Origin of the sequence: Bradyrhizobium sp. HKCCYLRH3061 (genome assembly GCF_051168015.1) — a bacterium.
Classification (GTDB): domain Bacteria; phylum Pseudomonadota; class Alphaproteobacteria; order Rhizobiales; family Xanthobacteraceae; genus Bradyrhizobium.
Genome location: NZ_JBNPUE010000023.1, coordinates 1 through 56,886, shown reverse-complemented (window position 1 = coordinate 56,886; position 56,886 = coordinate 1). Strand labels below are relative to the sequence as shown.

Here is a 56,886-nt window from a genome sequence, read left to right as displayed (position 1 = left end):
GAGCGGCGCGCGCATCGTGTTCTCCTGCGGCTTCGATTCCGTCCCGTTCGAGCTCGGAGTCTACTTCGTGCAGCAGCAGGCGAGACGCGTGCTCGGCGCGCCCGCCGCCCGCGTGAAAGGCCGTGTCCGTGGCATGAGCGGGACTTTGTCGGGCGGCACCGCGGCGAGCGCCAAGGCGACGTTCGATGCGGTCGCCAAGGATCTCAGTCTCGTGCCGATCCTCAAGGACTCGTTCGCCCTGACGCCCGGCTTCAAGGGCCCCAAACAGCCGTCCGGCAACAAGCCGGCCTATGAGGAGGATCTGCAGTCCTGGACGGCGCCGTTCATGATGGCGCTGATCAACACCCGCAACGTCCACCGCTCCAACATGCTGATGGGTTTCCCGTACGGGCAGGATTTCATCTACGACGAAATGGTGCTGACCGGCCCGGGCGAGAAGGGCGAGGCCAACGCCAAGAAGGTGATGGCCGCCAATGCCGAGAAGACCGGACCGAACGCGCCGAAGCCGGGCGAGGGGCCGTCGAAGGAAGAGCGCGAGAACGGCTACTACAATCTTCTCTTCGTCGCGATCGCCCCCGACGGCCGCCAGGTCCGCGCCTCCGTGAAGGGCAACCGCGACCCCGGCTACGGCTCGACCTCGAAGATGATCAGCGAATGCGCCGTCGGCCTGCTGCGCGACGGCGCCGGTGTGAAGGGCGGCTTCTGGACCCCGGGCGCGGCGCTCCAGGACAGCCTGATCAAGCGGCTGGTCGACAATGCCGGCCTGACGTTCGCGGTGGAGGACTAGGAGGTTGCGATGTGCGGACCGATCCCTGCGGGTCGGTTCGCCTCGACCTGGTGGGCACGGGTCGCGGCGATCATGCCCCACATCGTGCCGAGCATCAGGAAGAAATGCCGCCAGTGATCGGTGTCGATGATGAAGCTTTCGCCGACAGTGCCGAGGAAGGCTGCGAAGACTGCGATGTAGGTGGGTTGCCACGGCACGCGCGCGAACAGATAGCGGAAGCCGAGGATGACGGTGGTGAACACGAGGGCGGGATAGCAGATGCCGGAGAGCCAGCCGCCGGACATGAAGGCGTTCAGATAGGAGTTGTGGGTGTCCTCGGGAAAGTAGTTGTGGAACTGCAGCGGTCCGATCCCGAACGGCAGATCGAGCGCCATGTCGGCGCCGAGGATGTGGCGTCCGAACCGGCCGAACCGCCCTTCGTCATAGCTCTGGTCGAAGCTCGCCCGCTGCTTGAACATGTCGGCGATGGAATCGATGGAGAGGAGTACGCCGATCAGGACGATGCCGGCCACCGCGGCCGCGAGCGTCATGAAAATGATGCGGGAACGTTCGCGCGGGGATGTGCTGGTCAGCACCATCAGCGCCAGCATGAAGGCAGCCGTGAGGACCAACCCGCCCCAGGCTGCCCGCGAGAACGCCAGCAGGATGGCGAGCGCCATCAAGCCGAGGGCAAAGCCGGCGCGCAATGTCGCGGCAAGGCGGGCGGTGACGACGTTCTGCAGCGCGAGCAGCGCCGGCAGGATCAGGAATGCGCCGAGCACGTTCGGGTCCTTGAACGTGCCGCGCGCGCGGCCATACAAGGTGAGGAGATCGTAACCGCCCGGCACCAGATGGAAGTAGCCGGCGACACCTGCGAGGGCCGCGATCGCGCCGCCCATCACGAGTCCGCGCCGGAGCATGTCGAGCCGTGCTTCGGTGTCGTCCGATACGAGCATGGCGATGAAGATCGCCGTGAACGCCATGTACCAGGAGGTGGCGATCCAGGTCGAGATCTTGGAATCGTCGAGCAGCGGTATGGCGCTGATCGTGTAGCCCAAATTCACCAGGACGAGCAGCAGCAGCAGCGGGACGAACACGAGACGCAGCCTCATGCCGGTCGCAATGAACACTGCTGCGGACGCGAGTGTCACGAGCTCGTAAGGGCTGGGTTCGATAAAGACGATGGCGCCGGATGCGCCGACCAGCCAGACCAGCGCGCGCTGCAGGGCGACGACGCCTGGAGGGGCCATCGGCCTGGATGCGAACTCTCCGGCTGCCGCCGTCATGGCCATCGCGAACTCACACTCATACGCAACGCATGGCGGGATCGGCCGGACACACGCGCGGAGCGGGCCTGCGCCCGCTCCGGATCCCCGCAATCAATAAGCGTTCTCGCTCTTGGTCATCAACGCCAGCGGCGTCTTGAGCAGGATGTAGAGGTCGAACAGCACGGACCAGTTCTCGATGTAGTAGAGGTCGAATTCGACCCGCTTCTGGATCTTCTCCTGGTTGTCGATCTCGCCGCGCCAGCCGTTGATCTGTGCCCAGCCGGTGATGCCCGGCTTGACGCGGTGGCGCGCGAAGTAGCCGTCGACAGCCTCGTCGAACATGCGGTTCTGCAGCTTGCCCTGAACCGCGTGGGGCCGCGGGCCGACCAGCGACAGGTTGCCCTTGAACACAACGTTGAAGAGCTGCGGCAGCTCATCGAGGCTGGTCTTGCGGATGAAGCGGCCGACGCGGGTCACGCGCGGATCGTTCTTGGTGACGACCTTGGACGCCGTGGGATCAGCCTGGTGGTGATAGAGCGACCGGAACTTGAAGACGTCGATTCGCTCGTTGTTGAAGCCGAACCGTTTCTGCCGGAACAGCACCGGCCCCGGACTGTCGAGCTTGATCGCGAGCGCGACCAGCGCCATCACCGGGAGCGCGAGCAGCAGGATGAGGCCGCCGACCAGTCGGTCGAACAGCATCTTCATCACCAGATCCCAGTCGGTGATCGGCGCCTCGAACACGTCGAGCGTCGGGACCGCACCGAGATAGGAATAGGAACGCGGGCGGAAACGCAATTTGTTGGTGTGGGCCGACAGGCGGATGTCGACCGGCAGCACCCACAGCTTCTTCAGCATGTCCAGGATACGGGTCTCGGCCGAGATCGGCAGCGCGAACAGCACCAGGTCGACGCGGGTTCGGCGCGCGAACTCCACGATATCATCGACCTTGCCGAGCTTCGGTGCGCCGGCGCAGGTCTCGAGCGAACGGGAGTCGTTGCGGTCGTCGAACACGCCGAGGATCTCGATCTCGGAGTCGTCCTGCGCCTTCAGCGCACGCACCAGATCTTCGCCGCTCTGGTCGGAGCCGACGATGATGGTCCGTCGATCGAGGCGGCCTTGTCGGGCCCAGCTGCGGATCAGGTTGCGCAGCACGACGCGGCTCGCGATCAACGCGCCGAGTCCGACGAAGAAGAACGCGGCGAGCCAGAGACGGGAGACCTCGCTGCCGATCTTGGCGAAGAAGGACAGTCCGATGAACAGCAGGAACACGAAGCAGTAGGACGAGATCATCCGGGTCATCTGCCGCACTTGGGCGCGGAAGACCTGGATCTGGTAGATGTCGGCGGCCTGGAAGCACACCACCGCGCTCACGGCGAGGCCGACGATGGCAACGAGATACTCCCAATGGAAGCCGCTGAGCGGAACCACGTAGCCGAAATAGACGGCGCTGCCGACGACGCTCAACAGCACGAAATCGGTGATGCGGACGATCCCGGCGAGGACGATTGGAGAATAGGCGCGGTGAACCTTCTGATTGGCGACTGCCAGGGCCGCCGGTGACAGGCGGCGACGCCGTTCAACGGCCGGCTTGCCTGCCGCGGTCGATGCGGCCGTGGCCGCAGCAGCATCCAACATCGAGCGAGCGTTGATCGGTTCCACAGTCGTACAAGCCCGGATTATGTTTGTTAGTATTTGTGGTCATGTAAGCGCTGATAGCGCCGGGGGAAATTCCCTACCGGCGGGATTACGGGCCAAATCGGAAGAAACGGTTAGCGATGGTAAATGACGTCAGGTCTTGGTAAACGCCTCGCGGTAGCTTTCGAGCACGCCCTCGACCATCGCCTTCTGCGAGAAATGCTGGAAGACGCGCTCGCGCAGCGCCTTTGCGCGGAGCTGCGCGGTGGCGGGATCGTCCAGCGCGGCCACGATGGCGTCGGCCAGCGCGGTCGCGTTGCCCGGCATGAATAGCGCGTCGTTATGCGGTCCGAAGATCTCGGGGATGCCGCCGACTCTGGCCGCGATCATCGGAACCCCGGCTGCACCCGCCTCGATCACGACATAAGGCATGGAATCGCCACGCGAGGGAACGACGAGCAGGCGTCCTTTGGAAAATCCATCGCGGGCCTTCACATGGCCGATGAAGCGCACCGCCGCCGCAAGACCGAGGCGTTCGACCTGAGCCTTGAGCTTTGACATCTCTTCGCCGTCGCCGCCCAACGTCAATGTCAGCGGCCGGCCACGGGAGCGCAGCTGCGCGACGGCGTCGATCAGCAGATCCGTGCCCTTGATGTGCCTGAACTCGCCGACATAGGCCAGGTCGGTCTGGTCCTGAGCCGGCGTGACCGGGTCGAATTCGCCTGCAGTGACGCCGTTGAAGACGCAATTCACCAATCCCCTGGGATGGCCGATCATGCGCTCATACGTGTCGCGGGCGAAGGCGCTCTCGAACAGGAAGAGATCTGTCCGGTTCATCAGCGCACGTTCAAGCCGGCCGTACAGCGCACCTTTGAGCGTGTCGAGCGGGTAGTGCAGCGAGCCGCCGTGAGGCGTGTAGATACGGATCGTTCCTGGCCGATGCGGCAGCAGGCGGACGAACGCGCCGGCCTTGGCGCCGTGGCCGTGCAGCACGTCGGGGGCGAGCGCACGGGAGAGGCGGTGGAACCGGGTCAGTGCTGGAATGTCGCTCGGCCAGGGCTCGCGATGAATGGGAATGCGATGGACACCGAGTGTCAGGCGGGGGGTGATCTGGGCCAGCGCGGCATCAGCGCGTTCGCCGCCGGTCAGGCTGTCCGCAATGATGCCGACGTCATGCCCGTGATCCACCTGACCGTTGGCAAGGTCGAGGATGTGACGAAAGATACCGCCGACGGGAGCTCTGACGGCGTGAAGGATTTTGAGAGGTTTGGTCTGCGACGGTGCCATGTCGAACTCGCCCGCGCCTTCGGCCTGCGCGTGGTTTTGCCAGGCGTCGCTGCGCGAGCTGATCTGACGACTGGCGGATAGAGGAAGCACGGGCGCCTCTCGTCGCTGAATATTGATAGCTCCAACCTCGATAGAGGCTTGATGGTTAACAAAGTCTCACTCGTCGTCGTTGCCAGGCAGGTTCGCTCCAGCATTGTGGCGATCTGGCGCAAGCCTACTTGTTGCGAGCAGCATATGGCGATGGATGACGATTGTTGGATAGGGCGAGGTTGCAGGCGCTCAGGTTAACCCGTCAGCAACCTTAATGGAGTGTAATTGTACCACGTATGGTGGTGGCGTGGCGTAGGTCTCGCGGGAGTGGATGATGCGGTTGGCGTTCTGGCGTGGCGGCAAGACGACACAGGTTGACGGAACCCCCGTTCGACCCGTGACAGGCTCGCCATCGTCGTCCGAGCCTGGCCCGGCCGGCGATCTCGATCTCCGGCTGGTCGGCCGCGCCTTGGCACGAAAGCGCGGCTTCATTCTTTTGCCGACGCTGCTCGCTCTCGTTCTGTCGATCACCGCAGTCAACATGATCACGCCGCGGTACAAGTCCGAAGCGCGGATCCTGATCGACGGCCGCGAAAACGTGTTCGTGCGGCCGAACGGCGAGCGTACCGAGGAGCGAACGGCACTCGATCCCGAGGCGGTCACCAGCCAGGTGCAACTGGTGCTGTCGCGCGATCTGGCGCGCGACATCATCAGGAAGAACAAGCTGGGCGAGCTGCCGGAGTTTGATCCCGTCCTGCGCGGCGTGTCGCCGCTGAAGTCCGTCTTGGCCATGGTCGGGCTCGTGAAGGATCCGCTTGCCATGACGCCGGACGAGCGCGTTATGGATGCCTATTACGAACGCCTGACGGTCTACGCCGTCGACAAATCGCGCGTCCTCGTCGTCGAGTTCCAGTCTCAGGATCCGGCGCTGGCCGCGCAGGTCGCGAATTCGATCGCGGACGGCTATCTCGTGGTTCAGCAGAATGCCCGGCAGGCGCAGGCGAAGTCGGCCAGCCAGTGGCTGGCTGGGGAGATCCAGGGCCTGCGCAAGAAGGTCGAGGAGGCGGAATCGCGGGTCGAGGAGTTCCGCGCCAAGTCGAATTCGTTCATGGGGACCAACAACACCTCGTTGTCCAACCAGCAGATGGGCGAGGTCAACACCCAGCTCAACAATGCCCGCGCCTTGAAATCGGACGCCGAGACCAAGGCGCGGCTGATCCGCGAGATGCTGCAGAGCGGCCAGCCGATCGAGGCATCCGAGGTGCTCAATTCCGAGCTGATGCGCCGCTTGTCGGAGCAGCGCGTGAGCCTGCGCGCGCAGCTCGCCGAGCAGTCGTCGACACTGCTCGACAATCATCCGCGCATCAAGGAACTGAAGGCGCAACTGGCTGATCTCGACCGCCAGATCCGCGACGAGGCCGGCAAGATCTCCCGCTCGCTCGACAGCGACGCGCGCATCGCCGACGGGCGGGTGCAGATGCTGAGCCAGAGCCTCGAGCAGGCCAAGAAGCAGGCCACCTCCACCAATGGCCTTGATGTCCAGCTGAGGGCGCTGGAGCGCGATGCCAAATCGCAGCGCGACCTGCTGGAATCGTATCTCGCCAAATACCGCGAGGCGAACACCCGCGAAACGCTCGACACGCCGCCGGCGGATGGACGGATCATCTCGCGGGCGGTGGTGTCGAATACGCCGGCCTATCCGAAGAAGCTGCCGATCGTGCTGATCGCGACGCTGGCGACCCTGATGCTGACCTCAGGCGTGGTCATCACCGGAGAGCTGCTGCGCCTCACGGCGCCGCGCGCGGCGGGCCCCACCGCCCCGGCCATGGGCAGCATGGCCGACGTCATGGTGCTCGCGGCGCGGGTCGAGCCGATGATCGCCCCGCGGACGGTTTCCGCATCGCCGGCCGTTACACCACCTTCGACGCCGGCGCCGGTTGAGGCCACGCATCCGGCTTTCGTACCGCCGCCCGTCACGGCCATGCAGGCGGCCGAGGCGCCGTCGGCCGAGCCGATCAAGCCAGCGCCGATGAACGAGCTCGAGCAGCTCGCATCCGATCTGCTCGCCGCGGGCGAGGGCGCCCGCAAGGTCACCGTGCTCGGCACGGCCGGCGGCGATGCCGTCACGTCCACCGCGCTCGCGATCGCCCGCACCATGGCGGCGCAGGCGCGCGTGGTGCTGGTCGACCTCGCCGGCAGCCCGCAATTGCTTGCAGGCGTCTCGGTCGATCCGGCCGCGCCCGGCCTGATCGAGCTGATGCTGGGCGAGGCGTCGTTCGCGTCCATCATCACCAAGGACCAGACCTCGCGGCTGCACATCGTCAACGCCGGCCGCCCGGGCGCGGACCGCAGCCAACTGCAATCGCCGCGGCTCGCGCTCGCCATCGACGCGCTGCTGCGGGTCTACGACCACGTCCTGCTCGACGCCGGCAACGCCTCCGACCTGCCGGCCGAGCTGTTGACCGCGGGCGCGCGCGCCGTCGTCGTGCCCGATCCCAACATGGCTGCCGAGGCGCGCAGCCAGATGAGCGAGCAGCTGCGCGAGGTCGGCTTCGGCGCCGTCACCATGCTGAAGGCACCGGCCGGAGGCGCCAACCGCACCCAGCCGGGGCCGCGCGGCGTCGCCGCCTAGTCTTCGGCCTTCTCGTCAGCCTTGGCGACGCCGCCACGCGATTGCAGCGCGCTGCGCAGCCGTTGTGCCAGACGGAACAGGGCAGGGCTGTGCTTGACGGCATGCTTGGCCCGACCGACCGCAGCCATCGTCGTCGCGGCGACGCGACCGCGCGCGGTCAACGCCATGAAGCTGTCGAAGATCGGCTCGTCGTGCTTGCAGAACATCCGCTTGTAGTCGTCCGATCCGATGCCGAGATCGAGGGCGCGAAAATCCTGTTGCGCGTAGTGATCGATGATCGAGCGCATCAGGATCAGCCCGGGGCTCCAGCGCGCATTCTCCGACAGCGTGTAGGTGTTGAACATCATCGAGAAGCGGGCCCCGTCGGCGACGCCGGCAAACAATGCGATGATCTCGTCGTCGCAGCGCAGCGCGTGGATATCGATGGCGCGATGCCCGCAGTCGAGCTTTGCCATGCAGGCGCTGCGCACGAAGGCCTCGACGCCTGCTTCCGCGAACACATTCGGCAGCCTCTGCTCGGCCATGCGGACCGGCTTGGTGCGGAAGAACCAGTCGAGCAGCTCGGTGACCTCTGCGTCGCTGCCCGCGACCATGTAGCGATAGCCGGGTAGCGCCTGCAGCTTCTTTTCCTTGCTCTTGAGCCGCTTGCGGAACGAATTCGACAGCAGCGCCGTCGGCGCGGCCCCCGGCGGCATCAGCAGCACCGGGCAGTCGTTCACGGACGGCTGGTGCGGCCATTGCGCCAGCGGATTGGCGACATCCCGCCAGCGCTCCGGCTGCTGCGTCAAGGCGAGCACGTCGACGCCGCCGCGATCGCGCAGCCCTGCGAGCAGGACGTCGAGATCGCCGGTGCTGGCGCGCGCGACGAATTCGCGATCCATCAGCGGCATGTTGAACGTCGTATGCTTGCCACCCATGAAGCTGGCGATGCGCACGCCGCAAGCGTGCCGCAACGTCAGCGGCAGCAGCAGCAACGGGCGTTGCTCGGCATCACGCCCGATGACGATGAACGGCGTCGCATGCTCGCGCGCGCCGACGTCGCGCTGCCATGCGCCCAGCAGGTCGAAGCGCTGGTAGGGGGTCGAGACATGGTCGGGGACTTCGAGCGCGCGCCAGATCGATTCGGCGGCGGCGAGATCGGACACGATGTCGACGCGTGCGAGCCCCGACGGCAGCCGCCGCGCGGGCGCCTGCGCCGTCCGGCTCTCGATCACGGCGGCCATGGTCATCGCGCAGCTCGCGTTGTCGTGAATGTTGTCTTGGAATTTTGTTGCTTGACGTCAGGAGACCCTCGCAAAGAAGTCTCAACAAAAGGTAATGGCAATGACTTCGTCCCAAATCGGGAAAGATACGAACAAAGATCTGTTCAAATCGGCAGCGCCTACGCGATCTTGACGGCGGATGGTCGCTATCATCGGATGGCGGTGATCATGACGCGATCGCGCCATGGTCTGTCCGCATCAGGTGGGCGCGGACGATCTGGTTTCAAGTGGGATTTTCGGAAGGGGCGCGGGAATTGTCGTCGGACAACAGGTGGCTGCGCAGCGCCCGGCTCGAGCTGGCCTATTTCAGCGGTCGCACGCTGCTCGCCTCGCGAGCCGCGGCCGGCGCCGGTGCCGTGCTGCGGTTCGAGCGGGTGCGGCCGCGGCGCAAGGGCGCGTTCCAGCCGCTGACATGCGCGGAGATCACGCCCGTCTTCCTCGACAAGGTGATCCGGGCGCTGAAGCGCTGGGGCTACGAGATCGTCTCGCTCGACGAGGCCTGCGGCCGGTCGGTCCGGCTGCCCGACAGCCGTCGCTTCGCCTGCCTGAGCTTCGACGGCGCCGCGAAGGACCTGATCACGCACGCCTATCCGGTGCTGGCGCACCACGGCGTGCCGTTCACCGTCTACGTGCCCTCGGCCTTTCCTGACGGGCTCGGCGAAGCCTGGTGGCTGGCGCTGGAGGCTGTGATCGCGCGCGAGGCCCGCATCAGCCTCGTGATCGATCATCGTGAGCAGCGCTTCAACGTGTTTACGCCGGCGGAAAAATACGAGCTGTTCGCGTATCTTTCGGCGTGGCTGCGCAAGCTGCCGCCAGCCGAGTTGTCGATCGCGATCCGCGACCTCTGCTCGCGCCACTCGGTCGATCTCACCGCGCTGAGCCGCGAGTCCGCGATGGACTGGGCCGACATCGCCCGGCTCGCCGCCGACCCCAACGTCACGATCGGCAGTGCCACCGTGCATTATCCCGTGCTCGCCAATCTCAGGGATGCCGACGCCCAGCGCGAGATTGCGATGGGCAGGGCGGTGCTGGAGACGGCGCTGCGCCGCCCGGTCCGGCACATGGCCTATCCGTTCGGCGACCGCTCCTCGTTCCGCCGCAGCGATGTCGTGCTCGCGGAGCAGGCGGGTTTCGTCAGCGCGGCCTCGGCGATGTCAGGCGTCGTGCAGAGCGAGGGCCGCACCCATCTGCACATGCTGCCGCGCATCGCCTGGGACGGCCGCTCACGCTCGCTGCGCGCCCTGAAGGTGCTGATGGCCGGGGTGACCCTGCCGCGGGAGAAAGTCGCGCAGCCGTCGAAGCTCGATCTCGGCTGATCAGCCCTGCTGCTGCTCCCGATCGGGGCGCAGCATCCAACTGACGATCGGCATCGCCGGCAGCACCCAGCCCATGCCGACGACGACGTAATACACCGCCTGCAGCCAGCCGGAATTGGCGATCAGGGGAAATTGCGCCATCACCATGCCCATCATCGACCAGGCGAAGGCGAGCAGGAGCAGCGCGACGGCGCCGATCAGTTTGCGGGTGCGGATCGTCATGACGGGATTGTCAGCCTCGGCTGGGGGCGGCGCGGCTTGCGCGCGATTTGGTCGGGATTATAAGGGCCTGTCAGCCCCGGTTCAATCGAGCGCTCAACATCCATGACCACGGTTCCCCGCACGACAGATCTCGCCGCGATCCGCATCTGGCTCCTCGTCGTGGCCGGCCTGATCGCGCTGATGGTGCTGGTCGGCGGCGCGACACGGCTGACCGAATCCGGGCTGTCGATCGTCGAATGGAAGCCGGTCACCGGCACCCTGCCGCCGCTGACGGATCAGGCCTGGAGCGACGCCTTCGCGGCCTACAAGACCATTCCGCAGTACCGGCAGATGAACGCCGGCATGACCCTGCACGCGTTCAAGACCATCTTCTGGTGGGAGTGGAGCCACCGGTTGCTCGGCCGCGTCATCGGCATGGTCTACCTGCTGCCCTTCCTGTGGTTCCTGTGGCGCGGCGCCGTCTCCGGGCCGCTCGGCCGCAGGCTGTGGCTGATCTTCGGCCTCGGCGCGCTGCAGGGCGCGGTCGGCTGGTGGATGGTGGCCTCCGGCCTCACCGAGCGCACCGAGGTGGCGCCGGTCCGGCTGGCGACGCATCTCGCGCTGGCGCTGCTGATCTACGCGTCGATCGTCTGGACCCTGCGGCGGCTCGCGCCGCGCGAGGAGGCCGAAGTGCCGGCGCGGCTGCGGCTGACGGCCTGGGTGCTGGTCGGAATCACCTTCGTGCAGCTCTATCTCGGGGCGCTGGTCGCGGGCCTGCGCGCCGGCCTCGTCTACAACACCTGGCCCGAGATCGACGGCGGCCTGATCCCGAAGGCGGCCAATCTGTGGATCCATTCGCCGTGGTGGATCAATCTGTTCGAGAACGATTTGACGGTGCAGTTCATGCATCGCATGACCGCCTACACGTTGTTGGCGCTGGCGGCGTGGCACGCCTTCGACGTGATGCGTGCCGGCGCCGGCCGCAACGTCGTGCGCGGCGCGCACCGGCTGCTGGCGGCGATCCTGGTGCAGGCGGTGCTCGGCATTCTCACCCTGCTTGCGCTGGTGCCGATCTCGCTGGCGCTGCTGCATCAGGGCACGGCCATCATCGTGTTGACGCTCGCCGTGCTGCAGGCCGAACGCCTGTCGCCGCGACGTGTCGCTGTTGTCGCCGTGCCGCGGACGGCCGTGGCGGCCGGGCAGGCGGGGTAGGGCGTTCTCGCGCTCGCTGTTGCAGCGACCTCCGCCGTCATTCCGGGGCGCCCGCAGGGCGAGCCCGGAATCCATTGAGCCGCGAGACACGCTGGAAAATGGATTCCGGGCTCGTGCTTCGCACGCCCGGGAATGACGACTGGGACGTTGGGCGCGAGCCAATGAGCGCCTTTGCGTGCAACTCCCGATCTCGCCAAGACATACACCCTCATCCTCGCGCGCTTGTGCGCCGAGCCATGCCGATCGTCTCGCCCCCGAAAAACGCGAGGGCGCAGGGAAGGCCGGATGCCTGGCCGGCACCCATGGCCCGCGTGCAAAGAAAAAAGCACGCGGCGGTCACCACAGGTACGGCCGAAAACACCCGGCCTTCCCCGCGCGATGGTTTTAACGCTTATACGCGATCTCCCCGGGGACCGGCTGTCTTGCCCCCGTCACCTCGCGCGATGCCGAAAGCACCGATACGAGACTTGGCGCCAGCGTCGGGGCGCCAGGACCACGCGATTTCGCCGTCCGTGACCAGCCGCTCGTCCGCGCAGACTCTCGTCCACGCACGGCCCGCCACGTCCACCGCATTCCCAATCCCACGCAACTGGACGATCCGGAAGCGCCCCTCGCTGGACAGGAACAAAGGCAGAATATGCTGATTTGCCGAAATATGCAAGAGCGTTGTCGCGCCGCTCCGGCTAAACGACATGCGCCAGACTTTGTCAGGGGATGATCGTACCGAATCCGTTTCACGCACCGCCGAATTTGCTATGCCGGTCAGCGAGATGTACACGGAATGGGGTGGACAATGCTGACGGGGGAACTCCGGTCCAAGATCGACAATGTCTGGAATGCGTTCTGGTCGGGGGGCATCGCCAATCCGATCGAGGTGATCGAGCAGATCACCTATCTGCTGTTCATCCGCGGCCTCGACGAGGCGCATACGCGCGAGGAGAACCGCGCCACCCGGCTGGGCAAGCCGATGGAGCGGCGCATCTTCCCCGAAGGCAAGGATGGCATCGGCAAGGGCGGCGGCGTCGCTTACGAGGAGATGCGCTGGTCGCGGCTGAAGAACAAGGACCCGGCAACGATGTTCGACATCGTCTCGGAGCACGTCTTTCCGTTCCTGCGCAAGATGGCCGACGCGGACACCGCGCACGCCACCCACATGAAGGGCGCGCGCTTCACGATTCCGACGCCGGCGCTGCTGGCGAAGGTGGTCGACCTGCTCGCCGACATCCCGATGGAGGACCGCGACACCAAGGGCGACCTCTACGAATACATGCTGGGCAAGATTGCCAGCGCCGGCCAGAACGGCCAGTTCCGCACCCCGCGCCACATCATCGCGCTGATGGTCGAGATGATGGCGCCGACCCGCAAGGACGTGATCTGCGATCCCGCCTGCGGCACCTGCGGCTTCCTGGTCCAGGCCGGCGAGTATCTGCGCGAGAACGACCCAAAACTGTTCCACGACAAGGAGAGCCGCGACCATTTCAACGAGGAGATGTTCCACGGCTTCGATTTCGACGGCACGATGCTGCGCATCGGCTCGATGAACATGACCCTGCATGGCGTCGACGATCCCGACATCCGCTACAAGGATTCGCTGTCGCAGGACCACGCCGCCGATTCCGACCGCTACAGCCTCGTGCTCGCCAATCCGCCGTTCGCCGGCTCGCTCGACTACGAGACCACGGCGAAGGACCTGCTGTCGATCGTCAAGACCAAGAAGACCGAGCTATTGTTCCTGGCGCTGTTTCTGCGGCTGCTGAAGCCCGGCGGCCGCGCCGCCGTGATCGTGCCGGACGGCGTGCTGTTCGGATCCTCCACCGCCCACAGGGCGATCCGGAAGATGCTGGTCGAGGACCACAAGCTCGACGGCATCGTCAAACTGCCGTCCGGCGTGTTTCGGCCGTATGCAGGTGTTTCGACTGCGATCCTGCTGTTCACCAAGACGAATTCGGGCGGCACGGATCACGTCTGGTTCTACGACTGCCAGGCCGATGGCATCTCGCTCGATGACAAGCGCAACCCGCTGCTGCCGACCGACAAGCTCGGCCCGCGCGCCAAGCTCGACGCAGGCGAGCACGATAAGAACAACCTACCTGACATCGCCGCGCGCTGGAAGGAGCGCAACGGCAGCGAGCGCGAGCGGCCGCGCACCGCGCAGAGTTTTTGTGTGCCGAAGGCGGAGATCGAGGCAGCCGGTTACGACCTCTCGATCAACCGTTACAAGGAGGTGGTGTATGAGGCCGCGCAGCATCGGCCGCCGAAGGAAATTATCGCCGAGCTGAAGGCGCTGGAGCAGGAAATTGCTGACGGGCTCGCGGAGTTGGAGGCGATGCTGTGAGCTTTGCGTTTCCCACAAAAAGACTTGCCGAACTGACGAGGGCGATCGACTATGGCGTGACAGCCTCTGCTTCGCCCGATGATACAGGAGCCAAATTTCTCCGGATCACAGACATTCAAAACGGTTCAGTGGACTGGAAGTCAGTGCCGTTTTGTAGCGCGCCAGAGGCAAAGCTCCGATCGGCTCGCCTTGACGACGGAGACATTGTGTTCGCGAGGACTGGCGCTACCACAGGGAAGAGCTTTCTGATTAGGAGGCCGCCTGATGGAGCTGTATTTGCGTCATACCTAATCCGCGTTAAGCCGACTGAATCTATCGATCCTAGCTATTTGTCTCATTTCTTCCAATCTCCAGGCTATTGGAGTCAGATAGAGAAAAGGACACAGGGAGCTGCGCAGGGTGGCGTCAACGCCACGAGCTTGAGTGAATTGGAAATCCCGCTCCCCCCGCTTGACGAGCAGCGGCGGATCGCGGCGATCTTGGACAAGGCCGATGCGCTGCGGCGGAAGCGGAGGCGGGTGATCGAAATTGGCGAGTGTCTCTCTAGCTCCGCGTTTCGAGAGATGTTCGGACGATCGCTTGGCCTGCCAGAAGTGTCGCTTGCAGAATTGATAGACCCTGATGATAAAATTAACTACGGCGTCGTTCAGCCGGGAGATAATGATCCAGATGGCGTTTTCTTGGTTCGTGTCTCAGACCTGCAGAATGGAAAGGTGAGCCATGCGCAGTTACGGAAGGTGGCTTGCGAGGTTAGTAACAAACACCGTCGGTCGTTGCTTCTAGGGTACGAGATTCTCATAAGTTGTGTGGGATCGACAGGTGGGATTGCGGTTGCAACTGAAGCCGAAAAGGGCTTCAACATTGCACGAGCTGTAGCCCGGGTCCCTATTAAGGATCGCGTCTTGCGGGACTATGTCGCAGAGTATCTACGATCATCGTCGGTTCAGGAGTATTTCAGGAAGGAACTGCGTACCGTCAGCCAGCCAACTCTGAATATCAAACAGATTTCAGAAACTAGAATTCCGCTTGCTCCGATAGCACGAATGCAAGCCTTTGTGCAGCAGGCCGAAACCATACGAGGGCTCCAAGAAGACGCTGCCGCAGCCGCCACGAGGCAGGATGCACTTTTCAAGTCTCTACAGCAACGCGCCTTTTCGGGAAGGTTTTGACGGCCGACATTCCGTTGAGGCGACGCTTCAAAAATAGGTATACTGGCCCAAGTGCAGTATGCCCCCGGGCAAGACTCTTACGCGTGGACCTTGGGCGCCTTACGCTTTACCTACTACGTGGTGGTCACTCGCAATGACTCACGCCGCCGAGTTCAGCGGCTTGGCGCGTTCGATCCGCTTGCGCTCGCGAGGGGAATGCATCGCCTCCCACAGGTCTCTTCGCCGCTGCACGTTGAGCCAGAACTCCGGGCTGTTGCCGAAGACGCGGGCCAGGATGAGGGCGGTGGGGGCGGTGACGTTGCGCTTGCCGTTGCAGAGTTCGTTGACGTGCTTGCGCTGCACGCCCATCGCCTCGGCCAGCGCGGTCTGCGTCAGCCCCATCGGCTGCATGAACTCCTCGACCAGGAGTTCGGCCACCGTGATCGGCTTGCGCTTGGTCATCAGCATGGATGCAACTCATACAGGTGTGATTCACCCTGCCATGGTGCAACCACGGGGGGAAGCCCCAAGTCGGGGGCAGGACGGGTCAAAGATGTGAGCGCCGGATGTGTAGAGATTCGTACTATCAGGATGGCGATCGGAGTTTTGCGCTCGCCTCTCGCCAAGTCGTCATGGCCGGGCTTGTCCCGGCCATCCACGTCGCTCGTCACGCTGGGAAGGACGTGGATGCCCGGGACAAGCCCGGGCATGACGGAGTTAATAATTGGGAGGGCTGTCGTCGCGGCAGTCCTGTTGAGCGCTGTCTCTGTTGTTTCCGGGCGTGACGAAGGCAGGTTGGAGTCTCAGCTCAGAGCATCTGCCGGCGTCGTGTAAGTTCTTCCAGGCGAGCCATGGATGGACTCGGCCGCCGCACTTAGAGCTTCGCGACTTGCCTGCCGCGCGGCGACTTGACGAATGGTAGAATGCATCCGATGGTTGAAGGTGATCCGGTATGGCCGGATCGGTCTGGGCAGACGCGGATGATCCGGCAGGATGGCGGTCACGCGAGGGGAGCGCCAGAGGAGCTGAATGTCCAACTTCGCCTTTCTCGCCGCTGAATTTCCGGCCGTGCACGAGGCGGCGGTCGAGGCCGAGCGCCAGGCGGCGGTGTCGCCGACCGCGGCGGCATTCTTTGCCGGCAAGACCGTCGAGGTCGCGGTGAAATGGGCGTTCAAGTCCGATCCCGCACTGAAGCTGCCCTATCAGGACAACATCGCGGCGCTGCTGCACGAGCCGAGCTTCCGCCGGGCGGCGGGCGAGGCGGTGTTTGCCAAGGCGAAATACATCAACACACTGCGGAACCGGGCCGTCCATGAGGCGCGCCGGATCAGCGCCGGCGATGCCACCGGCGCGGTCAAGGAGCTGTTCCACGTCTGCTTCTGGTTCGCCCGGACCTATGCCAAGGCCAAGCCGGCCGACGGGCTGACTTTCGACCCGGCCGTGCTGTCGCGCCGCGACGAGGTGTTGAAGAAGGCGTTCGTCCAGCTCAAGACCCAGCAGGCCGAGCTCGACGCCAAGGACGGCGAGCTGACAAAGCTGCTGCTCGACAAGGACAACCTCGACACTGAACTGAAGAAGCTGCGTGCCGAGGTCGCCGCCGCGCGGAATGAGGCCGAGGCGAAGCCGGACCAGCACAATTACGACGAGGCGGAGACCCGCGACCGCTTTATCGACCTGTTGCTGCGCGAGGCCGGCTGGGCGCTGGACCAGCCTGAGGATCGCGAGTTTCGCGTCGAGGGCATGCCGAACAATGAGGGCGTGGGCTTTGTCGACTACGTCCTTTGGGGCGCGGACGGCAAGCCGCTCGGCCTGGTCGAGGCCAAGCGCACGCGCAAGGATGCGCGATCCGGCCAGCAGCAGGCCAAGCTCTATGCCGACCGTCTGGAGGCGCGCTACGGCCAGCGCCCGGTGATCTTCTATTCCAACGGCTACGAGCACTGGATCTGGGACGACACCCGCTACCCGCCGCGGCAGATCGGCGGCTTCTACAAGCGCGACGAGCTGGAGCTCCTGATCCAGCGCCGCATCGGGCGGAAGCAGCTCGGCTCGGAGGCGATCAACCGCAAGATCGTCGAGCGGCCCTATCAGCACCGGGCGATCCGCTCGATCGCCAAGCATTTCGAGGAGGACCGCGAGCGCAAGGCGCTGCTGGTGATGGCGACCGGCTCCGGCAAGACCCGCACCGTGATCGCGCTGGTCGACCTTTTGATGCGCGCCGGCTGGGTCAAGCGGGTGCTGTTTCTTGCCGACCGTGTCGCGCTGGTGAACCAAGCGGCCGGCGCGTTCAAGGCACATCTGCCGGACGCCGCGCCGGTCAATCTGGTGACCGACCGCACCGCCGACGGCCGCGTCTTCATCTGCACCTATCCGACCATGATGGGGCTGATCGACGGCCGGCAGCAGGGCAGGCTGACATTCGGTCCCGGCCATTTCGACCTGATCGTGATCGACGAGGCGCACCGCTCGGTCTACCAGCGCTATCGCGCCATCTTCGAGTATTTCGATTCCTTCCTGGTCGGGCTGACGGCGACGCCGAAGGACGAGATCGACCGCAACACCTATTCGCTGTTCGACCTCGAAGACGGCGTGCCGACCGATGCCTATTCGCTGGAGGAGGCGGTGGCCGAGGGGCACCTGGTGCCGCCGAAGACGATCTCGGTGCCGCTGAAAATCGTCCGCTCCGGCCTCCGCTATGACGACCTCTCGGCGGAGGAAAAAGACCAGTGGGACATGCTGGAATGGGGCGAGGACGACGTCCCCGATACGGTCGAAGCGGCGGAGGTCAACAAGCGGCTGTTCAACGAGGAGACGGTCGATCTCGTCATCGCGCATCTGATGCAGAACGGCATCAAGGTCGAAGGCGGCGACCGGCTCGGCAAGACCATCATCTTCGCCAAGAACGAGGACCACGCCAAATATATCGAGACCCGCTTCAACGTGGCCTATCCGGCGCTGGCCGGGCATTTCGCCCGCGTCATCACCCATAAGACCGGCGCCTATGCGCAGACCTTGATCGACGACTTCTCGATCAAGACCAAGGTGCCGCATATCGCCATTTCCGTCGACATGCTCGACACCGGCATCGACGTGCCGGAGGTGGTCAATCTCGTGTTCTTCAAGCCGGTGCGCTCGAAGACCAAGTTCTGGCAGATGATCGGGCGCGGCACGCGGCTGTGTCCGGACCTGTTCGGTCCTGGGCAGGACAAGGAGGAGTTTTGCGTCTTCGACTATTGCCAGAACATCGAGTTCTTCGGCGCCAATCCGGAGTTGAAGGAAGCCTCCGCGGCGAAGTCGCTGTCCGAGCGGCTGTTCGCCGGCCGGCTCGACCTGGTGCGGGCGCTGGACGAGAAGTTCTCGAAGGCGGCAGCCGCAGGCGGCTTCTCGGCCGGCGGACAGGCGCCTTATGAGGGTGACGAAGGCGAGCCACCGAGCGAGCCGGAGATTCGAGCGTCCGCTGCCGCGACCTTGCAGGCGATCGTCGGCGGGCTCAACACCGACAATTTCATCGTCCGGAAGCATCGCCGCGCGGTCGAGAAGTATCGCGAGCCCAAGGAGTGGGACGCGATCGACGAGCACAAGCGCGAGGAGCTGGTCGAGGAGATCGCGCCGCTGCCGTCGAGCCACATGCTCGGCACCGAGGACGCCAAGCGCTTCGACCTCCTGATGTTCCAGCTCGAGCTGGCGCTGCTCAAGGGCTCCAAGCGCTTCGACAATCTCCGCAAGCAGCTCCTGGAGATCGCGTCAGCCCTGGAGGACCAGACCGGCATTCCGGCGATCGCCCGGCATGCCGAGCTGATCGAGGAGATCCAGACCGATCAATGGTGGGAAGGCGTCACCGTGCCCTTGCTGGAGCTGGTGCGCCTGCGGCTGCGCGACCTGATCCAGCACATCGAGAAGGGACGCAAGACCGTCGTCTATTCCAACTTCGCCGACGAGATCGGCGAGGGGGTCGAGCTGCAATTGCCGCAGGTGGGCGAGGCCGACTTCGCCCGCTTCAAGGCCAAGGCCCGGCACTTCCTGCGCGCGCATCAGGACAATCTGGCGCTGGCCAAGCTGCGCCAGGGCAAGCCGCTGACGGCCTACGACCTGACCGAGCTGGAGCGGATGCTGCTGGAGGCCGGCATCGGCGAAGCCGGCGACATCGCGCGGGCCAGGGAGGTCAGCCACGGCTTCGGCCGCTTCGTGCGCTCGCTGGTCGGGCTCGACCGCGCAGCGGTCAGCTCAGCCTTCGGCGAGTTCATCGCCGGCGGCACGGCGTCGGCGGCGCAGATCGAATTCATCGACATGGTGATCGAGCACCTGACCGATCAGGGCGTGATGGACCCGGCGCTGCTCTACGAGCCGCCCTTCACGGGCATCGCGCCGACCGGGCCGGAGCATCTGTTCGACGAGAACAGGGTGGTCAAGCTGTTCGAGACCATCAAGGCGATCAACGAGAGCGCGGTGGCGTAGTGCTCCCTCAGCAATACCCGTACACGCCGCAGGCATAGGGCAGGCGGACCATGTAGTCCGGGTAGCCCCCACCGCCGTAATACGCGCCCTGGTAGTCGTAGGAGAAGGCGCGGCCGTAATAGCCGGGCAGCTCCTGGCGGCCGAGCAGCAGCGGCGTGGAGGGCCACATCGGGGAGATCAGCGAGTCCTGGTCCTTGACGACGACGATTGTGGGCGGCGCCTTGACGGCGCGGCGGGCCTTGTAGTGGACGAGCTTGTCGTGGACGGCCGGCAGGTCGGCTGCGAGCACGACGCCATTCGCCGCGATGGCCGCCAGCAGCATCATGATCACCAACGTTCGCATTCTGCTCTCCTTGCAGCTCCGGGACGGCCGGCGTGATGCCATGCGACATCGGTGCTGTTGGCTGCACCGGAGCGATTCCATGGCCGGCAGGATGGGCCCTGTATGGTTAACGAAAACCTTCCAGCGCGCGGAACGGGGCTGCAATCACCCGTAGAAGGACGGGCTTTTTCAGCTTTTGTTAAGTTCTGCGGGTGCAAGGTTACGGGTGCCGGCGATTTTGAAGGCCGGCTGGACGCAAACCAGCACTGTCTGCGTCCGGGATGAAAATCTCTGCTGCATTTCCATCAGAGTGTCAGACCAGAAGGGTTCGCGCATGTCGGTCATCGTGATGTCGGCGTCCGCACGTCTCAGGCTGCTGTCCAGGACTGAAGCGTCGCAACCGCATCTTGCCATCGCCGACGAGGTCGCCGCCTGTCGCCAGGCGCTGACGGCGCGCCGGTCGATCGCGACCGCCGCGCTTCCGCTGACGAGCCCTGCGCAGGCGAGCCTGCTGGTGCTGCTGAGCTAGATCCGGAGTTAACGAGGGCGCGGTCCGAGACGCCGGCAACGGCATGACCGTGGGACGAAAGAGAGCGCGCAAGGCCAGGGGAGGCCTGTCGCGCTCTCTTTGTTTTCGAGGCCCGGATCGCCATCTCGGTCTCAGCCGTTCGTCAAGCCCCGGGCATGACGTCGATGGCGATATGCGTGTGCAACTCGCGTCTGAGATCGCCGCACGTTCAGCGCAGCTGCCGACCCGCCTACGCGCTCAGCGCCTGCTCGAGGTCGGCGATCAGGTCTTCCTTGTCCTCGATGCCGACGGAGATGCGGACGATGTCGGGGCCGGCGCCGGCCTTGATCTTGGCGGCATCGTCGAGCTGGCTGTGGGTGGTCGAGGCCGGGTGGATCACCAGCGAGCGGGTGTCGCCGACATTGGCGAGATGCGAGAACAGCTTCAGGTTCGACACCAGCTTGACGCCGGCGTCGTAGCCGCCCTTGAGCGAGAAGGTGAAGACCGCACCGGCGCCCTTCGGGCAGTATTTGCGCGCGAGCGTGTGATACTTGTCCTCGGGCAGGCCGGCGTAGCTCACCGCCGCCACGGCGGGATGCCTGCTGAGATATTCCGCGACGGCCTTGGCGTTGTCGCAGTGCTTCTGCATGCGCAGCGGCAAGGTCTCGATGCCGGTGAGGATCATGAACGCGTTGAACGGCGACAGCGCGGGGCCGAGATCGCGCAGGCCCAGCACGCGGCAGGCGATCGCGAAGGCGAAATTGCCGAACGTCTCGTGCAGCCGGATGCCGTGATATTCGGGGCGCGGCTGCGTCAGCATCGGATATTTGTCGCCGCTGCCGGCCCAGTCGAAGGTGCCGGCGTCGACGATGACGCCGCCGATCGAGTTGCCGTGGCCGCCGAGGAACTTGGTCAGCGAGTGCAGCACGATGTCGGCGCCGTGATCGATCGGGCGGATCAGGTACGGCGAGGCGAGCGTGTTGTCGACGATCAGCGGCACACCGGCCTTGCGCGCGACCTGCGCGATGGCCTCGATGTCGGTGACGCTTCCGCCGGGATTGGCGAGCGACTCGATGAAGATCGCCTTGGTGCGCGGCGAGACCGCGGCCTCGAAGCTCGCGACGTCATCGGTGTCGGCCCACACCACGTTCCAGCCAAAGCTCTTGAACGAATGCGTGAACTGGTTGATCGAGCCGCCATAGAGTTTTCGTGCGGCAATGAATTCGTCGCCGGGGGACAGCAACTGCTGCAGCGCCACGACCTGCGCGGCATGGCCCGAGGCAACGGCCAGCGCGGCGGTGCCGCCCTCGAGCGCGGCGACGCGCTCCTCCAGCACCGCGTTGGTCGGGTTGCCGATGCGGGTGTAGATGTTGCCGAACGCCTGCAGCCCGAACAGCGAGGCGGCGTGGTCGGCATCGTTGAACACGAAGGACGTGGTCTGGTAGATCGGCGTCGCCCGCGCGCCGGTGGTCGGGTCGGGCTGGGCGCCGGCGTGAATGGCGAGGGTGGCAAATCCCGGGGCACGTTCGGTCATGGTGTTTCCTCTTGGCTTGATCCGTTGCGCGCCGGCGCCGGCTGGCGCAGGGATCGATGATGGGAGACGGTGTCGATAGCGCGCATCGTGCGCCTCCGCGTCATCCCGGCGGAGGACATTTGCCAGCGGCCAGGATGGCGTCAAGGCTGCCGGCGCGGATCGCTCCGATTTGAAATGCGCTGCTGTGTCGCGCCGTCGTCGCGACACGTTCCTTTCGCAGATGCGTCAGGTGGGATCGCTTCTGTCCTTCGCGGCGCGGTCGGCCGCGGCCGTCGCGCCGCCGCCGACGCTGGTGCGGTTCAGCGACAGCCGCATGCCCTGGGTCGGGATTGGCGCGCGCTTGGCGCTGATGGTGCGGGAGTTGACGCCCATCCACGAGATCTCCGACGACAGCCGGCCATACTCGATCTTGGGGCATCGGTTCATCACGACCTTCAGCCCGGCGGCCTCGGCCTTCTCGGCCGCCGCATCGTCACGCGCGCCGAGCTGCATCCAGATCACCTTCGGCAAGGGTGAGAGCTTCAGCGCCTCGTCGACGACGGGCATGATGTGCTGCGAGCTCCGGAAGATGTCGACCATGTCGATCGGGCGGCCGATGTCGGCGAGCGAGGCGACGAAGGGGCGGCCCATCAGGCTCTTGCCGACATGGCCGGGATTCACCGGGATCATGTCGTAGCCGCGTTGCACCAGATATTTGAAGGCGAAGAAGCTCGGCCGGATCTCGGACGGCGAGGCGCCGACCATCGCGATCACCTTCACACCGTTGAGAATGCCGCGGATGTAGTCGTCGGGGTAGGTGTCGTGATTCATGGGCTCGCGCTTCTATTAGTTGCCGTCATTCCAGGGCGCCCGGGTTCGATGCTTCGCATCGCCCCGGAATGACGAAGTTGCTGAAACCGTCATTGCGAGGAGCGACAGCGACGAAGCAATCCAGGGGCTCGGGTGGGACTCTGGATCGCGGCGCTGCGCTCGCGATGACGGCGGAGAGAGCGTCGGTGCTCACTCATCCCGCCACGTCGGCGTCCGCTTTTCGATGAAGGCGCCGATGCCTTCCTCCGCGTCGCGGGCGAGCATGTTCTGCGTCATCACCTCTGCCGCATAGCGATAGGCGTCGGCAAGGCTCATCTCGGCCTGGCGGTAGAATGCCTCCTTGCCGAGCTTGATCGTATAGGCCGATTTGCGCGCCACTTGTTGTGCCAGCGCAATCGCGGTGTCGCGCTCCGTGCCGGCCGTGACCACGCGGTTGACGAGGCCCAATTCGCGGGCGCGCGGGGCGGGAACCGGCTCGCCGGTCAGCAGCATCTCCATCGCCTGCTTGCGGGGCACGTTGCGCGACAGCGCCACCATCGGCGTCGAGCAGAACAGGCCGATGTCGACGCCGGGCGTAGCGAACGAGGCGCGCTCGGAGGCGACGGCGAGATCGCAGCTCGCGACCAGTTGGCAGCCGGCGGCGGTGGCGATGCCCTGCACGGACGCGACAACGGGCTTCGGCAGATGCACGATCGCCTGCATCATCGCACTGCAGGCATTCATCAGTTTGGCGAAGAAGGCGCGGCCGCGGTCGGCGTCGCCGCGATGCGCGGTGAGTTCCTTGAGGTCATGGCCGGCGCAGAACGCCGGGCCATTTGCTGCGATCACCACGGCGCGCACGGCCTTGTCGGCGCCGATCTCGGCCAGGGCCTGATGCAGCTCTGCGATCAGCGGCTCCGACAGGCTGTTGCGCTGTGCCGGGCGGTTGAGCGTGAGCACGGCGACGGCGCCCGCCATCTCGCGCAACAAAATCGGCGTATCGGCGGCGTCGGCGAGGGCAGGGGCGGACATTGCGATTTCCATATGGGCGCGTCGATGCAGCTAATGTAACAGATGAGCGACGACGAGAGCAGGGGGAGACATGACGGCGAAGATGACCATCGCGGAGCTGGAAGCGTTCCTGCACGCGGAATTTCCCCAGGCGTTCCGCACCGGCGGCGACATTTCGATCGAGAGCGCCGATGGCAAGAGCTGCCGGATGCGCCAGCGCTTCAACGAGCGCATGTTGCGCCCAGGCGGCACCGTCTCCGGGCCGACACTGATGGCGCTGGCCGATTTCGCGATGTACGTGGTGCTCTTGTCGGCGATCGGCCCGGTCGGGCTCGCCGTGACCACGAATCTCAACATCAACTTCCTGCGCAAGGGCGCGGCCGGCGCCGACGTGCTGGCGGAGGCGCGGCTGCTCAAGCTCGGCAAGCGGCTTGCGGTCGGCGAAGTCACGCTGTTGTCAGGGGAATCGCCTGATCCGATCGCCCATGTCACGGCGACCTATTCCATTCCGAATGCGTAGGGTTTTTGAGGGTATTATTGCACCATATTTGTAAGTCGCTGTTTTTATTGTATTAATTTCGCGTGGATGGCGTTGACGAATGCAGGCCGCTTCTCTAGAAGCTGCGACCAGTTCGGCGCGTCACCCGCGCCGCATTCTCCCTGTCACGGATATCTCTCATGAAAACCTTTTCGGCAAAGCCGGCCGAGGTCCAGAAGAAGTGGGTCGTCATCGACGCCAAGGGTCTGGTCGTCGGTCGTCTCGCCACGCTGGTCGCGATGCGGCTGCGGGGCAAGCACCTCCCGATCTATACCCCGCACGTCGATTGCGGCGACAACGTCATCATCGTCAATGCCGCGCATGCCGTGCTGACCGGCCGCAAGCGCGAGCAGAAGACGTACTACAAGCACACCGGCTATGTCGGCCACGTCAAGGAGCGCACCGCGCGCCAGATCCTCGAGGGCCGCTTCCCCGAGCGCGTGATCGAGAAGGCCATCGAGCGCATGATCCCGCGCGGCCCGCTCGGCCGCGTGCAGATGGGCAATCTGCGTGTCTATGGCGGACCTGATCATCCGCACGAGGCGCAGAACCCCGAGAAGATCGACATCGCCAAGTTGAACCGCAAGAACACGAGGGCCGCATAAGATGGCCGAAAGCATCCAGTCTCTCGATCAGCTGTCGCAGCTCAAGGGCGCCGTCACGGCCCCGGACGCTCCGAAGTATGAGAAGAAGGTCGACAAGTTCGGCCGCGCCTATGCCACCGGCAAGCGCAAGGACGCGGTCGCCCGCGTCTGGATCAAGCCGGGCTCCGGCAAGGTCACCGTCAACACCCGCGACATCGAGGTCTACTTCGCCCGTCCGGTGCTGCGCATGATGATCGAGCAGCCGATGGTCGTCGCCGCCCGCAAGGGCCAGTACGACGTGATCTGCACGGTCGCCGGCGGCGGTCTGTCCGGCCAGGCCGGCGCGGTGCGTCACGGCCTGTCCAAGGCTCTGACCAATTTCGAGCCGGAGCTGCGCAGCGTCCTCAAGAAGGGCGGCTTCCTGACCCGCGACTCGCGCGTCGTCGAGCGTAAGAAGTACGGCAAGGCCAAGGCCCGCCGCTCCTTCCAGTTCTCGAAGCGCTGATCTCCTGGGTCCGGCTGCGGCCGGATCCGTCAGCTACCAATACGAACGGGCGCCCTCGCGGGCGCCCGTTTTGCTTGGAGGTTGTGTGATCAGGCGCTGGCGCGGCGCGCGGTCAGCCATTGGCTCGGCGCCAGCGGCTTCGACACCACGCGGACCTCGCCGATGCTGCCGATGAAGCCATCGGACGGCGCGCGGTCCCACCAGCCGCAGCCGAGCGCCCAGGGCTGGGACGCTGCGACGCTCGCGATGCCGTTGCCGCCGATCACGCTGCGCACGACCGGCGCGCCCTCGATGTAGAGCACGGTGGAGTTATCGGTGGGGTCGTTGACGATGGCGAGGTGATACCAGGTGTCGAGCATGATCTCGCCGGACCAGTCGGTCTGCGGCTGCCTGGTCGAGCTCGACGGCACGATCTCCCACTGCACCTCGCGGAGGTTGGAGATCGCGAACAGGATCGGCGGCGATTCCGGGTCGCCGCCGGCATAGCCCGGCAGCCAGCCGCGGTTGCCGAAGCGGGTGAGTATGTTGCACCAGGCATGATCGGCCGCCTTCCAGTTCGGATCGATCTTGATGAAGGCCTCGACCGTGTAGCCGGATGCGAAGGTCGCGGTATTGATCGGCGCGTTGGCCGCCGTCGTGAACCAGCTGAAGCGGCCGGCGCCTTGCTTGGTGGTGTTGAGGAACTGAACGCTCCCCGGCGCTGACGACAGGCGGTGCTTGTCGGCGGTGAAGGCCACATCGGCGACCTCCGCGGCACCGGCGAGCGATGCGCGCTGCATTGGGTTGGCGGCGGTGAGGTCCGACAGCGCGGTGCCGGCGGCCACCGCCTTGCCGATCGCCGACGACGCGATCCGCCAATGCGCTGTTGTCTCGGCGATCAGCGGATAGTCCTGTTCGTTCGCGGGCGGCACCACCACCGGCTCCGGCGCCTCGGTGTAGTTGGCATAGAGATCCTGCTTCACCCGCGGCAGGATCGGCGTGCCGGCGAAGGCCGGCAGATGGCAGAAATTGGTGAAGCGTGAAAAACGCCGGCGGAAGTCGATGGCAATCGAGAACTCGTGGTTGTCCTCCGTCAGCCAGGCGCGGTCGAACTGCTTGAGACTGTCCTTCGGCTTCTCGACCACCCAAGGCGAGAACGAGGCGACGTCGATCTTGTTGGCCGTGAAGTCGAACTCGTAGAGCCGCATCAGGCCGTTGCCGCCCTGATAGGCCATCTGATAGTCGACCACCATCTGGTGCACGGGGTTATGGAAGTCGTTGATCTTCGTCAGCAGCGCGCCGCCATGATAGTGGCCGTTGAGCGTCATGAAGATCTGGTCGTTGCTGCGGATCAGCTTCTCCCAGAGGTATTGACCGTAGGCGACCTCGAGCGGGCTCGTGCCGTCATTGGCGATGTTGAGCAACTGGTGGTTGGCGAGGATGACCGGCAGCATCGGGTGCCGCGCGATCATGCTGCGCGCCCAGGCGACGGCGTCGTCCGAGGCACGCCACGACAGCGACAGCACCATGAAGCTGACGCCGCAGGCGTGGAACACATGCGCCTCGTGCCAGCCGCTCGGATGCCGCTCCAGGAAGGTCCGCTGCTTCGCCGCGCGGCTGGCCGGAAACCAGGACAGATACGGCTCCGATGAACCGCGCTGCGCATCGGTGCCCGCGCTCTGGCTCGCCGCGCTCTCGAACTCCAGCGCCGACAGCACGTCGTGATTGCCGGCCAGCACCGAATACGGCCGGCCGGCATTCTCCAGCAGCTTCATTGCGGCGTCGGCGACGGCCCATTGCTGCGGATGCCTGGACTGGTCGACGACGTCGCCGAGATGGATCGTGAATGGGATGTGATATTTCGCGGCGTTGTCGACAATGAACTGGGTCTGCGCCGGATAGGGCGTGCTGCCATATTGCCGCTGATAGGCCTGGCCTTCCTCGGAGGTCGCATAGCGCGAGTAGAACTGCGTATCGGGGAGGACGGCGAGCGCGAAGCTGGTGGTGACGTGGTGATGATGGTGGTGCATGCGCCAATGCGCGTGCGCGGCCTGGCCCGGCAACAGGCTGGCACCGAGGCCGAGCGCCGAGACGCCCATGGCATTGCGCAGCAGCGTGCGGCGATCGACGCCCTGGGTTGCTTGCGGATCGCGCGACGGATGATTTGGTGCGGCCTGGCTGTCGTATGAATCGTCGTCGAAAGACATTCTCGTCCCCATCGCATGCGACCGATCGCGCTGCTGTCGCGCCGTGGTAGGGAGAGATGATCTCAAATTTGAGAAGGTTTCTTATCGTTTCCATGAGTGTTCGGTGCGGAGCGGGAAACGATTGATTCCACATGCTCAGTTCCGCAACTCTCAATAATTAGCTGCATTTCGTGCAATCAAGGCGGGCGCGCATGGTGCCTGGCGCGATCGGTTTTGAATCCTGTTTGCAGCATTTTGCGCAGCAATTTGCCGACGAGTTGTGCCGAGCTTTTCGAGAAAACTTGGTATCCCAGGCAAACCTCTTTCGAACAGACCGCTCGCTAGGTTGATCGCGACAAGGCCGCGCTAACCAAAGTCTCCGCGCCGCCGCAGCAACCGAGGTGACGGATGGCACTCGACAGCATGACGCTCGACATCGTAGCGACCATGGTCGCGGCGCTGCTTGGCGCCATGTTGCTGCACTTCGGACGGCAGGAGAACACGCCGGCGCTGCGCTGGTGGGGCGCGGCCTATGTCCTCGGCGCGGTCGCGATCGCGCTGTGGACGTTGATCGGCGAGCTCTATGGCGAGGTGGTGTCGCTGTTCCTGAGCTCGATCGGCCTGATCGCCACCGCCATGGTGTGGAACGCCGCGCGCGTGTTTCATGGCAAGCCGCCGAGCGTGCCCGGACTCGTGCTCGGCGCCATCGTCTGGATCGCCAGCGGCATGCTGCTCGATCCCTCGGCGCAGGCGCTGCGGCTGACGATCGGCGCCGCGATCGTCGTGATCTATGCCATGCTCACCGCGGCCGAGCTGTGGCAGGAGCGGCGGCGGTCTCTGCACAAGCGCTGGCCGGCGCTGATCGTGCCGGTGATGCACGGCTTCGTCCTGATGCTGCCGATCCTGCTCGGCAACATGCTGCGCGAGTCCGACGGCGCCTTCGCCGGGGCCTGGGTCACGATCTTCTCGATCGAGCTCGTGCTCTACGCTGTCGGCACCGTGTTCGTGATCTTCATGCTGGTGTCGGAGCGCATCGTCAGCGCCCACAAGCGCGCGGCGACCACCGACCCGCTGACGGGCCTGCTCAATCGACGCGGCTTTGCCGAGTCCTGCGCGCAACTGATCGAGCGCGAGGCGCGCGAGCAGCGGCCGGTCAGCGTGCTGATCTTCGACATCGATCATTTCAAGTCGATCAACGACCGTTTCGGCCACGCCGAGGGCGATGAGGTCCTGAAGATCTTCGCAGACGTCGTGGTCAACAATCTGCGCCTCACCGATCTCTCGGGCCGGATCGGCGGCGAGGAGTTCGCAGCCCTTCTGCCCTGTTCCATCGAAGAGGCCATGGTCGCCGCCGAGCGTGTCCGCGAGGCGTTCGCGGCCTCCGGGGTGGTGCGCGAGGACCAGCCGGTGGACACCACCGTCAGCATCGGCGTCGCCGGCGGGCCGGGCGGGACCGAACTCGACGTGCTGCTCGCGGCCGCCGATACCGCGCTCTACAAGGCCAAGCGCTCCGGTCGCAACCGGGTCGAAGCGTCGGAGGAGCTGCCGCTGTCGCTCGACCGCTACCGCCGCCAGCGCGCCGCCGCTTCTGCCAGCCTGCCGCAGTCGGAACAGGCGGTATTGTCGAGCTGAGGCGCGGCTTTCGCTCGCCCGAGGTCTGGGCTAGACAAGCGGTCCAACGCCAGGGGAGGCCGACAGACCATGATCACGGAAATCGCTCAGATCGACGTCAAGCCGGGCACGGAGAAGGATTTCGAGGCCGCCGTCGCGAAGGCGCGCGCCGCCTTCGGCCGCTCCAAGGGCTTTCACGGCTTCGAGCTGCACAAGTCGATCGAGAAGCCGCAACGCTACCGCCTGATGGTGAAGTGGGAGACGCTCGAGAGCCACACGGTCGATTTCCGTGGCTCGGAGAACTTCACCGAATGGCGCGGCCTGGTCGGGCAGTATTTCGCCAGCCCTCCGGATGTCGAGCACACCGAGACGGTGCTGACCTCGGCCGGCTGAGCACCGCGTAGCCGCTGCTGCCGACGGAACGCCACCATGACGCATGACGATCTGGTCGAAGCCTACTCCGCGGCGGGACGGCACTACCATGATCTTCGCCACATCCAGGACTGCCTGGCCGAGCTCGCTCGCGTTGCCGACCTCGACGCCCGCGACCGCGAGATCCTGACGCTCGCGATCTGGTGGCACGACGTCGTGTATGATCCGACGCGGTCCGACAATGAGGAGCAGAGCGCCGTCCTTGCCGAGCGTCACGTCGCGGCCGATCTGCGCGACGAGGTCGGACGCCTAATCCGGCTGACCCGCACCCACGATGTCGCGCCCGGCGATCGGCTGGGCGCGCTGCTCGTCTCGATCGATCTCGCCATTCTGGGCAGCGACGAGGCCAGCTACGACGCCTATGCCGATGCGATCCGGCGCGAATATGCTGATGTGCCGGACGACGCCTACCGCGCCGGGCGCGCGGCGGTGCTGGAGCGCTTCGGAAGCCGCCCCGTGATCTATCCGGATGCGGGCTTTGCCGCCGCGCTCGACCGGAAGGCGCGGAGCAATCTCGCCCGCGAGCTGCGCGGCCTTCGATCCTAAGCGGATCAGCTCAGGCGTTTTTGAACGGCCGCATCAGCGCGGCAATGCAGCCTGCGCAGCATCGCATGAGCGAATGTGGCTTGTGTTTTGCCGTCGCGCGACATGCAATGAGATGACACGCGCGTCGCCACGGCGTGCTCTCATTTTCCGGAACTCCGTCATGCCGATCATCAACCGCGCCGCCGAGCTCGCCGAAGACGCCAAGGTCTGGCGCCGCGACTTCCACCAGCATCCCGAACTGCTCTACGAGGTGCATCGGACGGCCGCGCGCGTTGCCGAGCTGCTGAGGTCGTTCGGCGTCGACGAGGTCGTCGCCGGTATCGGCAGGACCGGCGTGGTCGGCGTCATCCGCGGGCGCGAGCCGTCGCAGCGTGTCATCGGCCTGCGCGCCGACATGGATGCGCTGCCGCTGCAGGAGGTCGGCGACCTCCCGCACAAATCGACCATTCCGGGCCGGATGCACGCCTGCGGCCATGACGGCCACACCGCGATGCTGCTGGGCGCGGCGCGCTATCTCGCCGAGACGCGCAACTTCGCCGGCACCGCCATCGTCATCTTTCAGCCGGCCGAGGAGGGCGGGGCCGGTGGCCGTGCGATGGTCGAGGACGGCCTGATGGAGCGCTTCGGCATCGAGGAGGTCTATGGCCTGCACAACGCGCCGGGTCTTCCGCTCGGGACCGTCGCGACGCGCACCGGCGCCGTGATGGCCGCGGCCGACACCTTCGAGGTGCGTCTGAAGGGCCTCGGCGGCCATGCCGCGCGGCCGAACAAATGCGTCGATCCGATCATCGCCGGCGCGCAGATCGTGACCGCGCTGCAGACGATCGTGGCGCGCAACGTCGATCCGGTCGAGAGCGCGGTGCTGTCGATCACGCGCTTCCACGCGGGGACGACCGCCGACAACATCATTCCGCAGACCGCGATCATCGGCGGCACCGTGCGCACGCTCGACGAGGACATCCGCCGTTTGATGGACGAGCGCTTCAAGGGCCTCGTGACGGCGCTCGCGAGCGGCATGGGCGTCGAGGCGGAGATCGATTACGAATGGGGGTATCCGGTCGTCATCAACCATGCGGAGCAGACCGCGTTCGCCGCCGACGTGGCGCGCAGCGTCGTCGGGCCGGATCAGGTCATCACCGACATGCCGCCCCGGCTCGGCGGCGAGGACTTCGCCTACATGCTGCAGGCTCGGCCCGGCGCGTTCGTCTTCATGGGCATCGGCGATGGCGCCGGCGTGCATCACCCCGAATATGATTTCAACGATGACGTGATCCCGCACGGCATCAGCTATTGGGCCAAGCTCGTCGAGACCGCGATGCCGGCGGGCTGAACCGCCGCAACCGATCTCTCAGATCGCGGCGGCGGCGTCCTCGGTGCGGTGGTCGCTCTTGAAATAATCGATCATGACCTTGGCGATCGCCATCAGCGGCAGCGCCAGGGTCAGGCCCCAGACGCCGAACACGATGCCGAGCAGGATCTGGAACGCGAACAGCGTGGCCGGCGGGATGTCCAGCGCCTGGCGCTGGATCAGCGGCGTCAGCACATAGCTCTCCATCGCGTGCACGCCGAGGAACAGCACGAAGGCGCTGACCGCAGCCACCCAGCCGGAGGCAAGGCTCGCCAGCACCACGATGACGCCGGCGATGATCGCGCCGACGGTTGGAATGAACGCCAGCAGGCCGGCCTGGATGCCCAGGATGAACGAGCTCTGCACGCCGATGATGGCAAGGCCGATCCAGGTGACCAGGAAGACCGCGAACATCGTCGTGATCTGGGCGATCAGCCAGCGCTCCAGCGTGTAGCTGATGCGGTCGACGATCACGGTGGCCTGGTCGCGGTACTTCGCCGGCGCCAGGAACAGCAATCCGCTGCGGTAGACCGCCGGCTGGGCCGCGAAGGCCAATCCTAAGAACAGCACGATGAAGAAGTTGCCGACGGCGCTGACGGTGCCGAGCAGCAGCTTGAAGGTCTGGCTGACGATGGCGCCGCCGGAGGAGGCCAGCGCGCTCGGCGAGGGCAGGCCGCCCGGAAGGCCATGGGACGGCGTCTGGGTCGGTGTGGTCGAGCCGCCATCAGGCGCGGCAGTGGCCGTGTTCGCAGCGTTGAAGTCGAAGAAGCTGGTGTCGATGCCGTTGCGGTCGAGGAAGCCCTTGATGTTGCCGAGCTGCGACTTGATCGTATCGCTCAGCACCTTGGCCTGCTCCGCGATGGTGGTGCCGCCCAGGAAGACGATGCCGACGAGCACGGCCGCGAGCGCCACGCAGACGATGACGAGCCGCGCCGGGTGCGGCCAGGGCAGCACGCGGCCGAGCAGGCTGGTCATCGCGTTGAGCGCGACACCGAGCAGCATGCCGGAGAACAGCAGGAACAGCGCCGCAGCGTAATACCAGCTGAAGGCGAGCGCGGCCATGAACAGGATCACCCCGATGCCGCCCACGGCGATGGCCCAGGCCAGGTCGCTGCGGGCCTGGAGGCGCGGGTCGGCGGGGGCGGTCATGGGGCGTCCTCTGTGCTGATCGGCCCCACACATTGGCGAAAACGGCTGGCGGATCAAGCGCAGGCTTGGGATCGGGGTGCGGCGGGACGCTTGCGGGGTTGTCCGGAATTGGCATTGGCGACCCGCGCCGCCATATGTTGATCCGGCTTTGCGACACAGGCATGATTTGTCGAGGCATGATCTGTGCCTCCGGGCTCATTGGAGATCGAGCCTGGGCTCCCAGGGAGAGAAACGAGGGCCATGAAGCGTCCGGTCGTCGGCGTGATCGGCAACAGCCATCGCGTCGAGAACAGGTTCACCGTACAGATGGTGGGCGAACGCAACCTGAGCGCCGTGGCCGAGGTCGCAGGCGCGCTGCCGCTGATGTTTGCCGGCGTTCCCGAGATCACCGACATCGCCGCGCTGCTCGATGTCGTCGATGGCGTGGTCCTGACCGGCGCCCGTGCCAACGTGCACCCGACCCGCTTCAACACCGAGCCCAGTCTCAAGCACGAGCCCTACGACATCCATCGCGACGAGGTCGCCCTGCAGTTGACGGAGGCTTGCGTCTCCCGAGGCATCCCGCTGTTCGGCATCTGCCGCGGCCTCCAGGAGATGAACGTCGCCTTCGGCGGCTCGCTGCATCCGGAGATCCGCGAGATTCCCGGCCGCATGAACCATCGCATGCCCCGGCTGGAGAATGGCGAGATCCATCCCGATCCGACCGTCATCTTCGCCGACCGCCACGAGGTGCGGCTGACCCCGGGCGGCGCCTTCGCCGGCATCCTCGGCTGCGAGAGCATCAAGGTGAATTCGCTGCACGGCCAGGGCATCCTCGAGCCGGGCGACCGCGTCGTCATCGAGGGCATCGCCGAGGACGGCACCATCGAGGCGATCCGTATCGCCGACGCGCCGAGCTTCGCATTGGGCGTGCAATGGCACGCCGAATACGATCCGCAGAAGAACCCGATCAACCGCAAGCTGTTCGAGGCGTTCGGGGATGCCGTGAGGAAGCGGCGGCAGTCGTCGTGACGTCGGCCTGAACCCGAGATGCGGCGAAACAGACCTAACGATGCCGGCCGCGTTGTTTCGCAGTCTCACAAGGGTTCATTGATGCGCCATGTCTTGACCACCGTCCTTGCGCTGGCTGTTGCCAGTCCTGCTTCTGCTCAGACCGCGCCGCCGACCGAAGGGCCGATCACCTGCGCGCTGCCCGCGGCCGCGACCGACACGGCGAATAGCCTGAAGCAGCGCTATGGCAGTGAAGCCGTGATCGAGGATCTGCCGGGGGCGGAGGGGGAGACCTACAAGGGCCTCGTGCTGTTTCCCCGCGCGATGGACCGCCGCATCGAAGTCGCCTTCATCGAAGACAAGACCGCCACGGTGTCCGGGCTGACCCTTCGCGACACCGCCAAGACCAGCCGCTGGACCGTGGCCGGCATTTCGATCGGCGCGAGCCTCGCTGCGGTCCAGAAGGCCAACGGCAAGCCTTTCGTCGTCGCGGGCTTCGGCTGGGACTATGGCGGCTATGTCACCGACTTCAAGAACGGCGCCCTCGGGCGCATGCTGCCGGGCGGCTGCTCGGTGACGGTGCGGTTCGGCACCGAGAAGGATACGCCACGTGCGCTCTCGGGGGACGGCGTGAAGGTGTCGTCCGACAATCCGGCGCTGCTGAAGCTCGCGCCCGTGGTGACCGAGATCGGAGTCAATTTCGCTGCGAAGTAATCGGAGTCATCCCTCAGCGCCGGCTGAGACCGGTGATCGTCACCACCATTGATCGATCACGATGAGTGTCTGCCTCCGCTCGGCGGAAACCCGTACAGCCGCTGGGCGTTATCGGCGAGGACGCGGTTGCGGGCGGCGGCATCGGGCACCCAGTCGGCCAAGAGGTCGAGCAGCTCGCCGACGTTCATCATGTGGCCGCGGTGCGCGACGTGCGGCCAGTCGGAGCCCCAGACGCAGCGGTCGGGGGCGGCCGCGTGGAGGCGGCGGACGAAGGGGACCGTGTCGGCATAGGGCGGTCCGGCGACCGTGTTGCGGTAGGCGCCGGACAGCTTGACCCAGGCGCCGTCGCGCACCAGCGAGACCAGCGTCTGGAAGCCGGGATCGGCGAGGCCCCGTGACACCGGGAAGTGGCCCCAGTGGTCGATGACGATCGGGACCGCGAGCCCCTCCAGCCGCGGCGCCAGGGCCGGCAGGTCGGCGGCGTCGATCAGGAACTGCAGGTGCCAGCCGAGCTCGCGGGCGAGCGCGGCGTAGTCGTGCAGATGATCGAAGCCGATGCCGCCGCCGTAGAGAACGTTGAGGCGCAAACCGACCACGCCGGCCTGCTGCAACGCCGCCAGCTCGCGGTCCGGCAGGCCGAGCGGGATCACCGCGATGCCGCGCAGCCGCTCGCGGTTGGCGCCCAGCGTCTCGACCATCAGGCTGTTGTCGGTGCCGTGGACGCTGACCTGGACCAGCACGCCATAGGTCATGCCGGTGGCATCGAGCATCGCCAGATAGGAGGCCGCGGTGGCCTCCGGCGGCGTGTAGCTGCGCTCGGCCACGAAGGGATGGCGCGGCGGCAGCCCGATGACATGGGCGTGGGTGTCGACCGCGCCTGGCGGCACGATGAAGCGGGAGGCCCTGCGCGGATGCGGATCGGGCCCCGCGCAGGCGGGAGCCCGATCGGCGTGGGGTGCGATCTCACGCATCGGCGTGCAGCACCTTGCCGCGCGTCTCCGGCAGCGCATAGGCGGCGACGAAGAACAGCGCATAGGCGAACAGAGCGAACAGGCAGATCGCGGTGGCGAGCGAGGTCATCTGCGAGAGATAGCCGACCAGGAACGGAAACAGCGCGCCGATGCCGCGGCCGAAATTGTAGCAGAAGCCCTGGCCGGAGCCGCGCAAGCGCGTCGGATAGAGCTCGGTGAGGAACGCGCCCATGCCGGAGAAATAGCCCGAGGCGAAGAAGCCGAGCGGAAAGCCGAGCAGCCACAGCAGCTCGTTCGACAGCGGCAGCTGGGTGTAGGCGGCGACCACGACCATGGCGCCGAGCGAGAACACCAGGAACAGGTTGCGCCGGCCGAAACGATCCGCATACCAGGCGCCGACGAGATAGCCGATGAACGAGCCGATGATGAGAGCGGCGAGATAGCCGGTCGAGCTGACGATCGAGAGCTTGCGCTCGGTGGTGAGGAAGCGCGGCACCCAGAAGGTGATCGCGTAGTAGCCGCCCTGGCAGCCGGTCGCCACCAGCGAGGCGAGAATGGTGGTCTTCAGGATCGGCCCCTGGAAGATCTCCAGGATCGACGGGCGGTCGCCGGCGGCGGCGACCTTGGCGCGTGCGGCGGCCGCGACCTCCGGCTCCTTTACAAAGGCGCGCAGATACAGCACCAGCAGCGCCGGCAGGGCGCCGATCGCGAACATCCACCGCCACGCCTGATCGGCCGGCAGCAGCGAGAACAAGGCGGCCTGCGCCAGCACTGCGAGGCCCCAGCCGACGGCCCAGCCGGACTGCACGCTGCCGACGGCGCGGCCGCGATACTGGGCGCGAATGGTCTCGCCCATCAGCACCGCGCCGGCCGCCCATTCACCGCCGAAGCCGAGTCCGAGCAGGGCTCGCAGCACCAGCAATTGCTCGAAGTTCTGCGCGAACGCGCACAGCAGCGAGAACAGCGAGAACCAGATGATGGTGAACTGCAGCGTCCGGACGCGGCCGATGCGGTCGGCGAGATAGCCCGCCGCCCAGCCGCCGAAGGCCGAGGCGAGCAGCGTCACCGTGCCGGCGAGGCCCGCGGTGCCGGCGTCAACCTTCCACAGCGCGATGATCGTGCCGATCACCAGCGGGTAGATCATGAAGTCCATGCCGTCGAGCGCCCAGCCCGTGGCGCAGGCCCAGAAGGTGCGCCGTTCGGCCGTGGTCATGCCATTGTAGAAGCCGGTGAAGCTCGTATCCTCGATCGGCACCACCGTGTCTGCAGCTGTCGACATCCTCGCCTCCCATGCGCCGCTCTTGTTGAACGGTCGACCCGCGGCAGAGTTCGCTGAAAGATCCGGCGGTGTCTGTCAGAAAATCGTCAGGATCGGCGCTGCTGCGTGCAGCCTTGTCAGGAAATCACCGGCCGCCGCGCTGCATGCGGCGATAGCGGGCCGGACTCTCGCCCGTCACCGCCCGGAACGCGGCGCCGAAATGCGATTGCGAGGAGAAGCCGAGCGACAGCGCGATCTCGACGATCGGCAGATCGGAGGTCGAAAGCAGCCGGCGCGCGGCCAGCACGCGCTGCTCGACGACGAACCGATGCGGCGTCGTTCCGGTCGCCTGCTTGAAGCTGCGGAGGAAGGAGGACGGGCTCATCCCCGCCACCTCCGCCATCGCGGCCAGCGTGACCGGCGCACCGGGATCGGCGCGAACGAACTCCGTGACGCGCGCCCGCATCCGGTCGTCCAAGGGCGGCGTCTGCTCCAGTCCGGGTGGGCGCTGCACTGCGTAGCGGTCCGAGACGTGCAGCGCGAGCGTGTAGGCGAACTGTTCGGCCAGCAGCCGGCTTGGCCTTTCGCCGCCGCCGCAGCTCTCGACCAACCGCGTCGCCGCCGCTTCGAGCATCGGATCTTCGGTGTCCCAGGCCTGGTTCGTCAGGGTGACCGGCGCTGCGGAGCCGCGCGACGCCGCGACCTCCTTCAGCAGGGCATCGCCGAGATACAGCAGCAACAGCTGGCCCGAACGGACCTCAGGCACGGCATCGACCACCACGCTGCAGCCGGGCTGGCCGATCCGGAAACGCCCCGCGCTGACCGGCGCATCGCGCCGGACCGTGCCATCCTCGATCAGGACGTGACGCCGGACGTCGTACAGCGTGATCGCCACCGTCGGGACCGGCAGCTCGCCATACTCGTAGAGGTGCGGCCCGGTGACCTCGCTGACAGCCGCGGCAAACCCGGCCGTCGACCACAGGTCGATCAGCGCCGATTGCCGTCGTCCCGTGACGCGCTCGGCATGGCGAAGGGGATTGAGCTGCATGGGGAGGGACGTCTGGCTGAATGGCTGATGTAGATTTTAGCATTGTCTTGCCGGGCTGGCGACCTCCGGGCAGGCAGGGCGCGGCGTTCTCCAACCTCGCGGGTCGACGTCGCCTCAAGGCCGCCTGATTATCGGCAAATATTATCCGGGTGATATTTGCTGTGCAGCGGTGGTAGCGTCGCACAGGAGTGAGGAGACGCCGTGCGCAATTCCATCGTTCTCTTGATGCTGCTGGCCGCGCCGGTATCGGCGCAGACGGCGCCTCCGGCCGACGGGCCGATCACCTGCACCTCCCCGGTGTCGGTCGGCGATTCCGCCAAGAGTCTGATGCAGCGCTATGGCGGGGAGGCGGTGGTCGCGGAGGATCTCTACACTGGCGTGGAGGACATCACGTATCGAGGCGTGGCCCTGCTGCCGCAATCTCCGGACTGGCGCATCGACGTGTTCTTCGCGGATGATGCGATGACCCGCGTTGCACGATTGACGGTGCGAGATGCCAAGACCAGTCACTGGAACGTGGCTGGGGTGACGATCGGTTCGACATTGGCACAGGTTCAGAAGATCAACGGCAAGCCCTTTCTCGTCACCGGGATCGACTCGGATTTCAGCGGTTTCGTCATCAACTGGAAGGGCGGCGTGCTAGGTCGTCCGTTGGCGGGCGGATGCGAAATCGTGGTGCGCTTCGGGCAGGGCAAGGACGTCAGAGGCGCGCCCGATGGCGATCCGGTTGCATCCGACAACGCCACGATGCGTAAATGGGGACCGGTGGTCGAGCAGATCGAGGTTCGCTTCCCCGAGAAATAGCAGCTGCTGCGTTAACGAGCGGGCCTCATGGTTCGAGACGGCGCGCATCTGCCAACAGCGCTTTCACCGGATGACCTGCGCGCGCCTCCTCACCATGAGGAGATGCATCTGACACCACGCGAGATCTCCCACCTTGCGTCTTCTGCGCGAGCTCCATCTCCTCATCCTGAGGAGCTTGGCGAAGCCAAGCGTCTCGAAGGACGAGGCCCGTGATCTTTTTTCAACAAACAACGCGCCATTTAACAAAAAGGCGCCCCGCGAGGGGGCGCCTTCGTGATCCGCCGATCGTGTCGGGCGATCAGCCCGAGTAGTACATGTCGAACTCGACCGGGTGCGGGGTCATTTCGAAGCGCTCGACCTCGGTCATCTTCAGCGCGATGTAGCTGTCGATGAAGTCGTCGTCGAACACGCCGCCGGCCTTCAGGAAGGCGCGGTCCTTGTCGAGGTTCTCGAGCGCCTCGCGGAGCGAGCCGCAGACGGTCGGGATCTGCTTCAGCTCTTCCTTCGGCAGGTCGTAGAGATCCTTGTCCATCGCCGGGCCCGGATCGAGCTTGTTCTTCACGCCGTCGAGGCCGGCCATCAGCATCGCGGCGAAGCCGAGATAGGGGTTGGCCATCGGATCGGGGAAGCGGACCTCGACGCGCTTGGCCTTCGGCGAGGAAGTGTAGGGGATGCGGCACGAGGCCGAGCGGTTGCGCGCGGAGTAGGCGAGCAGCACCGGCGCCTCATAGCCCGGGACCAGACGCTTGTAGGAGTTGGTCGACGGGTTGGTGAAGGCGTTGATCGCCTTGGCGTGCTTGATGATGCCGGCGATGTAGGACAGGCAGGTCTCCGACAGGTCGGAATACTTGTTGCCTGCGAACACCGGCTTGCCGTCCTTCCAGATCGACTGGTGGACGTGCATGCCCGAGCCGTTGTCACCATAGACCGGCTTCGGCATGAAGGTGGCGGTCTTGCCGTAGATGTGCGCGACCTGGTGGATGCAGTACTTGTAGATCTGCATCTGGTCGGCCATCAGGGTCAGCGTGTCGAACTTCATGCCGAGCTCGTGCTGGGCGGAAGCGACCTCGTGATGGTGCTTCTCGACCTTGACGCCCATGCGCGCCATCGCGCCGAGCATCTCCGAGCGCATGTCCTGCACCGAGTCCTGCGGCGGCACCGGGAAGTAGCCGGCCTTGGTGCGGATGCGGTGGCCGAGATTGCCGCCCTCATACTCGGTGTCCGAGTTGATCGGCAGCTCGGAGGAGTCGAGGCGGAAGCCGGTGTTGTAGGGCGAGGAGCTGTAGCGGACGTCGTCGAACACGAAGAACTCGGCCTCCGGGCCGACGAACACGCTGTCGCCCACGCCCATCGACTTCACCATCGCCTCGGCCTTCTTGGCGATGCCGCGGGGGTCGCGATTGTACGGCTCGCCGGTGGTCGGCTCGAGCACGTCGCAGGTGATGATCATGGTGGTTTCGGCGAAGAACGGATCGATCGTCGCGGTGACCGGGTCGGGCATCAGGCACATGTCGGATTCATTGATCGCCTTCCAGCCGGCGATCGAGGAGCCGTCGAACATGGTGCCTTCGGCAAAAATGTCTTCGTCGATCATGCTGACGTCGAAGGTGACGTGCTGCCACTTGCCCCGCGGGTCGGTGAAGCGGAGGTCGACATATTTGACGTCGTTGTCCTTGATTGCTTTCAAGACGTCCTTGGCGGTCTTCATGAATACCCCTCTTGGCTTATAACGTCACGGCCCGGCGCGGGACGGCGTCCGCGGGTCATGCTCCATTAGCCTCGCGCGGGGACCAAGACAATATCGGAAACGCCAAAACGGCCGCGTGCAAGCGCCTCGCAGAGGACGCCTGAGCTGCCGTGAGGGCTGCTGGCGCAGCAAACGTTCTGTGCAGGGCCCGGAGCGGACGGTCCGTTCCAGGCCCCGGGTCAGGCTAGATCGCGTCCAGACCGGATTCGCCGGTTCGGATGCGGATCGCTTCCTCGATGTTGGACACGAAGATCTTGCCGTCGCCGATGCGGCCGGTCTGGGCGGCGCGGCGGATCGCCTCGATCGCACGCTCGACCAGGTCGTCGCCGATCACGATCTCGATCTTCACCTTGGGCAGGAAATCGACGATGTATTCGGCGCCCCGGTACAGCTCGGCATGACCCTTCTGCCGGCCAAAACCCTTGGCTTCGGTGACGGTGATGCCCTGAAGTCCCACTTCCTGAAGCGCCTCCTTCACCTCGTCGAGCTTGAACGGCTTGATGATGGCTTCGATCTTCTTCACTGAGCGCCTCCCGGGCATTCCGCTATAAACAACAGGTGGGTCATCGTCAGGCTGCGCCCACGCGCAGGTCGTTCGATCATTTCGCTACCGGGCCCGACACTCTCCGGCGGAGGCCGGGTGATTGACTGCCCGACTTGCCCCGTGCCGAAGTGGCTCCACAAAAGCAGGGTCTATGCCAAGTCGTTAACGGGCCCAAATAGGGCCGATAATCAGGCATTTCACGAGCGCCCTGACGATTCCCTCAAGGAACGTCTAGAATACCGGAGCCTTGAGATTAGGCAAACAGATCAAACGTTGTGCAGACATCGACGATCCAGACGCGCGCTGTCCGAAATGCCCAGGGAAAAGGCGACATGCCGGGTTTCGTCGCGTCTTGCCAGACGCGCAGCGCCCTTGGAAGTTGCGGGCCGGCGCGGCAATAGGAAGCGCGGGATTCGCGCGCGCCGGCTCCTCGGGACGGGGCGCCGACGCCCGCTGAGACGCGATGGGGACGATATCACGCAGCCGGCGCTAGACGGCGGCTGGGGACGAGAGCGGCGATGGAAATCTTGACCACGAGCGAAATGGAGCGCGCCGACCGGCTGACGATCGCAGCCGGCACGCCGGGCTTTTCGCTGATGCTGAGCGCCGGCCAGGCAGTGGCCGAGGCGGCCATGGACCTGGTCGAGACCGGGCCGATCGTGGTGGTCTGCGGGCCGGGCAACAATGGCGGCGACGGCTTCGTTGCCGCGGCCGAACTCGCCGCGCAGGGCAGGGACGTCTCGGTCATCCTGATGTGCGAGCGCGACGCGTTGCACGGCGACGCGGCCTCCGCCGCCAAGGGCTGGAAGTTTCCGGTGCTGCCGTTCACGCCGCAGGCGATCGGCAGGCCGGCGCTGATCATCGACGCGCTGTTCGGCGCCGGCCTCAGCCGGCCCGTCACCGGCGAGCCTCATGACGTCATCGCAGCGATCAACGGCAATGGCGCGCCGGTGCTCGCGGTCGACCTGCCGAGCGGCATCAACGGCACCACGGGCGCGGTGATGGGCATCGCAGTCCGCGCCACCGAGACGGTGACCTTCTTCCGCAAGAAGCCGGCGCATCTGCTGCTGCCGGGCCGCCAGCATTGCGGGCGCGTCCGGCTCGCCGACATCGGCATCGCTCCCCAGGTGCTCGCGGAGATCAGGCCGCAGGCCTTCGAGAACGATCCCGAGCTGTGGCAGGGCCATTTTCCGGTGCCACGCATCGACGGCCACAAATACGCCCGCGGGCACGTGCTGGCGATGTCCGGCGACGTCACCGCCACGGGCGCGGCGCGGATGGCCGCGCGGGCCGCGTTGCGGGCCGGCGCCGGCCTCGTCACGCTGGCCTCGCCGCGGGATGCGCTGGCGGTCAATGCCGCGGCGCTGACGGCGGTGATGGTGCGCGCCGCCGACACCGCGATCGCGTTCGGCGAATTGCTCGGCGACAAGCGCTACAACACCTGCATCATCGGGCCCGGCACCGGCGTCAGCGAGCGCACGCGCGACCTCGTCTACACCGCGCTCACGGCGCAGCGTCACCTCGTGCTCGATGCCGACGCGTTGACGAGCTTCGCCGATGCGCCGGAGCGGCTGTTCGAGCAGCTCAGGGCGATGGCCGAGGCGCAGATCGTGCTGACACCGCACGAGGGCGAGTTCCCCCGGCTGTTCTCCGATCTCAGCAACAAGCATCCCGGCCGCTCCAAGCTGGAGCGCGTCCGCGCGGCAGCGGTGCGCTGCGGCGCCGTGGTGCTGTTGAAGGGCGCCGACACGACGGTGGCCGCGCCCGACGGCCGCGCCGCAATCGCCGCCAACGCACCGCCCTGGCTCGCCACCGCCGGCGCCGGCGACGTGCTCGCCGGCATCATCGCCGGCATGCTGGCGCAGGGTGTGCCGGCGTTCGAGGCCGCCTGCATCGGCGTCTGGATGCATGGCGAGGCGGGCAACGAGGCGGGGCCGGGGCTGATTGCCGAGGACCTGACGGAGACGCTGCCCGCGGTGTTCCGGCGGCTCTATGACCGGTTCGGGATCGAGTATTGAGCAGGGCGAGCCGTCGCCCGGCAGACACTGTCATGCCCGCCACCGGGTCTCGCCTTTGGCGAGCCCGATGACAGGCTCCAGCGGGCATCCAGTACGCCGCGGCCCATAGATTCAATCGCGGCCGCTTCGGCGTACTGGATCGCCCGGTCAACCCCGGGCGATGACAGTTGTGGTTGCGGTGACGTCGGACCGTCTAGCTAACGCTGGTCGGCTCACGTGACCTGATACTTCGCCACCGCGCTCTCGTTCCACGCGAGCCCGAGGCCCGGGCCCTTCGCCGTCACCTTGCCGTCAATCACCTGCAGCGGCTCGGCGAGAATGGCGCCGGCGAAGTCCAGCACCTCCAGCCAGTGTGCCGTCGGCGTCACCGCCAGGACATGCGCGCTCGCCTCGGGCAGGATGTGGCTCGACATCGGGATCGAGGCGGCATCGGCCTGACCCGCGACGTTGAGCCAGCCGGTGATGCCGCCGACCTTCATCAGGTCGGGCATGATGAAGTCGGACGCGCCGGCCGCGATTGCCTCGGCAAAGCCGCGCGGAAACCACCAGTTCTCGCCGGCCTGGATCGGGATCTCCGACCGCTCGCGCACCCGGGCATGGCCGGAGAGATTCTCCTGCGGCACCGGCTCCTCGATCCAGGTCAGGCCGTAATCCGCAAGGCGCGTGATTCTGCGCGTGGCTTCCGGGGGATCGAGCGACTGGTTGAAGTCGAGCATCAGCGCCATGTCCGGGCCGAGCAAAGCGCGCAGGCCCTTGATCATCGCTTCGTCGGTCGCGAGATCGCCATGACCGCCCTTGGTCTTGATGGCGCGGAAGCCGTGCTCGTCGCGCGCGGCGCGCAAGATGCGCTCGTCGTCCTTTGCATCGAGCACGCCATAGCTGTCATAGGCCGGAATCGGCCGCGCCGTGCCGCCGAGCAGCTCGACGACGGGCTTGCCGGCGAGCTGACCGAGCGCGTCCCAGAACGCCATGTCGAGGCCCGAGACGGCCATGCCGACGAGGCCCTGCCAGCCGAGCAGGCGGAATTTGGCGTCCATGAGTTTCATCAGGTCGAACGGGACCAGGGCCTGGCCATTGAGCTCGCGGCCGATCTCCTCGACCAGATGCAGTAGCGGTTTCAACGCGATCCTGGTGTAAGCGAACAGGTAGGAGTGGCCGGTAACCCCCTGATCGGTGGCGACGTCGATCAGCACCAGCGGTCCGGAGTCGATGATGCCGAACGCGTTGCGCAAGGGGCGCTTCATGGGCGTGATCACGGCGCGCGCCGTGACCCCGGTGATGGCAGCGATGGTCATGGGGACTGTTCCCTCAGGTTCGTTTCCTCACCGGATCTCATACCATCGCAGCAGGCGCGGCGCTGCCCAGCTGGTCGCCATGCTCTCGACCAGGAACCGGCCGGACTGCTCGGCAAGGAACGCAATGCGCTGGGTCTGGCCGGCCTCCAGTGCCAGCGTGTCGAGCCAATAGGGCTTCCAGCCGTCGTCGAGCTGGTCGAGCAGCCGGAACGGCTGGCCGTGCAAATGGACCACACGGGAGGCGGCGGTCTTGTTGGTGAGGGCCAGCACGACCACCCGGCCGGCCTTCGCCTGCAAGGCGGGTTCGGCGGTGGCGCTGAACTGGCCGGGTGGTCGCCACTCGGCGCCGTCGAGAGCGAGTTCGGCCCGAACGGCCGTCTTGAGGTCCAGTCTGTCCGGCAAGCCGTTCGACGGCAAAGCTGGCGCCGGCGGCAGTGGGGCGGCACGGAGTGGCGGCTCGCTCGCCGTCACCAGCCGGGCGATGGGGCGCGCATTGCTGCCGTCGTGCAATAGCACGTCGAGCGCCGTCCTGGCCGCGGGCATGTCGATGAACACATCGGTCCGGCCGCCGGGCGGCAGCACCACGGCGCCGTTGCGCGCCAGGAAAGGCTCGGCCGGCTGGCCGTCGATGGCCATCACGCGGACGGCGTCGAGGTCGGCGATTTTGATCGCGATCACAGCGCGTTGACAGCCATTGATGAACCGCAGCCTGACCCGCGCATGGGTCCGCAGCGCGATCTCGGGCTGGGTCTGCCCATTGACGGTGTAGAGGAGCTCGGCGTCCGTCGCCTCGGTTCCCGGCGCAACCGCGGTGCCGTCGGCCTTGAGCCTGAAGTCCTCGATCAGGAAAACCTCGTCGCGGTCGACAGTTACCGTCGCGGCCTCATCGACGATGACAGGCAGCGGGCGGATCGCCACGACGTCGGCCAGCAGCCGCAGGTCGAGCAGGCCGGTCCCGGCCCGCGACGCCAGGGCTGGAATGGTGGCCCGGCCGCCGGGGCCGATCTCCGCCTGCGCCAGCAGCGGGGCGGGCAAAGCGAGGCCGCGGCTGGACAGCGCGGCGGGGATCGTAAGGCCATTCGAAAGGTCGAGATCCAGGGCCGTGCCGCGGGCAAGCCGGACCACCGGGGCCGGTGCTGCCAGCCGCCAGAGCGGGCTGGCCGCGCGTCCCTGGGCCAGCACGAGAGATTCGCCGCGAGCGTTCAACGAAACCGAGATTCGGCGAGCGGCCCGCGCCGGGCGGGCAAACGAGGCCGCGCCGGCTGCCGCGAGGCCGCCGAGCAGGGCGCGGCGGCTGAGCCCCTCCGACGATTCCGTCATGCGACAAAACATCGTGCAATGAGGGGGATGCGGATCATGCTGTTTTCCCTTATCTGTGCGTTCGACACGGTCGATCGGCCTGCCGGTGGTGCTTTCGACAGCCCATTTTTTTGCTGCGGACGGTTTCGTGCGTGGTATAAGCCGCGCCGCCCGCGGCACCGCGGCCGGGCTATCGATGCAGTTCACGCGGGCGTGGCGGAACTGGTAGACGCGCTGGATTTAGGTTCCAGTGACGAAAGTTGTGGGGGTTCGAGTCCCTCCGCCCGCACCAAGCGCTTCTCCGGCGTTTGCCCCTAGTTTTACCGGCGAACCCGTTCTCTCGCACAGAGAAGCGGGGCCGCCGATCCCACCGACGCAAGGCCCTTTGCCGCGCGTCGTCCACAATTGAGTCAGATGTGTCCGGATCGCAAGGGTCCGGACCGAAGCGGAAGAAGATTGACGCCATGCAGGTCACAGAAACCTTGTCGGAAGGCTTGAAGCACGAGTTCCAGATCAGCGTTCCGGCGGCGGATCTCGACGCCAAGGCGGATGCCAAGCTGGTCGATCTCAAGGACAAGGTCCGCATCAACGGCTTCCGCCCCGGCAAGGTGCCGGTCGCGCATCTGAAGAAGATCTACGGCAAGTCGGTCATGGCCGAGACCATCGACCAGACCATCCGCGACACCAACACGCAGATCTTCACCGAGCGCGGCTTCCGCCTGGCCACCGAGCCCAAGGTGACGATGCCGACCGAGGAAGCCGAGGTCGAGAAGATCCTCGCTGGCGAGTCCGACCTGACCTACACCGTGGCCGTCGAGGTCGTGCCGGCGATCGCGCTCGCCGACTTCAAGACCTTCTCGGTCGAAAAGCCGGTGGCCGACATCACCGACGCCGACGTCGACGAGGCGATCAAGCGCCTGGCCGATGCCAACCGTAGCTACGCCGCCAAGGCCGATGGCGCGAAGGCCGAGAACGGCGACCGCGTGAAGATCAACTTCAAGGGCACGATCGACGGCGTCGCCTTCGAGGGCGGCACCGGCGAGGGCATCGACGTCGTTATCGGCTCCAACACCTTCATCCCCGGTTTCGAGGACCAACTGGTCGGCATCGGCGTCGGCGAGACCCGTACGCTCAAGGTCACGTTCCCGACCAACTACCTGAACAACGAGCTCGCCGGTAAGGCCGCGGAGTTCGAGACCACGGCGACCGCGATCGAGGCGCCGGAAGACAAGGTGGTGGACGACGAGTTCGCCAAGACGCTCGGCCTGGAATCGCTCGACAAGCTGAAGCAGCTGATGCGCGATCGTCTCGCCGGCGAGTTCAGCCAGGCGACCCGCCAGCGCGTCAAGCGCGCGCTGCTCGACCGTCTCGACGAGACCCATAAGTTCGATGCGCCGCCGTCGTTGATCGACGAGGAGTTCAACCTGATGTGGAACTCGGTCAAGGCCGAGATGGATTCCAGCGGCAAGACCTTCGCCGACGAGAACACCACCGAGGACAAGGCGAAGGAGGAGTACCGCACCATCGCCGACCGCCGCGTGCGCCTCGGCCTCGTGCTCTCCGAGATCGGCGAGAAGAACAAGATCACCGTGACCGACGACGAGGTCAGCCGCGCCGTGATCGAGCGTGCGCGCTCGATGCCGGGCCGCGAGAAGGAGGTCTGGGACTTCTATCGCAGCAACCCGCAGGCGCTCGCGCAGCTGCGCGCGCCGATCTACGAGGACAAGGTCGTCGACTTCATCCTCGAGCTCGCCAATGTGACCGAGAAGAAGGTCTCCAAGGACGAGCTGTTCAAGGACGACGACAGCGACAAGGCGGCCTGAAAAGGCCGCCCATCGTAGGGTTCGCGACATAAGCGCGTGATTAAGGTTGACCGGCGAAAGCGCCGGTCAACCCGGTTCGGGTGCTGGCCGCCGCCGCGGGAATCAGCTTGAACAGAGCAACGACCTCGCTCGCGGCTGGCCAGGGGCCCGGTCTTGTCACCGGCAAATTGGTCCATATCTGTGGGCTCGGTCTTGAAGTTCTGCATCACGGGACACCTGTCCGTCGCTGCTCGTTGAATGAGCCTCACCTGCGGCGGCCGGTCGTCTCAACTGCTGGTCCAACCCTTGGGTGATTCATGCGCGATCCCGTCGAAACCTATATGAACCTTGTGCCCATGGTGGTCGAACAGACCAACCGCGGTGAGCGCGCCTACGACATCTTCTCGCGCCTCCTGAAGGAGCGCATCATCTTCGTGACCGGTCCGGTCGAGGACGGCATGGCGACCCTGATCGTCGCGCAGCTGCTGTTCCTCGAGGCCGAGAACCCGAAGAAGGAAATCGCGATGTACATCAACTCGCCCGGTGGCGTGGTGACGTCGGGCCTCGCGATCTACGACACGATGCAATTCATCCGTCCGGCGGTGTCGACGCTGTGCACCGGCCAGGCGGCCTCGATGGGCTCGTTGCTGCTCTGTGCCGGCCACAAGGACATGCGCTTCTCGCTGCCGAACTCGCGCATCATGGTGCATCAGCCGTCCGGCGGGTTCCAGGGCCAGGCGACCGATATCATGCTGCACGCCCAGGAGATCCTGAACCTGAAGAAGCGGCTCAACGAGATCTACGTCAAGCACACCGGCCAGCCTTACAAGGCGATCGAGGACGCCCTGGAGCGCGACAAATTCCTCACGGCGGAAGCCGCCCAGGAGTTCGGCCTGATCGACAAGGTTCTCGACAAGCGGCCGGAAGATCCGGCGGCGATGGGCAAGTGAGCCCTCCGTAATAAACGAGGCGGGGTTCGTTTGACCCGCCTCGGAGCGCACAGCATCACCTTTGTCGGCCCGGGCCGGCAAAGGTACTGAGGTGGGGTCCCAAAAGGGTCGCAACCTTGCCGTGCGGCCGGCAAATAGGCGTGGCAAACACGCAACGCTCCGCTGATTTCGCGTGCTCTTACCGTGTCAAGCCCCAAAATCACGGTAATGTCACGGTCTAGGGTCTGTGCTCCGATTAGCGAATTCTTGATAGTCGGATGACAGCATGATTGGCTAGAGTGTCCAGTTATGGATCGTGGGGGATTCGCGTAGGTCGTGGGCGCACGACAGGTGAAGAACAAGGTGTTAATTTTGGTACGAAATTTGCTCTTTCACCAGTCTGGTCCGGCCCGTGCCGGATCGGAACGAACGAGCGGACAAGAGCGAACCGCGGACGGAGACAGGAATGAGTAAGGTCGGCACGAGCGACTCGAAGAACACGCTATATTGCTCGTTCTGCGGCAAGAGCCAGCACGAAGTCCGCAAACTGATCGCAGGTCCAACCGTCTTCATCTGCGACGAGTGCGTCGAACTCTGCATGGACATCATCCGCGAGGAGAACAAGTCCTCGCTGGTCAAGTCGCGCGACGGGATTCCGACCCCGAAGGAGATCTGCAAGGTCCTGGACGATTACGTCATCGGCCAGAACCACGCGAAGAAGGTGCTCTCGGTCGCCGTCCACAACCACTACAAGCGGCTGAATCACCAGACCAAGCACTCCGACGTCGAGCTCGCGAAGTCGAACATCCTGCTGATCGGTCCGACCGGATCGGGCAAGACGCTGCTCGCGCAGACGCTCGCCCGCATCCTGGACGTGCCGTTCACGATGGCTGATGCGACGACCCTGACCGAGGCCGGCTATGTCGGTGAGGACGTCGAGAACATCATCCTGAAGCTCTTGCAGGCGGCCGACTACAATGTCGAGCGCGCGCAGCGTGGCATTGTCTACATCGACGAGATCGACAAGATCAGTCGCAAGTCGGACAATCCCTCGATCACCCGCGACGTGTCGGGCGAGGGCGTCCAGCAGGCGCTGCTGAAGATCATGGAGGGCACGGTTGCGTCGGTCCCGCCGCAGGGCGGCCGCAAGCATCCGCAGCAGGAGTTCCTGCAGGTCGACACCACCAACATCCTGTTCATCTGCGGTGGTGCGTTCTCTGGCCTCGAGAAGATCATCTCGGCGCGCGGCCGGTCGACCTCGATCGGCTTCGCCGCCCAGGTTCTGGCGCCGGAAGACCGCCGCACCGGCGAGATCTTCCGTCACGTCGAGCCTGAGGATCTCCTGAAGTACGGCCTGATCCCCGAGTTCGTCGGCCGTCTGCCGGTCGTTGCGACGCTCGAGGACCTCGACGAGAACTCGCTCAAGAAGATCCTGACCGAGCCCAAGAACGCGCTGGTGAAGCAGTATCAGCGGCTGTTCGAGATGGAGAACATCGAGCTCACCTTCGCCGACGAAGCTCTGGGCGCGGTGGCCCGCAAGGCCATCGAGCGCAAGACCGGCGCGCGTGGTCTGCGGTCGATCCTCGAGAGCATCCTGCTTGAGACGATGTTCGACCTGCCGGGCCTCGAGGGCGTCGAGGAAGTGGTCATCTCGCGCGAAGTGGTCGAGGGCACCGCCCGTCCGCTCTACATCTACGCCGATCGGTCCGATCGCGCGGTGGAAAGCAGCGCCAGCGCGTGAGGCGCGCTGGTACGAGAGACAGAAGACCTCGATTTATTAGATCGGCGATCGCCGCGGACATCATGTCCGCGGCATCGCAGCGTTTCAGAGTCCCGCCGCGTAAAGCCATTTTTGGCGGGTGTTTACCGATACTTGACACCCCCCGGGTCGATAGCCACCTAATGTCGCGTGGCGATACAAATCTCAATCCCGGGATTCGCCTCAACAACGATCCGAAACAAGCGGGCGATATCGACGCGTCAGTGAAGTCCGGATCAGATCGCACCTTGTGGCGGTTGCGCACGATGGCGGACTGCGTGCAAGGGGGCTAAACAAAAGGAACAGGCCATGACGACCCCCAAACCCCGGCCGACCATCGTTTACGGCGAGAGCCACGCCTATCCGGTTCTGCCGCTCCGCGACATCGTCGTCTTCCCGCACAACATCGTTCCGCTGTTCGTCGGCCGCGAGAAATCCATCCGCGCCCTCGAAGAGGTGATGAAGAACGACGCGCTGGTGATGCTGGCGACGCAGAAGAACGCGTCCGACGACGATCCAGCTCCGGATGCGATCTACGAGACCGGGACGCTCGCCAGCGTGCTGCAACTCCTGAAGCTGCCCGACGGCACCGTGAAGGTGCTGGTCGAAGGCCTGGAGCGCGCGCGCGTCGAGAAGTACACCGATCGCGCCGACTACTACGAAGCCACTGCCGTTGCGCTCGAGGACACCGACGCCAAGTCGGTCGAGGCCGAAGCGCTGGGCCGCTCCGTCGTGTCGGACTTCGAGAGCTATGTGAAGCTGAACAAGAAGATCTCGGCCGAGGTCGTCGGCGTCGTTCAGTCGATCACCGATTTCGGCAAGCTGGCCGACACCGTCGCCTCGCATCTCGCCGTCAAGATCGCGGATCGCCAGGGCATCCTGGAGACGCTGTCCGTCACCACGCGCCTGGAGAAGGTGCTTGGCCTGATGGAGAGCGAGATCTCGGTGCTGCAGGTCGAGAAGCGCATCCGCTCGCGTGTGAAGCGCCAGATGGAGAAGACCCAGCGCGAGTACTACCTGAATGAGCAGATGAAGGCCATTCAGAAGGAGCTGGGCGACGAGGACGGCCGTGACGAGCTCGCCGATCTGGAAGAGCGCATCAACAAGACCAAGCTCTCCAAGGAAGCGCGCGAGAAGGCCCAGCACGAGCTGAAGAAGCTGCGCCAGATGTCGCCGATGTCCGCGGAAGCGACCGTCGTGCGCAACTACCTGGATTGGCTGCTGTCGATCCCGTGGAACAAGAAGTCCAAGGTGAAGAAGGATCTGGAGGCCGCTCAGGCGGTTCTGGATGCGGATCACTATGGGCTGGAGAAGGTCAAGGACCGCATCGTCGAGTACCTGGCGGTGCAGTCGCGCGCCAACAAGCTGACCGGCCCGATCCTGTGCCTGGTCGGACCTCCCGGCGTCGGCAAGACCTCGCTCGGCAAGTCGATCGCGAAGGCCACGGGGCGCGAGTTCGTTCGCGTGTCGCTGGGCGGCGTGCGCGACGAGGCGGAGATCCGCGGTCATCGCCGGACCTATATCGGCTCGATGCCCGGCAAGATCATCCAGTCGATGCGCAAGGCCAAGACCTCGAATCCGCTCTTCCTGCTGGACGAGATCGACAAGATGGGCTCGGACTTCCGGGGTGATCCCTCGTCGGCGCTGCTGGAGGTCCTGGACCCCGAGCAGAACACGACGTTCAACGATCACTATCTGGAGGTCGACTACGACCTGTCGAACGTGATGTTCATCACGACCGCGAATACGCTGAATATTCCCGGACCGCTGATGGACCGCATGGAGATCATCCGCATCGCGGGCTACACCGAGACCGAAAAGCTCGAGATCGCCCGCAAGCACCTGATCCCCAGCGCGATCTCGAAGCACGGCCTGGACTCGAAGGAGTGGTCGATCGACGACGACGCGTTGCTGCTCGTGATCCGGCGCTACACCCGCGAAGCGGGCGTGCGTAATCTGGAGCGTGAGATTTCCACACTGGCCCGCAAGGCCGTGAAGGAGCTCATGATGTCCAAGAAGAAGTCGGTGAAGATCACCGAGAAGACCGTCGAGGAATTCTTGGGTGTTCCGAAGTACCGCTTCGGCGAGATCGAGAGCGACGATCAGGTCGGCATCGTGACGGGCTTGGCCTGGACCGATGTCGGTGGCGAGCTGCTGACGATCGAAGGCGTCATGATGCCCGGCAAGGGCAAGATGACGGTGACGGGCAATCTGCGCGACGTCATGAAGGAGTCGATCTCGGCGGCGGCCTCGTTCGTCCGCTCGCGGGCGATCAACTACGGCATCGAGCCGCCGCTGTTCGACCGGCGTGACATCCACGTCCACGTGCCGGAGGGAGCAACCCCGAAGGACGGACCGTCGGCGGGCGTCGCGATGGCGACGACCATCATCTCGGTGATGACCGGCATCCCGGTCCGTCACGACGTCGCGATGACCGGCGAGATCACCTTGCGTGGTCGTGTGCTGCCGATCGGCGGTCTGAAGGAGAAGCTGTTGGCTGCGGCCCGCGGCGGCATCAAGACGGTGCTGATCCCCGAGGACAACGCCAAGGATCTCACGGAGATTTCCGATGCGATCAAGGGCGGCATGGAGATCATCCCGGTCGCCCGTCTCGACGACGTCGTCGCCCGGGCCCTGGTCCGCAAGCCGGTGCCGATCGTCTGGGAAGAGGACACCAAGGTGCCCGTGAAGGCCGATGGCGACGAAGCCGCCGGCGGCCTGACCGCCCACTGACGACCGAACAGAACAAGGAAACGGCGCCCGAACGGCGCCGTTTTCGTTTGCGGGATCGAGCCACTGACTTCGAGCGTGCGGGGTCTGCCCCACCGTTCCCGCTGCGGCGGTTTCTCGCTGCCGCCGCGTGGTTCCGGCGTTGATTGCGGATCGGGCAGGGGGTAAAGAAGCGCGACGTGAGGGCGGCTAGCTCAGCTGGTTAGAGCATCTCGTTTACACCGAGAGGGTCGGGAGTTCGAATCTCTCGCCGCCTACCACTCGGATCTGCCGGCAGGCGCGCTCGAATTGCGGTGGCTATTGCGGCAGGCGCTGTTTTTCCAGGCTGACCGCGATCCTTTCCAGAAGCGTGTTCGTACGTCTGGTTTCATCGATCTGCTGCTCGTAGAGCTGAACCACCTTCGCGCTGGGACCCAATCCGCCGCGACGGCTGAGCAAGAACCAAACCCCGATCAGGAAGATGAAGGGAAGCCAGGAGACGATCAGCTCCACGACCCATTGTTGCATGACGACCCATTCCCCCATTTGAACCTCTGTCAGAGGTAGCAGGATGGCTATACCGCAGCCTCGTGGTGAAGCGTAGGTGCTGCGGGACGTCGCCGTGGGACAGGGTTTAGAATCCTTTTCGGCGGCCACTACGAAGTGTCAGAACGATTTCGCGTGGTGACCAGCTCTTCTTCGGCTAGCTTCGCGCGGGGTGAAACATCGCGGACGAAACGATGACCGACTTCCTGCGTCACTGCACAGGCGGACACGAACGCATCATCGCGGCTGGCTCCGACCTGCTGGAGGAGGGCCACAGCACCGGGCATCTCTACATCCTGCTGGACGGGCGGCTGGAGGTCATCAAGGCCGGGGCCACGGTGGCCGTCGTCTCCGAGCCGGGTGCGCTGTTCGGCGAGATGTCGCTGCTGCTGGAGCAGCCGCACACGGCGACCGTGCGGGCGCTTGCCGAGTGCCGGATCTATGAGATCCCCAATGCGCCGCGCTTCTTGGCCGAGAATCCCGAGGCGACGCTGGCGATCGCGCGCATGCTGGCGCAGCGGCTCAATGTCGCCAATACCTATCTGGCCGACCTCAAGCGGCAATATGCCGGCCATGGCACGCACCTCGCGATGGTCGGCGACGTCCTGCAGAGCATGGTCAACCTGCCGCCGCAGCAGGTCTCGCCAGGAACGGATCTGGAATCCGATCCACGGCTCTGAGCCAGTCGGGCGCCGCTGTCACCGGCTGGGCCGGGCGCTCCAGCCGTCCGGCGAGGTCGATCCATTCGGCCTGCCCCGCCGACAGCCAGAACGCGCGCCGGGCCTCGGTGTCGAGCACCATGTAGGTCGGCGGGCGCCCGGGCTGCCGTCCGGTGTTGAAGACCCAGGTCTCACCGACGCGATCGAACCAGGATCCGTTCGTGATGAAGGGCGACTGGTGGACGTGGCCGGAGATCACCATCGTTGGCCGATGGCGCGCGATGAAGCCTTCGAGCTCGGTGTCGCCGAAGAAGCGCTTGCCGCCCCAGCTCACCGGCGAGGCGGCCGGCGGCGCATGATGCACCCAGATCCAGCGTTCGGGTCTGCGTGCGGCGGCGGCTTCGAGCTGGCGCGTGATCGCGGCCTTCACGCGCGGGCCATCCCACCACGGGCAGACCGAGAACATGATGTCGCCAACCAGGAGATCGTCGCCATCGGAGGCGATGCCGAGCTCGCGGACCGTGCTGAGCCAAGCCGCGATCTTCTCGCCGTCCGCGCTACGCTCCTCCAGGTCGTGATTGCCGGAGCAGATCATCACGCGCGTCCTGGCGGCGAGCAGCCCGAGATACTTCTTCACGACGACGATCTGGGCGCGGATGTCCACGATCGAGGCAAGGTCGAGCGCATCGCCGGCGAACACCACCATGTCGAAATGCTCGGCCGCGGCGACCAGCCAGTCGAACTGCGGCAACGTGTAGTGAAGATCGGCAACGATGAGACAGCGCATGAGGCTCCTGACGCGCAGGATCGAAGCAAGAGCGGGACCATATTCTGCCCGGGCTATTGCATCTTGAAACTGCGGGCGCCGGCAAGACCAGGTCGTCCTCTGGTCTGTCGAGCTCGCCGGTATGATGTTGGCGCGAGCCATCGCGCGCTCGTGCCTTGACAGGCAAGACCCGCGCATGCGCGATGCCTACTCTCTCGATGATCTCAACCAGACAAGGCGCGTCATGCAATTGCCTTCAGGAGACGACCGCAACGCCGACCAGATCGCCTATTGGAACGGCCCGGGCGGACAGCGCTGGTCGGATCGCCAGGAGGCGCAGGACGTCCTGCTTGCGCCGGTGTCGCAGATCCTGATCGACCGCATCGCGGCCAGGCCGGGAGATCGTGTGCTCGACATCGGCTGTGGTTGTGGCGGCCTGTCGATCGCGCTGGCCGGGCAGGTGAGCCCGGGCGGGCATGTGCTCGGCGTCGACATTTCCGCGCCGATGCTGGCGCGGGCGCGGGCCGTCGCGCCGGCCGGGCTCGCCACCGAATTCGTGCTGGCCGACGCCACCGTGCATCCGTTCGCGCCGGCGAGCTTTGATCTGCTGGTGTCGCGGTTCGGGGTGATGTTCTTTGCCGATCCGGTGGCGTCGTTCGCCAACATCCGCCGCGCGCTGAAGCCGGGCGGCCGGGTCGTGTTCGCCTGCTGGCGCGAGCCGAAGGCCAATCCCTGGATGATTGCGCCGCTGCAGGCGGTCTATCGCCACGTCCCGAAGCTGCCGGAGATGGCGCCGGAGGATCCGGGTCCGTTCGCGTTCGCATCCGAGGCGCGGGTGACGCGGATCCTCGGCGAGGCCGGCTTCAGCGACGTCGCGCTGCAGGCACATCCGCTGTCACTCGACATCGCCCGCGGACAGGGTCTCGACGCGGCGGTGCAATCGGCCTTCGAGATCGGCCCCGCCAGCCGCGCGCTGGAAGGGCACCCGGCGGAGACGCGCGATGCGGCGCGTCTCTCGGTACGCGAGCTGCTCGCACAGCATCAGGATGGCGGCAGCGTCACGCTGTCGGGCTCGATCTGGCTGGTGACGGCGCGCGCCTGACGCGGCGCCGGACGGCGCTCAGGAGCGCTCTTCCCAGATCATCGCCAGATGGACGATGGTCTGCGCCGCCTTCTCCATGTCCTTGACGCTGACCCATTCGAGACGCGAGTGGAAGGCATGCTCGCCGGCGAAGATGTTGGGGCAGGGCAGGCCCATGAACGACAGCCGCGAACCGTCGGTGCCGCCGCGGATCGATGTCCGGACCGGCGTCAGTCCGGCGCGGCGGATCGCCTCCTCGGCATAGGTCACGATCTCCGGATGCCGGTCGATGACCTCCTTCATGTTGCGGTATTGCTGCCGGACCTCCATCCGATAGGTCGAGCGCGGATAGTCCTTCAGGACATCCCTGACGATGTCCTCGAGCAGCGCTTCCTTCTGCCGCAGGCCCTGCTCGCTGAAATCGCGCACGATGAAGTCGAGCCGCGCCTGTTCGAGCGCGCCGGAGATCCCGACCGGATGCAGGAAGCCTTCCTTGCCCTCCGTCGTCTCCGGCGAGCAGCCATCCTTCGGGAGCCGCTCGATGATCGCAGATGCGATCTTGATGGCGTGCTCCATCTTGCCCTTGGCAAAGCCGGGATGGGCGCTGACGCCGTTGATGAGGATGGTGGCGCCGTCGGCGGAGAAGGTCTCGTCCTCGATGTTGCCGGCGGTCTCGCCATCCATCGTATAGCCGAAGTCCGCGCCCAGCTTCTTCAGGTCGACCCTGTCGACGCCGCGGCCGATCTCCTCGTCCGGCGTGAAAAGGATCTTGATGGTGCCGTGCTTGATCTGCGGATTGCCGATCAGGAACTGCGCCGCGTCCATGATCTCGGCGATACCGGCCTTGTTGTCGGCCCCGAGCAGGGTCGTGCCGTCGGTGGTGACGATGTCGCTGCCGATCTGGTCCTTCAATGCAGGATGCTCAGCCGCACGGATGATCTGGCTCGGGTCTCCCGGCAGCACGATGTCGCCGCCCTGGTAGTTGCGTACGATCTGCGGCTTCACGTTCGCCCCGGAGCAGTCGGGCGACGTATCCATGTGCGAGCAGAAGCAGATCACCGGCACCGCCTTGTCGGTGGTGGCGGGGATGGTCGCGTAGACGTAGCCGTGGTCGTCCAGATGGGCGTCCGAAAGTCCCATCGCCTGGAGCTCGGCCGCCAGCAGCCGGCCGAGATTCTTCTGTTTGAGCGTCGAAGGGCAGGTCGGCGACGTCGGGTCCGACTGGGTGTCGATCACGGCATAGCGGAGCAGGCGCTCGGTGACGGAGTGGGTATAGCTGCGAAGCGGGTCGGACATGGGCACCACGAGAGAGAGAGAGAGAGAGAGAGAGAGAGAGAGAGAGAGAGAGAGAGAGAGAG

Annotated in this window: 47 protein-coding genes and 2 tRNA genes (1 of these 49 only partly in view); 27 read left to right on the top strand and 22 right to left on the bottom strand. The window is 65.6% G+C overall.

Annotated features, from left to right (window positions below):
* Positions 1–787: the 3' portion of a saccharopine dehydrogenase family protein gene (locus ACQR2C_RS28995; RefSeq protein WP_434882647.1), read on the top strand. It extends 392 nt beyond the left edge of the window; only the last 787 of its 1,179 coding nucleotides appear in the window; the start codon falls outside the window, past its left edge; the stop codon is at positions 785–787.
* Here the strand turns inward: ACQR2C_RS28995 and ACQR2C_RS28990 are convergent.
* From ACQR2C_RS28990 to ACQR2C_RS28980, 3 genes are all read right to left on the bottom strand, one after another.
* On the bottom strand, positions 784–2,058 hold the full coding sequence (locus ACQR2C_RS28990; protein WP_434882646.1) for an O-antigen ligase family protein: 1,275 nt from the start codon (positions 2,056–2,058) through the stop codon (positions 784–786). The two genes, ACQR2C_RS28995 and ACQR2C_RS28990, sit on opposite strands and share 4 nt — an antisense overlap.
* 87 nt (positions 2,059–2,145) lie before the next feature.
* Entirely contained in the window at positions 2,146–3,672 is a 1,527-nt protein-coding gene (locus ACQR2C_RS28985) for an undecaprenyl-phosphate glucose phosphotransferase (protein WP_434882645.1), read from the bottom strand.
* A gap of 153 nt (positions 3,673–3,825) precedes the next feature.
* On the bottom strand, positions 3,826–4,959 hold the full coding sequence (locus ACQR2C_RS28980; protein WP_434882662.1) for a glycosyltransferase family 4 protein: 1,134 nt from the start codon (positions 4,957–4,959) through the stop codon (positions 3,826–3,828).
* Positions 4,960–5,323: 364 nt separating this feature from the next.
* On the opposite strand from ACQR2C_RS28980, the gene ACQR2C_RS28975 reads away from it, so the two are divergent.
* A complete protein-coding gene (locus tag ACQR2C_RS28975; protein ID WP_434882644.1) occupies positions 5,324–7,621 on the top strand; it encodes a GumC family protein in 2,298 nt (765 codons plus the stop codon).
* Here ACQR2C_RS28975 and ACQR2C_RS28970 read toward each other — a convergent pair.
* Positions 7,618–8,850 carry a GNAT family N-acetyltransferase gene (locus ACQR2C_RS28970; RefSeq protein ID WP_434882643.1) on the bottom strand — a complete coding sequence of 411 codons (1,233 nt, stop codon included), beginning with the start codon at positions 8,848–8,850 and terminating at the stop codon, positions 7,618–7,620. The two genes, ACQR2C_RS28975 and ACQR2C_RS28970, sit on opposite strands and share 4 nt — an antisense overlap.
* 287 nt (positions 8,851–9,137) lie before the next feature.
* Here ACQR2C_RS28970 and ACQR2C_RS28965 point away from each other — a divergent pair, with 287 nt between their 5' ends.
* Positions 9,138–10,199: a polysaccharide deacetylase family protein gene (locus ACQR2C_RS28965; protein WP_434882642.1), complete on the top strand. Its 1,062-nt coding sequence runs from the start codon at positions 9,138–9,140 to the stop codon at positions 10,197–10,199.
* Here ACQR2C_RS28965 and ACQR2C_RS28960 read toward each other — a convergent pair whose 3' ends face one another.
* A complete protein-coding gene (locus ACQR2C_RS28960) occupies positions 10,200–10,421 on the bottom strand; it encodes a DUF2842 domain-containing protein (RefSeq protein ID WP_315799662.1) in 222 nt (73 codons plus the stop codon).
* Between the two features lie 102 nt (positions 10,422–10,523).
* Between ACQR2C_RS28960 and ACQR2C_RS28955 the strand changes: the two genes are divergently transcribed.
* From ACQR2C_RS28955 to ACQR2C_RS28945, 3 genes are all read left to right on the top strand, one after another.
* Positions 10,524–11,612 (top strand): COX15/CtaA family protein, encoded by a 1,089-nt coding sequence (locus tag ACQR2C_RS28955; RefSeq protein ID WP_434882641.1) that lies wholly within the window; start codon positions 10,524–10,526, stop codon positions 11,610–11,612.
* Between the two features lie 793 nt (positions 11,613–12,405).
* Positions 12,406–13,947, top strand: coding sequence for a type I restriction-modification system subunit M (locus ACQR2C_RS28950; RefSeq protein ID WP_434882640.1), 1,542 nt, complete (start codon positions 12,406–12,408; stop codon positions 13,945–13,947).
* Positions 13,944–15,116, top strand: coding sequence for a restriction endonuclease subunit S (locus ACQR2C_RS28945; RefSeq protein WP_434882639.1), 1,173 nt, complete (start codon positions 13,944–13,946; stop codon positions 15,114–15,116). Before ACQR2C_RS28950 ends, ACQR2C_RS28945 begins: the two co-directional genes overlap by 4 nt.
* A gap of 138 nt (positions 15,117–15,254) precedes the next feature.
* On the opposite strand, the gene ACQR2C_RS28940 is transcribed toward ACQR2C_RS28945, so the two are convergent.
* A complete protein-coding gene (locus ACQR2C_RS28940) occupies positions 15,255–15,563 on the bottom strand; it encodes a HigA family addiction module antitoxin (RefSeq protein ID WP_434882638.1) in 309 nt (102 codons plus the stop codon).
* Positions 15,564–16,124: 561 nt separating this feature from the next.
* Between ACQR2C_RS28940 and ACQR2C_RS28935 the strand changes: the two genes are divergently transcribed.
* Entirely contained in the window at positions 16,125–19,547 is a 3,423-nt protein-coding gene (locus ACQR2C_RS28935; RefSeq protein WP_434882637.1) for a DEAD/DEAH box helicase family protein, read from the top strand.
* A gap of 7 nt (positions 19,548–19,554) precedes the next feature.
* Here the strand turns inward: ACQR2C_RS28935 and ACQR2C_RS28930 are convergent, their stop codons facing one another.
* Complete coding sequence (locus ACQR2C_RS28930; protein ID WP_434882636.1) at positions 19,555–19,890, bottom strand: hypothetical protein; 336 nt, start codon at positions 19,888–19,890, stop codon at positions 19,555–19,557.
* 313 nt (positions 19,891–20,203) lie between these two features.
* On the opposite strand from ACQR2C_RS28930, the gene ACQR2C_RS28925 reads away from it, so the two are divergent.
* Positions 20,204–20,398, top strand: coding sequence for a hypothetical protein (locus ACQR2C_RS28925; RefSeq protein WP_315799668.1), 195 nt, complete (start codon positions 20,204–20,206; stop codon positions 20,396–20,398).
* 229 nt (positions 20,399–20,627) lie between these two features.
* Here the strand turns inward: ACQR2C_RS28925 and ACQR2C_RS28920 are convergent, their stop codons facing one another.
* The 3 genes from ACQR2C_RS28920 to ACQR2C_RS28910 all read right to left on the bottom strand — a co-directional run bounded on the left by ACQR2C_RS28920 (position 20,628) and on the right by ACQR2C_RS28910 (position 23,732).
* On the bottom strand, positions 20,628–21,911 hold the full coding sequence (locus ACQR2C_RS28920) for an O-acetylhomoserine aminocarboxypropyltransferase (protein WP_434882635.1): 1,284 nt from the start codon (positions 21,909–21,911) through the stop codon (positions 20,628–20,630).
* A 225-nt stretch (positions 21,912–22,136) separates the two neighbouring features.
* The gene (locus ACQR2C_RS28915) at positions 22,137–22,721 is read right to left on the bottom strand and encodes a CoA-binding protein (protein ID WP_315799670.1); all 585 of its coding nucleotides are present in this window, start codon (positions 22,719–22,721) and stop codon (positions 22,137–22,139) included.
* A 189-nt stretch (positions 22,722–22,910) separates the two neighbouring features.
* Positions 22,911–23,732, bottom strand: coding sequence for an enoyl-CoA hydratase (locus tag ACQR2C_RS28910; RefSeq protein ID WP_315799671.1), 822 nt, complete (start codon positions 23,730–23,732; stop codon positions 22,911–22,913).
* Between the two features lie 70 nt (positions 23,733–23,802).
* On the opposite strand from ACQR2C_RS28910, the gene ACQR2C_RS28905 reads away from it, so the two are divergent.
* The 3 genes from ACQR2C_RS28905 to rpsI all read left to right on the top strand — a co-directional run bounded on the left by ACQR2C_RS28905 (position 23,803) and on the right by rpsI (position 25,338).
* Positions 23,803–24,231: a PaaI family thioesterase gene (locus ACQR2C_RS28905; RefSeq protein ID WP_315799672.1), complete on the top strand. Its 429-nt coding sequence runs from the start codon at positions 23,803–23,805 to the stop codon at positions 24,229–24,231.
* A gap of 158 nt (positions 24,232–24,389) precedes the next feature.
* Positions 24,390–24,854 (top strand): 50S ribosomal protein L13, encoded by a 465-nt coding sequence (gene rplM / locus ACQR2C_RS28900; RefSeq protein ID WP_315799673.1) that lies wholly within the window; start codon positions 24,390–24,392, stop codon positions 24,852–24,854.
* A 1-nt stretch (position 24,855) separates the two neighbouring features.
* A complete protein-coding gene (rpsI, locus tag ACQR2C_RS28895; protein ID WP_006611043.1) occupies positions 24,856–25,338 on the top strand; it encodes a 30S ribosomal protein S9 in 483 nt (160 codons plus the stop codon).
* A gap of 89 nt (positions 25,339–25,427) precedes the next feature.
* Here rpsI and ACQR2C_RS28890 read toward each other — a convergent pair whose 3' ends face one another.
* Positions 25,428–27,524 (bottom strand): LamG-like jellyroll fold domain-containing protein, encoded by a 2,097-nt coding sequence (locus tag ACQR2C_RS28890; protein ID WP_434882634.1) that lies wholly within the window; start codon positions 27,522–27,524, stop codon positions 25,428–25,430.
* A gap of 387 nt (positions 27,525–27,911) precedes the next feature.
* Between ACQR2C_RS28890 and ACQR2C_RS28885 the strand changes: the two genes are divergently transcribed.
* From ACQR2C_RS28885 to ACQR2C_RS28870, 4 genes are all read left to right on the top strand, one after another.
* Complete coding sequence (locus ACQR2C_RS28885; RefSeq protein WP_315799675.1) at positions 27,912–29,135, top strand: GGDEF domain-containing protein; 1,224 nt, start codon at positions 27,912–27,914, stop codon at positions 29,133–29,135.
* 69 nt (positions 29,136–29,204) lie between these two features.
* Positions 29,205–29,507 carry an antibiotic biosynthesis monooxygenase family protein gene (locus ACQR2C_RS28880; RefSeq protein WP_315799676.1) on the top strand — a complete coding sequence of 101 codons (303 nt, stop codon included), beginning with the start codon at positions 29,205–29,207 and terminating at the stop codon, positions 29,505–29,507.
* 36 nt (positions 29,508–29,543) lie between these two features.
* Positions 29,544–30,092, top strand: coding sequence for an HD domain-containing protein (locus ACQR2C_RS28875; RefSeq protein WP_434882633.1), 549 nt, complete (start codon positions 29,544–29,546; stop codon positions 30,090–30,092).
* A gap of 160 nt (positions 30,093–30,252) precedes the next feature.
* Complete coding sequence (locus ACQR2C_RS28870; RefSeq protein WP_315799678.1) at positions 30,253–31,422, top strand: M20 aminoacylase family protein; 1,170 nt, start codon at positions 30,253–30,255, stop codon at positions 31,420–31,422.
* 18 nt (positions 31,423–31,440) lie between these two features.
* On the opposite strand, the gene ACQR2C_RS28865 is transcribed toward ACQR2C_RS28870, so the two are convergent.
* Complete coding sequence (locus ACQR2C_RS28865; protein ID WP_315799679.1) at positions 31,441–32,589, bottom strand: AI-2E family transporter; 1,149 nt, start codon at positions 32,587–32,589, stop codon at positions 31,441–31,443.
* Positions 32,590–32,829: 240 nt separating this feature from the next.
* On the opposite strand from ACQR2C_RS28865, the gene ACQR2C_RS28860 reads away from it, so the two are divergent.
* Both ACQR2C_RS28860 and ACQR2C_RS28855 read left to right on the top strand, forming a co-directional pair.
* The gene (locus ACQR2C_RS28860; protein ID WP_315799680.1) at positions 32,830–33,600 is read left to right on the top strand and encodes a gamma-glutamyl-gamma-aminobutyrate hydrolase family protein; all 771 of its coding nucleotides are present in this window, start codon (positions 32,830–32,832) and stop codon (positions 33,598–33,600) included.
* Between the two features lie 81 nt (positions 33,601–33,681).
* The gene (locus tag ACQR2C_RS28855) at positions 33,682–34,293 is read left to right on the top strand and encodes a hypothetical protein (RefSeq protein ID WP_434882632.1); all 612 of its coding nucleotides are present in this window, start codon (positions 33,682–33,684) and stop codon (positions 34,291–34,293) included.
* A gap of 56 nt (positions 34,294–34,349) precedes the next feature.
* Here ACQR2C_RS28855 and ACQR2C_RS28850 read toward each other — a convergent pair whose 3' ends face one another.
* The 3 genes from ACQR2C_RS28850 to ACQR2C_RS28840 all read right to left on the bottom strand — a co-directional run bounded on the left by ACQR2C_RS28850 (position 34,350) and on the right by ACQR2C_RS28840 (position 37,570).
* Positions 34,350–35,264, bottom strand: coding sequence for an amidohydrolase family protein (locus tag ACQR2C_RS28850; protein WP_434882631.1), 915 nt, complete (start codon positions 35,262–35,264; stop codon positions 34,350–34,352).
* Positions 35,257–36,543: an MFS transporter gene (locus tag ACQR2C_RS28845; protein WP_434882630.1), complete on the bottom strand. Its 1,287-nt coding sequence runs from the start codon at positions 36,541–36,543 to the stop codon at positions 35,257–35,259. Before ACQR2C_RS28845 ends, ACQR2C_RS28850 begins: the two co-directional genes overlap by 8 nt.
* A 124-nt stretch (positions 36,544–36,667) precedes the next feature.
* A complete protein-coding gene (locus ACQR2C_RS28840; RefSeq protein WP_316181450.1) occupies positions 36,668–37,570 on the bottom strand; it encodes a helix-turn-helix domain-containing protein in 903 nt (300 codons plus the stop codon).
* A gap of 201 nt (positions 37,571–37,771) precedes the next feature.
* Between ACQR2C_RS28840 and ACQR2C_RS28835 the strand changes: the two genes are divergently transcribed.
* Entirely contained in the window at positions 37,772–38,374 is a 603-nt protein-coding gene (locus tag ACQR2C_RS28835) for a hypothetical protein (RefSeq protein WP_315779418.1), read from the top strand.
* A 298-nt stretch (positions 38,375–38,672) separates the two neighbouring features.
* On the opposite strand, the gene glnA is transcribed toward ACQR2C_RS28835, so the two are convergent.
* A complete protein-coding gene (glnA, locus tag ACQR2C_RS28830; protein ID WP_315799685.1) occupies positions 38,673–40,082 on the bottom strand; it encodes a type I glutamate--ammonia ligase in 1,410 nt (469 codons plus the stop codon).
* 223 nt (positions 40,083–40,305) lie between these two features.
* Positions 40,306–40,644 carry a P-II family nitrogen regulator gene (locus ACQR2C_RS28825; protein WP_009027873.1) on the bottom strand — a complete coding sequence of 113 codons (339 nt, stop codon included), beginning with the start codon at positions 40,642–40,644 and terminating at the stop codon, positions 40,306–40,308.
* Positions 40,645–41,183: 539 nt separating this feature from the next.
* Here ACQR2C_RS28825 and ACQR2C_RS28820 point away from each other — a divergent pair.
* Entirely contained in the window at positions 41,184–42,683 is a 1,500-nt protein-coding gene (locus ACQR2C_RS28820) for an NAD(P)H-hydrate dehydratase (RefSeq protein WP_315799686.1), read from the top strand.
* A gap of 212 nt (positions 42,684–42,895) precedes the next feature.
* Here the strand turns inward: ACQR2C_RS28820 and ACQR2C_RS28815 are convergent, their stop codons facing one another.
* On the bottom strand, positions 42,896–43,978 hold the full coding sequence (locus ACQR2C_RS28815) for an enolase C-terminal domain-like protein (protein ID WP_434882629.1): 1,083 nt from the start codon (positions 43,976–43,978) through the stop codon (positions 42,896–42,898).
* 27 nt (positions 43,979–44,005) lie between these two features.
* Positions 44,006–45,310 carry a multicopper oxidase domain-containing protein gene (locus ACQR2C_RS28810; protein WP_434882661.1) on the bottom strand — a complete coding sequence of 435 codons (1,305 nt, stop codon included), beginning with the start codon at positions 45,308–45,310 and terminating at the stop codon, positions 44,006–44,008.
* A 174-nt stretch (positions 45,311–45,484) separates the two neighbouring features.
* Here ACQR2C_RS28810 and ACQR2C_RS28805 point away from each other — a divergent pair.
* The 6 genes from ACQR2C_RS28805 to ACQR2C_RS28780 all read left to right on the top strand — a co-directional run bounded on the left by ACQR2C_RS28805 (position 45,485) and on the right by ACQR2C_RS28780 (position 52,757).
* Positions 45,485–45,569, top strand: a tRNA-Leu gene (locus ACQR2C_RS28805).
* A gap of 172 nt (positions 45,570–45,741) precedes the next feature.
* Positions 45,742–47,100 (top strand): trigger factor, encoded by a 1,359-nt coding sequence (gene tig, locus ACQR2C_RS28800; RefSeq protein ID WP_315799688.1) that lies wholly within the window; start codon positions 45,742–45,744, stop codon positions 47,098–47,100.
* Between the two features lie 296 nt (positions 47,101–47,396).
* Positions 47,397–48,029: an ATP-dependent Clp protease proteolytic subunit gene (locus ACQR2C_RS28795; RefSeq protein ID WP_172109612.1), complete on the top strand. Its 633-nt coding sequence runs from the start codon at positions 47,397–47,399 to the stop codon at positions 48,027–48,029.
* Positions 48,030–48,474: 445 nt separating this feature from the next.
* Positions 48,475–49,749, top strand: a complete 1,275-nt coding sequence (clpX, locus tag ACQR2C_RS28790; RefSeq protein WP_012044595.1) for an ATP-dependent Clp protease ATP-binding subunit ClpX — start codon at positions 48,475–48,477, stop codon at positions 49,747–49,749.
* Positions 49,750–50,076: 327 nt separating this feature from the next.
* A complete protein-coding gene (gene lon, locus ACQR2C_RS28785) occupies positions 50,077–52,500 on the top strand; it encodes an endopeptidase La (protein ID WP_006611021.1) in 2,424 nt (807 codons plus the stop codon).
* A 180-nt stretch (positions 52,501–52,680) separates the two neighbouring features.
* A tRNA-Val gene (locus ACQR2C_RS28780) sits at positions 52,681–52,757 on the top strand.
* A gap of 37 nt (positions 52,758–52,794) precedes the next feature.
* Here the strand turns inward: ACQR2C_RS28780 and ACQR2C_RS28775 are convergent.
* On the bottom strand, positions 52,795–53,004 hold the full coding sequence (locus ACQR2C_RS28775) for a hypothetical protein (RefSeq protein WP_316217851.1): 210 nt from the start codon (positions 53,002–53,004) through the stop codon (positions 52,795–52,797).
* 212 nt (positions 53,005–53,216) lie between these two features.
* Here ACQR2C_RS28775 and ACQR2C_RS28770 point away from each other — a divergent pair, with 212 nt between their 5' ends.
* Positions 53,217–53,702, top strand: a complete 486-nt coding sequence (locus ACQR2C_RS28770) for a Crp/Fnr family transcriptional regulator (RefSeq protein ID WP_315799690.1) — start codon at positions 53,217–53,219, stop codon at positions 53,700–53,702.
* Here ACQR2C_RS28770 and ACQR2C_RS28765 read toward each other — a convergent pair.
* A complete protein-coding gene (locus ACQR2C_RS28765) occupies positions 53,641–54,468 on the bottom strand; it encodes a metallophosphoesterase (protein ID WP_434882628.1) in 828 nt (275 codons plus the stop codon). The two genes, ACQR2C_RS28770 and ACQR2C_RS28765, sit on opposite strands and share 62 nt — an antisense overlap.
* Positions 54,469–54,691: 223 nt before the next feature.
* On the opposite strand from ACQR2C_RS28765, the gene ACQR2C_RS28760 reads away from it, so the two are divergent.
* The gene (locus ACQR2C_RS28760) at positions 54,692–55,549 is read left to right on the top strand and encodes a class I SAM-dependent methyltransferase (protein ID WP_434882660.1); all 858 of its coding nucleotides are present in this window, start codon (positions 54,692–54,694) and stop codon (positions 55,547–55,549) included.
* An 18-nt stretch (positions 55,550–55,567) separates the two neighbouring features.
* Here ACQR2C_RS28760 and pepT read toward each other — a convergent pair whose 3' ends face one another.
* Complete coding sequence (gene pepT / locus ACQR2C_RS28755) at positions 55,568–56,824, bottom strand: peptidase T (RefSeq protein ID WP_434882627.1); 1,257 nt, start codon at positions 56,822–56,824, stop codon at positions 55,568–55,570.
* Positions 56,825–56,886: the final 62 nt, after the last annotated feature.

Coding starts and splice junctions, on each gene's coding strand:
- ACQR2C_RS28990 (WP_434882646.1), bottom strand. CDS start 2,058: ATGGCCATGACGGCGGCAGCCGGAGAGTTCGCATCCAGGCCGATGGCC.
- ACQR2C_RS28985 (WP_434882645.1), bottom strand. CDS start 3,672: ATGTTGGATGCTGCTGCGGCCACGGCCGCATCGACCGCGGCAGGCAAG.
- ACQR2C_RS28980 (WP_434882662.1), bottom strand. CDS start 4,959: ATGGCACCGTCGCAGACCAAACCTCTCAAAATCCTTCACGCCGTCAGA.
- ACQR2C_RS28975 (WP_434882644.1), top strand. CDS start 5,324: ATGCGGTTGGCGTTCTGGCGTGGCGGCAAGACGACACAGGTTGACGGA.
- ACQR2C_RS28970 (WP_434882643.1), bottom strand. CDS start 8,850: ATGACCATGGCCGCCGTGATCGAGAGCCGGACGGCGCAGGCGCCCGCG.
- ACQR2C_RS28960 (WP_315799662.1), bottom strand. CDS start 10,421: ATGACGATCCGCACCCGCAAACTGATCGGCGCCGTCGCGCTGCTCCTG.
- ACQR2C_RS28955 (WP_434882641.1), top strand. CDS start 10,524: ATGACCACGGTTCCCCGCACGACAGATCTCGCCGCGATCCGCATCTGG.
- ACQR2C_RS28950 (WP_434882640.1), top strand. CDS start 12,406: ATGCTGACGGGGGAACTCCGGTCCAAGATCGACAATGTCTGGAATGCG.
- ACQR2C_RS28940 (WP_434882638.1), bottom strand. CDS start 15,563: ATGCTGATGACCAAGCGCAAGCCGATCACGGTGGCCGAACTCCTGGTC.
- ACQR2C_RS28935 (WP_434882637.1), top strand. CDS start 16,125: ATGTCCAACTTCGCCTTTCTCGCCGCTGAATTTCCGGCCGTGCACGAG.
- ACQR2C_RS28930 (WP_434882636.1), bottom strand. CDS start 19,890: ATGCGAACGTTGGTGATCATGATGCTGCTGGCGGCCATCGCGGCGAAT.
- ACQR2C_RS28925 (WP_315799668.1), top strand. CDS start 20,204: ATGTCGGTCATCGTGATGTCGGCGTCCGCACGTCTCAGGCTGCTGTCC.
- ACQR2C_RS28920 (WP_434882635.1), bottom strand. CDS start 21,911: ATGACCGAACGTGCCCCGGGATTTGCCACCCTCGCCATTCACGCCGGC.
- ACQR2C_RS28915 (WP_315799670.1), bottom strand. CDS start 22,721: ATGAATCACGACACCTACCCCGACGACTACATCCGCGGCATTCTCAAC.
- ACQR2C_RS28910 (WP_315799671.1), bottom strand. CDS start 23,732: ATGTCCGCCCCTGCCCTCGCCGACGCCGCCGATACGCCGATTTTGTTG.
- ACQR2C_RS28905 (WP_315799672.1), top strand. CDS start 23,803: ATGACGGCGAAGATGACCATCGCGGAGCTGGAAGCGTTCCTGCACGCG.
- rplM (WP_315799673.1), top strand. CDS start 24,390: ATGAAAACCTTTTCGGCAAAGCCGGCCGAGGTCCAGAAGAAGTGGGTC.
- rpsI (WP_006611043.1), top strand. CDS start 24,856: ATGGCCGAAAGCATCCAGTCTCTCGATCAGCTGTCGCAGCTCAAGGGC.
- ACQR2C_RS28890 (WP_434882634.1), bottom strand. CDS start 27,524: ATGTCTTTCGACGACGATTCATACGACAGCCAGGCCGCACCAAATCAT.
- ACQR2C_RS28885 (WP_315799675.1), top strand. CDS start 27,912: ATGGCACTCGACAGCATGACGCTCGACATCGTAGCGACCATGGTCGCG.
- ACQR2C_RS28880 (WP_315799676.1), top strand. CDS start 29,205: ATGATCACGGAAATCGCTCAGATCGACGTCAAGCCGGGCACGGAGAAG.
- ACQR2C_RS28875 (WP_434882633.1), top strand. CDS start 29,544: ATGACGCATGACGATCTGGTCGAAGCCTACTCCGCGGCGGGACGGCAC.
- ACQR2C_RS28870 (WP_315799678.1), top strand. CDS start 30,253: ATGCCGATCATCAACCGCGCCGCCGAGCTCGCCGAAGACGCCAAGGTC.
- ACQR2C_RS28865 (WP_315799679.1), bottom strand. CDS start 32,589: ATGACCGCCCCCGCCGACCCGCGCCTCCAGGCCCGCAGCGACCTGGCC.
- ACQR2C_RS28860 (WP_315799680.1), top strand. CDS start 32,830: ATGAAGCGTCCGGTCGTCGGCGTGATCGGCAACAGCCATCGCGTCGAG.
- ACQR2C_RS28855 (WP_434882632.1), top strand. CDS start 33,682: ATGCGCCATGTCTTGACCACCGTCCTTGCGCTGGCTGTTGCCAGTCCT.
- ACQR2C_RS28850 (WP_434882631.1), bottom strand. CDS start 35,264: ATGCGTGAGATCGCACCCCACGCCGATCGGGCTCCCGCCTGCGCGGGG.
- ACQR2C_RS28845 (WP_434882630.1), bottom strand. CDS start 36,543: ATGTCGACAGCTGCAGACACGGTGGTGCCGATCGAGGATACGAGCTTC.
- ACQR2C_RS28840 (WP_316181450.1), bottom strand. CDS start 37,570: ATGCAGCTCAATCCCCTTCGCCATGCCGAGCGCGTCACGGGACGACGG.
- glnA (WP_315799685.1), bottom strand. CDS start 40,082: ATGAAGACCGCCAAGGACGTCTTGAAAGCAATCAAGGACAACGACGTC.
- ACQR2C_RS28820 (WP_315799686.1), top strand. CDS start 41,184: ATGGAAATCTTGACCACGAGCGAAATGGAGCGCGCCGACCGGCTGACG.
- ACQR2C_RS28815 (WP_434882629.1), bottom strand. CDS start 43,978: ATGACCATCGCTGCCATCACCGGGGTCACGGCGCGCGCCGTGATCACG.
- ACQR2C_RS28810 (WP_434882661.1), bottom strand. CDS start 45,310: ATGTTTTGTCGCATGACGGAATCGTCGGAGGGGCTCAGCCGCCGCGCC.
- tig (WP_315799688.1), top strand. CDS start 45,742: ATGCAGGTCACAGAAACCTTGTCGGAAGGCTTGAAGCACGAGTTCCAG.
- ACQR2C_RS28795 (WP_172109612.1), top strand. CDS start 47,397: ATGCGCGATCCCGTCGAAACCTATATGAACCTTGTGCCCATGGTGGTC.
- clpX (WP_012044595.1), top strand. CDS start 48,475: ATGAGTAAGGTCGGCACGAGCGACTCGAAGAACACGCTATATTGCTCG.
- lon (WP_006611021.1), top strand. CDS start 50,077: ATGACGACCCCCAAACCCCGGCCGACCATCGTTTACGGCGAGAGCCAC.
- ACQR2C_RS28775 (WP_316217851.1), bottom strand. CDS start 53,004: ATGCAACAATGGGTCGTGGAGCTGATCGTCTCCTGGCTTCCCTTCATC.
- ACQR2C_RS28770 (WP_315799690.1), top strand. CDS start 53,217: ATGACCGACTTCCTGCGTCACTGCACAGGCGGACACGAACGCATCATC.
- ACQR2C_RS28765 (WP_434882628.1), bottom strand. CDS start 54,468: ATGCGCTGTCTCATCGTTGCCGATCTTCACTACACGTTGCCGCAGTTC.
- ACQR2C_RS28760 (WP_434882660.1), top strand. CDS start 54,692: ATGCAATTGCCTTCAGGAGACGACCGCAACGCCGACCAGATCGCCTAT.
- pepT (WP_434882627.1), bottom strand. CDS start 56,824: ATGTCCGACCCGCTTCGCAGCTATACCCACTCCGTCACCGAGCGCCTG.